This window comes from Mesorhizobium xinjiangense, from assembly GCF_009749525.1.
Classification (GTDB): domain Bacteria; phylum Pseudomonadota; class Alphaproteobacteria; order Rhizobiales; family Rhizobiaceae; genus Mangrovimarina; species Mangrovimarina xinjiangensis.
On record NZ_WOAC01000010.1, the window covers coordinates 1 to 56,383 of the forward strand.

Below are 56,383 nucleotides of genomic sequence, written 5' to 3' on the forward strand. Positions count from 1 at the left end.
CCACGGGCGGCTGCCGCCGTGCCTGACATCGCCACGCCAGCGCCACGTGCGGCGAGACCGGCGGCGCCCGCGCCGGCAAGAGCCGCGCCGCCGACGGCAAGGCCAGTGCCGACCGCGGCTCCCGCGCCGAGCTGCGGCCCACCCGAGACGAGACCGTTGGCGATTCCTGGCCCGAAGATGCCAAGGCCAAGCAGCGAGAGCGCGGCGAGCACCACGGCCATGGCCTCGTCAATGGTCGGTGTGACGCCGCCAAAGCCGGCGGTGAACTGCGAGAACAGCGTAGACCCGATGCCGATGATGACGGCGAGCACCAGAACCTTGATGCCGGAGGAAATGACGTTGCCGAGCACCCGTTCGGCCATAAAGGCGGTCTTGCCGAAGAGGCCGAAGGGAATGAGGACGAAGCCCGCGAGCGTCGTCAGCTTGAACTCTATGAGCGTGATGAAGAGCTGGATAGAAAGGATGAAAAAGGCCAGCAGCACCAACGCCCAGGCGAACAGCAGGCAGGCGATCTGGATGAAGTTTTCGAAGAAGGCGACCCAGCCCATCAGGTCGGAGATGGATTCGAGCAGTGGCCGGGCGGCATCGAGCCCGGTCTGTGCGACGCGGCCGGGCCGCATCAGATCGGCTGCGGTGAAACCGGTGCCCGACGCCATCAGGCCGAGGCCCGCGAAGCTTTCGAAGACGATGCGGGCAAGATTGTTCCAGTTGCCGATGATGTAGGCGAAGACGCCGACGAACAGGGTCTTCTTGACCAGGCGGGCGATGATGTCGTCGTCGGCGCCCCATGACCAGAACAGGGCGGCGAGCGTGACGTCGATGACGATCAGCGTCGTGGCGATGAAGGCCACCTCGCCGCCGAGGAGGCCGAAGCCGCTATCGATATAGCTGGTGAAGACCCCGAGGAAGTTGTCGATGACGCCTGTGCCGCCCATGGATCGCTAGTCCTCGTTGTGCTGCGGTGCGGCAGGCGGCGTGCGACCAAGGAAGCGGTCGCGGGTCTCGGCCCAGACGCGGAGACATTCGGGATCGTTTGCGGCGGCTTCGCCCATTTGCTGACAGCGGCGCTGATCCGCGCGCAGCGGGTCGGCGGAAGGCGCCAGCGCCGGCGTAGAGGCCGGTCGCCCCGGTTCGTCCTTGCGCGTCATCTCGATCACCGCCGCCGTAATGGCGAAAGCGACGAAGACGATCGCTCCGATCCGCGCCAGGTTCTTGCCCTCCATCTCTTCCCCCTTCCGGCCGTCTGACCCGTCAGTTACCGTTGCTGAACATCTGCGCATTGCCAGGCTGGTAACCAGTGCCCGGCGTCAGGAAGCGTTGGCGCTGGATGCGACCCTGCTCGGCCGCCGCCGCGCGCTCGGCGTCGGTCAGTGCCTGCGCGCGGCCATTGGCGGCGACAACCGCCGTGAGGTCGGTAAGCTGCTGCGCCTGCAATGCGAGGAGCTGGTTGCCGGCCTGGGTCGCCTGCAAGGCGCCCGTCGCGCCCTGGCTCTGATCGACCAGCGCGGACATCTGCGCGCGATTGGTCTCGATATTGCCGACGACGCCCGCCTGGACGCGCATGGCGTCCTGCAAGCCGCCGACCGTGTTCTGCCACCGTGCGCGCGCGTCGGTGACGAGTTGTTGTTCCGACATGCTCAGATCGATGTTGCCGTAATTCTGCTGGAACGCCTGGTCGATCTGCTGGACGTCGAAGGCGATGTTCTGGGCTTCGCTAAGCAGGGATTGGGTGCGCCCGACCGCCTGCTGGAGCTGCTGCAAGGACGAATGAGGCAGGCTCGCGAGGTTGCGGGCCTGGTTGATAAGCATCTGCGCTTCGTTCTGCAGCGAGGTGATCTGGTTGTTGATCTGCTCGAGGGCTCGCGCCGCCTGAAGCACGTTCTGTGCATAATTGGTGGGGTCGTAGACGATCCACGCCGCCGCGGCCGGGGGCGCAAGCACCATCGGCAGCGCAGCGACCGGCGCGGCGATGAGCGCGGCGGCAAAGCGGGCCGCAAGCGTGCGGGGTTTACGAGTCTTCATGGTCAGTCTCCTTCTCGGCTTGGGGGGTGAGATTGCTGAGCTCTGGAATGAGGTCGGCCGCCCAGTCGACACCGCGTTCGCGCAGCCAGGCATCGAGGAAGCCGGGGCCGCCGTGTTCCGCGAGGATGCGGGCGATTGCGGTCTGATCGGTCTTGGCGGAAGTGGCGCAGAGCGCGAGTGCCACTTCGCTCAGGCCCAGTTCGAAGAGCCGGTTGCCGCGCCGCGACTGGCAGTAATAGTCACGCTTGGGCGTCGCCCGCGCGAGGATCTCGATCTGGCGGTCGTTGAGGCCGAAGCGCCGGTAGATGGCAGTGATCTGCGGTTCGATCGCCCGCTCGTTGGGCAGGAGCAATCGCGTCTGACAACTCTCGATGATGGCCGGCGCGACGGCTGATCCGTCGATGTCGCTGAGACTTTGCGTAGCGAAGACGACGGACGCGTTCTTCTTTCTGAGCGTTTTCAGCCATTCGCGGAGCTGGCCGGCAAAACCCTCGTCGTCGAGCGCCAGCCAGCCCTCGTCGATGATGATGAGCGTTGGCGAGCCATCGAGCCGGTCCTCGATGCGGTGGAAGAGATAGGCGAGGACCGCCGGCGCCGCGCCGGTGCCGATCAGGCCCTCGGTCTCGAAGGCCTGCACAGAAGCCCCGCCGAGATGCTCGGCCTCCGCGTCGAGCAGACGGCCATAGGCGCCGCCGACGCAATAGGGCTTGAGCGCCTGCTTGAGGTCGTTGGACTGAAGCAGCACGGCAAGGCCGGTGATCGTGCGTTCCTCGACGGGCGCCGAGGCGAGTGAGGTTAAGGCCGTCCAGAGATGCTCCTTCACCTCCGGCGTGATCTCGACGCCCTCACGCATGAGAATCGCCACGACCCAGTCGGCGGCCCATGCGCGCTCGGCCGTTTCCTCGAGACGGGAAAGCGGCTGCAGCGAGACGCTGTGCTCGTCGCCTTCGGTGAGACCGCCGCCGAGATCGTGCCAGTCGCCGCCCATGGCAAGTGCCGCGGCACGGATCGAGCCGCCGAAATCGAAGGCGAAGACCTGGGCGCTCGCATAGCGGCGGAGTTGCAGCGCCATCAGCGCCAGAAGCACGGACTTGCCCGCGCCGGTCGGACCGACGACGAGCGTGTGCCCGACATCGCCGACATGAAGGGAAAACCGGAACGGGGTAGAGCCTTCGGTCTTGCCGAACAGCAGTGGGGGCGCTGCAAAGTGCTCGTCCCGTTCCGGCCCCGCCCACACGGCGCTGAGGGGGATCATGTGGGCGAGATTGAGCGTGGAGATCGGCGGCTGGCGGACATTAGCGTAGACATGTCCGGGCAGCGAGCCGAGCCACGCATCGACGGCATTGATCGTTTCGGGCATCGCGGTGAAGTCGCGGCCTTGGATCACCTTTTCGACCAGGCGCAGTTTCTCGTCGGCGACGCGCGGGTCGGTATCCCACACCGTCACCGTCGCAGTGACATAGGCGACACCGGCATAGTCCGCGCCGAGCTCCTGCAGGGCGAGGTCTGCATCAGCCGCTTTGTTCGACGCATCGGTGTCGACCAGCACCGAAGCCTCGTTGGTCATGACCTCCTTGAGGATCGCGGCGATCGACTTGCGCTTGGCGAACCACTGGCGCCGGATGCGGGTCAGTAGCTTGGTCGCATCGGTCTTGTCCATCAGGATGGCGCGGGTCGACCAGCGATAGGGAAAGGCGAGCCGGTTGAGTTCATCGAGCAGACCAGGCGTGGTCGCCGTCGGGAATCCGGTGATCGTCAGCACGCGCAAATGCTCGTCGCCGAGTCGTGGCTCGAGCCCGCCGGCAAGCGGTTGGTCGGCAAGCAGCGCGTCCAGATAGATCGGCGTCTCGGGCACGCGGACGCGGTGGCGCTTCGTGGAAACGCAGCCATGCAGATAGGTCAGTGTCTCGGTGTCGTCGAGCCAGCGGCATTCGGGCATGAAGGCGTCGATCAGGCGCAACACGCGATCGGTGCGGTCGGCGAAGCCGGTCAGGACCTCGTGCGCATCGACGCCCTTGGTCTCGCGGCCTTCATAGAGCCAGCTCTCCGCGCGCGCGGCGTCCTCGGCCGGCGGCAAATAGGTGAAGGTCAGGAAATAGCTCGACTCGAAGTGCGCTCCGGCCTCCTCGAAACTTGCCTTGCGCTCGGCATCCACCAGCGCGGATGCCGCGTCGGGAAAGCGGCTGTCGGGATAGCTGTTCGAGGGATGGCGCTGCGCCTCCACGAAGATGGCCCAGCCCGAGCCGAGACGGCGAAACGCATTGTTCAGCCGGCCGGCGACGGCGATAAGCTCGGCCGGAACCGCGGAATCCAGGTCCGGTCCCCGGAACCGTGCCGTGCGCTGGAAGCTCCCGTCCTTGTTGAGGACGACGCCTTTGCCCACGAGGGCCACCCAGGGCAGGTAGTCGGCGAGCTGGGCGTTGCGGTTGCGGTATTCGGCGAGGTTCATCATGGGCGGTTCCTCTCGCTCAGGCCGTCAGATGCGCGGGAATGCGCAGGTGGCGGCGGCCGACCTCGACGAAGAGCGGATCGCGCTTGGCGGCCCAGACCGCCGCGAGATGCCCGATGGCCCAGATCGCCATGCCAGCGAGCCAGAGCCGCAAACCAAGGCCGATTGCGCCGGCGAGCGTGCCGTTCATGATGGCGATGGCGCGCGGCGCGCCGCCCAGCAGGATCGGTTCGGTCAGCGCCCGGTGGACCGGCACCGAGAAGCCGAGCAGGTCCCCGCCGCGTTCGTCGGCACCCGCCATCAGACGAGCGCCCCGCCGCCGAAGGAGAAGAAAGACAGGAAGAACGAACTTGCCGCGAACGCGATCGAAAGACCGAAGACGATCTGAATCAACCGACGGAAGCCGCCCGAGGTGTCGCCGAAGGCGAGCGTCAGGCCGGTGATGATAATGATGATGACGGCGAGGATCTTGGCGACCGGCCCCTCGATCGATTCCAGAATGGACTGGAGCGGTGCCTCCCATGGCATGGAGGAACCGGACGCATGAGCGGCGGGCGCCGTCATCAATGTAATGACCGCGACCGAAGCCGCCGCAGCCAGGCGGTGGCGGGCGTTACGCAGGGTCTGGTTCATGTGGGTTTTCCTTTGCGACTGGTGTGAGAAGAGGTGCGTCGGGCGCGACGACGGCAGTGACGCGGTAATCGCCATCCGGCCCGAGGCCTTCCACGTGAGCGAGTTCGGAAAGACGGCGGGCGCCGCCACGTCCCGACAGGACCGCCACGAGATCAATGGTCTCGGCGATCAGCGCGCGCGGAACGGTGACGACGGCTTCCTGGATGAGCTGTTCGAGACGGCGCAGCGCACCGATCGCCGTGCCGGCATGGATGGTGCCGACGCCGCCCGGATGACCCGTTCCCCAGGCTTTGAGGAGATCGAGGGCCTCGCTCCCGCGCACCTCGCCGATGGGAATGCGATCGGGACGCAGGCGCAGCGAGGAGCGGACGAGATCAGATAGCGTCGCGACGCCATCCTTGGTCCGCATGGCGACGAGGTTCGGTGCGGTGCATTGCAGTTCGCGGGTGTCTTCGATCAGCACCACGCGGTCGGAGGTCTTGGAAACCTCGGCGAGCAGCGCATTCGTCAGCGTGGTTTTGCCGGTCGAGGTGCCTCCGGCCACGAGGATATTGCGCCGTTCCGCAACCGCGATCCGCAGCGCCTCGGCTTGACTGGCGAGCATGATTCCCGTTGCCACATAATCGCCGAGCGTGAAGACGGCGACGGCGGGCTTGCGGATCGCGAAGGTTGGCGCCGCCACGACGGGCGGGAGGAGCCCCTCGAACCGCTCCCCTGTTTCCGGCAGTTCAGCCGAGACGCGCGGGCTTCCAGTATGGACCTCCGCGCCGACATGGTGCGCGACGAGGCGTATGATGCGCTCTCCATCGGCCGCGGAGAGGTTCTGATCCGTTGCGGTAAGCCCTTCTGAGAGCCGGTCGACCCAGAGCCGCCCATCGGGGTTGAGCATCACCTCGACGATCGCGGGATCTTCTAGAAATCCGGCGATCGCGGACCCGAGCGCCGTGCGCAACATGCGCGCGCCGCGAAGGATCGCCTCGGATTTCTGATGAAGGTTTGCCACGTCGTCCCCGTTCTCTTGCGGGCGCGCCCAATGCGCGACCCTGGGTCGGGGATAAGTAGAAGAGGCAGAATTCAAGGCATGACAACAACCAAAATGTGGTCGTCGTACCGTGGCGTATAAATACAGGGAAACGGCGGAGGGCTGAAATACTTCTTGGCGAAGTGCTCGTTAAGACAAGTCGGGCCGCACCGGCTCTAGCCGCACGAAATGTCGTCGATCGTCCTCGTTTCCTGATTGTACGAGATATTCATCCGCGTCCAATCCAGGTCGGAGGCTCTCGCACAGGTCGAACAGGTTAGCCGCCATCTCGCATTCGCTGGCTTTTGGGAAGCGCGTCGACGCTCTGTGCGGTCGGTTTTGGGTCTGGCGACCTGCTGACCGCTTAGCGCGGCGCGGCCGCTGGCGTCATCTGTGGGCATGCACGCTGGCGGACACCGGATGGCGCGGCGCAATCTGGTCGAGCGTGATCTCGCCAAAGCGCGTGGTAAACAGGGTCGCGGCCTCTGCCATGGTATCCACCATCACGGCGTTGACGTTCTTTTCCACCAGGCACTCGGCGTGCTCGCTGCGATTACCGATGGCGAAAAGATTGGGGCGGCCGAGCGCTTCATAGACGTCTAGAAGCGTGATCTCGTATAACGGACGCGCCAGTTGCCACCCCCCACCATGTCCCTTCTCAGAACGAACCAGGCCCGCCTCGCGCAGCCCCGCCATTGTCCGCCTGAACACGGCCGGATTGGTTCCCATGCTCCGGGCCAGCACATCTGACGTAAGCAGTTCGTTCGCCTGCTCCATATGAAGCAGGACGTGGAGGACGTCGGAAAGACGGGTATCTCGGTTCATCGTATAGCCTCTTTTGTGCATCGGCGTCGGATATCGCTACGGTGCCGCCGACCGCGCGGAATATTCGTATCTCCTATTGATACATGATGCCGATGCGATTATGTATCTCTAACTGTTACATGTGTTGGCGCTCCTGGTCCAGTCGGAACGGACCGCCGACTGCACTCAAGGAGATACATATGACTTTCGACACGATCATTGTCGGGGGGAGCTTTGCGGGGTTATCGGCCGCCCTTTATCTCGCCCGGGCGCGCCGCTCGGTCCTGGTGCTCGACACAGGCGCGCCGCGCAATCGTTTTGCTGCCGCCTCCCACGGCTTTTTTGCCCAGGACGGGAGCGATCCCAAGGCCATGCTCGAAATCATGCGCGCACAAGTGGCGGCCTATCCGACCGTGCAGTTCCGCGATCTGAAAGCCCTGAACGCTACTCGCAAGGAAGACCGTTTTCGGGTGACGCTGGAGAATGGCGGAGCGGTGACCGGGGCCAAGCTGCTCTTGGCCTTCGGAGTCAGCGACATTCTGCCCGACCTTCCCGGCCTCGCCGAACGCTGGGGGCGAACCGTTATCCATTGCCCCTATTGTCACGGCTACGAGTTCAACGACGAGCGGTTCGGCGTCCTCAATCTCTCGCCAATGTCGGCGCATCAGGCCACCTTGATCCCCGAATGGGGGCCGACGACCTTCTTTCTCAATGGCGGCACGATTGAGCCAGACGTTGCGGCGAAACTCGACGAGCGGGGCGTCACAATCGAGCCCGAGCCCGTGGATTGCCTTGTCGGTGAGGGGACGAGCCTGTCGGCGATCCGTCTCCGCAATGGCGTCGAGCAACCGATCGACGCGCTATTCGTCGGTCCGCGCAATCGCTTCAACAGCGATATTGCCGAAAGGCTCGGATGCGCGGTCGAGGAAGGTCCCCTCGGATCGGTGGTGACGGTCGACGAAATGAAGGCGACCAATGTCGCCGGGGTCTATGCCGCGGGGGATATCACGCGGATGGGGCACACTATCACCTTTGCCTGCGCGGACGGCGTCATGGCCGCGCTGGCAATTCATCGTTCGCTGGTGTTCGGAGGCTAACCGTCATGGATCACAAACACGCACCCTTCACCAACCCGGCCGCCATCGCCTCCTACGCGGCCAATGCCCCTCGCAAGGTGCCCGGGCTGGCCGATCTTCATCGCATGGTAATGTTGCTTCTTGCCGAACAGGCCCTGGGAGACGCGCATATACTCGTTGTCGGTGCGGGAGGCGGCATGGAAACCAAGGCCATGGCCGAGGCGCAGCCGGCTTGGCGCTTCACCGGCGTTGATCCTTCACCCGCAATGCTGGACCTTGCGCGCCAAACGCTCAACCCTTTTGCAGATCGTGTCGATCTGATCCAAGGCAGCATCGATCAGGCGCCCGCAGGTCCGTTCGATGGCGCGACATGCCTTCTCACGCTACATCACCTCGACCGGGAGGTGCGACTGCGGACGTTGGAGGACATTCGCCGCCGTCTTAGGCCGGGCACCAGTCTTGTGGTCGCGGAGCACTCGGCACCCGGTCCCGACCCCGAGCGCTGGATGACGCGTTCGATCGCCTTCGGCGATCGTGAGGAGCTTGATTGGGCGAAGGCGGCAGCCACCGGCAGGATGATGATGGAGCGCCTGTCATTGCTTACGCCGGCCCAGGAAGAAGACCTGCTGCGCGAGGCCGGGTTCACTGACGTAGAGCTGTATTACGCCGCCTTCTCCTTCCGCGGCTGGGTCGGAACAGCCGGCTAGCTTCAATGAAACGCCTGGTCTGTCGAATATATCGGCTACAGCATGGAATCGGCGGTTCACTATGCCGCTTGGCGGCGTGCGGTGATCGGCGGCAATATCGTATGTTGAGGACAATCGGTGGTTTATGGCGAACCGTGCGAGATGAAACTGAGCGCTATTGCACTATGACCGACTGGGTGGAACCTCATGGCAAAAGAGCCAAGCTGCCGGTCGTGCGGCCAGCTTCAAGCTCCACATGTGCTTTCACGGCCTCCGCGAGCCGGCAGGTTCCGCCGATCTGGCAGACAATGCCCGCCCCGAACGCGTCGATGACCGCCTGGCTCGCGCGCGTATAGCGATCCCGGTCGGACGAATAGGCCATGACGCTCGGCTTCGCCAATGCGGCCATTCCCAGTTCCTCGATCCCGATCGGAGGAACCGGTCCCGCGACCCAGCCGATGCTCGCGACAAGACCGAACGGACGCGCGCACCTCAGCGACTTGCCAAGCATGTCGCCGCCGATGCCATCGATCACGAAGTCGACGCACTGTCCGTCCGTCAGATCGGAGATCTCTCGGGGAATATCCGCATTTCGTCCGAGGATGACGTGACCGGCCCCGTTGGCCACGGCCAGAGCCGCTTTCTCTTCCGTGCTTGCCGTTCCGATCACGGTGGCGCCAAGATGCGCGGCCCAGCGCGTGAGCATCACGCCAAGGCCGCCGGCAGCGGCATGGACCAGCAGCACCGATCCGAGACGCACCGGATAGCCGGCATTCAGCAGCATGTGCGCGGTTAGACCGCGCAGCATGGATGTCGCCGCGACGTCGAACGGAATGTCGTCGGGCAGCCGGACGGCCCGCCAGGCAGGCAGCAGCCGTGTCGACGCGTAACCGCCTGGAATGCCCGCATAGACCACGCGGTCCCCCACCCGAAGGCCCTCGACATCTTGACCTATGGCCTCAACGGTCCCGGCCCCCTCGACGCCCGGAACACGCGGCTCGGGCAGTGGATAAAGCCCGCTGCGATGATAGACGTCGATAAAGTTGACGCCGATGGCGTGCTGGCGAAGGCGAATTTCGCCGGGTCCGGGCGCCTGCGGCGCGGCGTCCACGACCTCGAACACCTCGGGGCCACCGGCCCCTTTCATACGAACCTGAACATCCATGATCACTGCCTCCATCTAGGGGGACAATCATGCAGGCTTTACGATCGGCGAAAAATTCCCTTTATTTTCCCAACTAATGGGAAAATACTAACATATGGATTGGGACGACCTGCGCCATTTCTCGGCCTTCGCGACACATGGCAGCCTGAGCCGCGCGGCGCAGGGTCTCGGCGTCGAACATGCGACGGTCGCCCGCCGGATCGCCGCGCTGGAAGCGCATCTTAAGGTCAAGCTGGTGGATCGACGCGGGCGTCGGCTGATGCTGACACCGGATGGCGAGCGGATCGCGACGATGGCGCAAGGCATGGGGCGCGATGCGGCTGCGATCGAACGCGCGGCCGCGGGGGCGCGCGCCGAGCTGAGCGGCGTGATCACCGTCAGCGCCCCGCCGGCGTTCGCGGCCGCCCGACTTGTTGCGCCACTTGCCGCCTTGCGACAACGCCATCCCGGCCTTGAGATACGGCTCATCGGCGAATCCCGCAGTGCGGCGCTGGAAAGGCGCGAGGCGGACATCGCCATTCGGCTCAGCCGCCCCGAAGAGGGTGAGTTCACGATCACAAACCTCGGTGCGATGACCTTTCGCCTCTATGCCAGCCCGGCCTATCTGGCGCAGACGCCCGAGGCGAAGTGGACATTCATCGGCTATGACGGAGCCATGACGTCCGCACCCCAGCAGGTGAAACTGCGGGAAATTGCAGCCGGAAGACCTATCGCCTTTACCGCCAGCACCGCAGAGATACAGTTGGCGGCAACCAAGGCAGGTGCCGGTGTTGCGATTTTACCTGACTTCACGGTTGAGGGAGACAAGTCGCTTGTGTGCGTAAACACAAACGAACCCGCCTTCCGCCGCGACATCTGGTTGGCCGTTCATTCAGACATGAAAGGCGCACCGGGCATACGCGTCACAATCGAAGCGTTAAAAGCGGAGCTTGCCCAATAGCGCACAAACAAGGTCGCCGGCAGTGGCAGGGGACAGGAAAGCTGGTCACGCAATCGGCGATGTTTGGCGGAAGGGGTGGGATTCGGACTGCTTGTTCCCGGGAGATCTTCGCCTCAAGCTTGGTCAGGTTCTGGGATGACGTCCTCGGAAATCTCCTGCCTCAGCTTTGGCCCAGTCGCGAGGCGGCGCCCCAGCGCCGCGACGAAGGCCTCATAGCGTTCGCTCGCCTTGGCGCGCGCAGCCTGCGCTGCGGGCTCAGGCAAAACCGGTGTCGTGTTCAGCCAGAAGCGCACGAAGATCGCCAGCGTCTCGACGGCGATGCCGAGATCACGTTCCATCCGCGTCATGCGGCGGTCGAGCTGGTCGAGGCGCTTGGTGATCGCCGCCTCCTGGCGCTCGGCCGCGTCCGGCGAGAGGAAGGACGCGATGCCGGCCTCGGCGACCAGCGACAGCGAATGACCACGACGCGCGGCGTGCTCTGATAGCGCCTTCATGACGTCGGGCTCGAGATAGACGGAGAGCCGTTGCTTCCTTGGCGATTTCGTCATGATAGGTCTCCTACATCTCGATGCCGTCGCCGGGATCCAGCGAAGCCTGACGGGCGACCTGACGCATCGTGTCCTTGAGGCGGCTGTTGCGAGCGATGTCATCGTCGGCGTCGCTGGTTGGATCGATCTCGAACTCGTTCTCGATCGGCGCCTTCTTCTCGACCGGTTGCACGCGGCTCAGTTCAGGCTGCCGCCGCCGTTCGGATTCGGTGGTGTCCTCGTCATCGGGACTGGCGGCCCCTGCTGCTGCCGACATTTCCGGCACCGACGGAAGCGTCAGCTTGCTCCAATCGTCGGTCGACGCCCGGCCGGGTTTGATGTGTGCCGGCGGTGGCAGGATCCGCTCCTGAAACCGCTGATCCTCATAGTAGCGGGCTTTCTTCGCCCGGATCGGTGGCGTGCCGGCGACCATGACGATCTCGTCGGCGGGTGGAAGCTGCATGACCTCGCCGGGTGTGAGCAGCGGCCGCGCCGTTTCCGAGCGCGATACCATCAGGTGACCGAGCCAGGGCGACAGCCGATGGCCGGCATAGTTCTTCATCGCGCGCATTTCCGTGGCGGTACCGAGCGCATCGGACACCCGCTTCGCGGTGCGCTCGTCGTTCGCCGCGAAGCTCACGCGGACATGGCAGTTGTCGAGGATCGAATTGTTCGGCCCGTAGGCCTTCTCGATCTGGTTCAGCGATTGCGCGATCAGGAAGCTCTTGAGGCCATAGCCTGCCATGAAAGCGAGCGCGCTTTCGAAGAAGTCGAGCCGGCCGAGCGCCGGGAACTCATCGAGCATCAACAGCAGCCGGTGCCGCCCCGCCTTGGCCTGTAGATCCTCGGTCAGGCGCCGGCCAACCTGATTGAGAATGAGACGGATCAGCGGTTTCGTGCGATTGATATCGGAGGGTGGCACGACGAGGTAGAGCGTCGTTGGTTGCTTGCTGCCGACGATGTCGGTGATGCGCCAGTCGCAGCGCCGGGTGACCTCGGCGACCACGGGATCGCGGTAGAGGCCGAGGAACGACATGGCGGTCGACAGAACGCCCGACCGTTCGTTGACACTCTTGTTCAGCAGTTCCCGCGCGGCGCTGGCGATAACGGGGTGCGGCCCGGATTCGCCGAGATGCACCGTCTTCATCATCGCCGCAAGCGTCGACTCGATGGGGTGTTTCGGATCTGAGAGAAAGGCTGCGACACCGGCGAGCGTCTTGTCCTTCTCCGCATAGAGGACGTGCAGGATCGCGCCGACCAGCAGCGCATGGCTGGTCTTCTCCCAATGGTTCCGCTTTTCGAGACTGCCCTCCGGATCGACCAGGGTGTCGGCGATGTTCTGGACGTCGCGAACCTCCCATTCTCCTTTCCGGACCTCCAGGAGCGGATTGTAGGCGGCCGATTTCGGATTGGTCGGGTCGAACAACAGGACGCGGCCATGCCGCGACCGAAAGCCGGACGTGAGCTGCCAGTTCTCACCCTTGATGTCGTGGACGATCGCCGAGCCGGGCCAGGTCAGCAGCGAGGGCACGACCAGGCCGACGCCCTTGCCGGATCGGGTCGGTGCGAAGCACAAGACATGCTCGGGGCCGTCATGGCGCAGATAGTTCTGTTCGAGCTTGCCGAGCACGACGCCATCGGGACCGAGCAGGCCAGCGGACCTCGCCTCGTCGGGCCGTGCCCATCGTGCAGACCCGTAGGTCTCGACATTCTTCGCCTCGCGCGCCCGCCAGACCGACATGCCGATCGCCACGGCGATCGAGATGAAGCCGCCGGATGCGGCGATGCAGGCGCCCTCGATGAAGATCGGCGGGGCATAGGCATCGTAGAAATACCACCACCAGAAAAAGGCTGGCGGATAATAGATCGGCCAACCGGCGATCTCGAACCAGGGCGCGCCAAGCTGGGGCTGGAAGCCGAGGCGCCAGGCCGTCCACTGCGTTGCGGCCCAGGTCGTCAGCAGCACGATCACGTAGACGGTGAGGATCTGGCCCCAGAGGATTTTTGTCGCGGGCATGGCGGCTCTCCTTTTTTCTTCGTCAGAGGCCGAGGCCCCGTTTGCGGCCGAAGCTCCAGTCGACGCCGCCGTCCTTACGGGCGACGCCGGAGATATGCTGGCCGAGTTGTCGTTCGAGGGATGGTGTCCAGGGCACGAGCTGGAAGCCGAGACCGTCGTCGATCATGGCAAAGCGACCGGAGGCCAGTGCGAAGCGCTGCCGATAAGTGCCGGCGACATATTCGCCGGTGCCCGCCTTCGCGAACGGCCGTCCCGTCTCCCTTGCGAGTCTCTCGCCGAGCGCCTCGACCTCGCGCTGCCGTAGCGTGTCGATCAGGTTGCGGGAGAAGATGACGCTGCGGCCATGGCGTTCGGCCAGACGCTGCTCGATCAGATGTTCGGCGCGGCGATCCTTGGCTTCGCGCACTTCGGCGCCGAACCCGCCGCCGCCGAGCGCGGCTGGCTCACGAGCGACGGCCTGCCGGTCGAGCCATGTGGCGCCCGTCGCCGTGACCTGGGTAGAAATGTCGAGATCGGACCGGACCGCGAGCGCAACCCGGCGCCGGCCCCGTGCATCGTCGAAGCGGCGCAGCTCGACGATCGAGCCTGGCGCGCTATCGCCGGCCGCATCGAGATCGGGAAGCTTGATGTGATGGGTGCGGCCATCGACGCCATCGACCACGGCATAGGCCGTGCCCTTCAGCTCGTCATCGAGACCGCGATCGACCAAGCGTCCGACGATGGGATCGTCGATGCTCTCGGCGGCCAGCACATAGCTTGCGGCGCCGCGATCGATGCCGCGTTCGGTGAGGCCGCGATGGATGCGTTTGATGATGTCACCGCGCTCGCCGAGCTCGCGCAGTGTCGTCTCGGCCTTCTCGGCAATCGCCCATTGGCCGGGGCCGATCTCGTCGGCGAGACCCAGCGTCTTCAGCTTGCGCAGGCGTCCGACCTTCATCGCGTGAAATTCGTCAGGCTGTCGATCGGGATGAGGCGCGCGATCGACGATGCCGGTGCGATACGCATCGCGGGCGAGCTGGCGGTCGAGGTTGGTCCAGCGGTCGGCCTCGATCTGGCGTTCGAGCGTGCGGCGGATGTCGTGGTCGGTGCGCGGACCGAGTTCCAGGGTAATGAGGTCGCGCGCCCGGTCGCGCATCCCTTCCTTGATGTAGTCGCGCGAGATGACGAGGTTCTCGCCGTCGTCGCGGACGCCGCGCACGATCAGGTGGACGTGGGGATGCTCCGTGTTCCAATGATCGGCGGCGGCCCAGTCGAGCGGGGTGCCGAGATCCTTTTCCATCTGTCCAACCAGGTCGTGAGTGAAGGATCTCAGGTCCGACATCTCCAGCGCATCGTCGGGCGAGACGATGAATCGGAAATGATGGCGATCATCCTCGCAGCGGTCGGCGAAATCCTTCGGATCGACATCATCCCCGCCGGGGCCGAAGAGCCGCGCCTTCTCCCCGTCGCGGGTGACGCCCTCGCGGCGCAGATAGCCGAGATGGGGCGCGAGCGGGGCGTTGCGGCCGCCATGACGAACGACGCGCGCCTTGACGACGGCGCCGCGCGAGCGGGTGGTGAGCAGACGGTTGGCCTGCACTGCGGCGCGCTGGCCGCGGCCGAAGCGCGAGCGATTGCCAGGACCGATCTTTCCTTTCCTGGAGACGGACCCTCCGGCCTTCTGCGCGGCGGCGAGCGCCTGCGCGATGAAGGGCCTTGCCTGCTGGGCGCGCGTGGAGCGGATGCGGCCCGGGCGGATACGAAAATCGTCCTCGCTGCTCATGGCCAGCGCTCCGCACATCGCGCAAAGACACGGAAATCAATCAGGAAATGCGCGTCGCGCAGGCTGCGCCGCTCAGGCGCACATCGCGAAATCGCGCCATAACCCCTTGAAAAATCACAACCGCCCGAGACCGCACATCGCGGCCCTTTATCCTGCCATCGTGCGGTTGTGATGCCCGCGCTTCCCCGCGCTCCCGCCTTTGACACGCCGGACCCCGCCATGGTGCGATAGGGTGCGAACGGGGTCATTGCGGTTCTGCGTCATCGGTTCGGGTGACGAAAAGGTCGCCTGTCTGCGGGTCGGTCGGTGCCAAATCACGCGCGGCAGGCGACGATAATGGTGCGATGGAAGCGTCGTCATTGTGCCGGGCATCTGCACCTGTGCTGCTGTCGGCTCGCGCAATGAACAGCGGCGCTCGCATCCACGCGAGCGGATCGGCGGGCGCGACCGTGACGGGAAACGTGAGATCGCCGCCACCGATGATCGGCGCGAGTGCGGCGACATAGGCGCGCGTTTCAGCCGGCAGAGGACGGCCCGTCACGCGGTATTCCTCATAGCGGCCGGGGCCGGCATTGTAGGCGGCCAGAAAAGCCGGCGAGCCGTAGTGATCATGCATTTCGCGCAAGTAAGCGGCGCCCGCGAATATGTTGTCGCGCGGATCGTAAGGATCGCTGCCGAGCCCATAGCGCGCGCGCAATTCCATCCATGTCGCGGGCATGATCTGCATCAGACCCATTGCTCCCTTGGGCGAAACGGCATGCACATCGCCGCGGCTTTCGACGCGCATGACCGCACGTATCCAGACCTCTGGAATGCCGAACCGCTGCGCTGCCTCGGCGACGAAGCCGGCATAGGGATCGGCGGGAACAACGCGCATCGGCAGCGTGTCCTGCGCAAAAGCAGACGCCTGTGGGACCGCAGTGATGGCAAGGCCGGAAAGGAGAAGGAAGGCGGAGCGCCGAACGGTGGCCCACCGCCCGGCGACGGCATGAGAGCGGTGGGACCGCATCGCTCAGTCCCGCTCGCCGCGCCTGGGCGGGCGGTTCCAGTGCAGGCCCCAAGCGGATTTGTCGTCGGCCGACTGAAACAGGTTGGCGCGGATGGGCTGCGGAAAGGTCGGATCATCGAGCAACAGGGAGATGTAATCACCGGCCTTCTCGCCGGTACGTTTCCAGCCGGCTCCGATCTCCGCGCCAGCCTCGTTGGTCATACCGTCGAAGACGTGGACGCGATAATGTGGTGCGTTCTCGGCTTCGGACGGCTCGGCCGGAATGATGATGATGTCCTGGTGCAGCAAGAGTGTCTCCAGATTGCCGATAAAGCCGTTATCGTCTCGCGTGAATTGACCGATCAGGGACATGATTGCCTCCATGCATTTGCGGTGGGGTTGGACATGGGCGCGCCGTCACCGCGTCGGCGCGAGCCAGACGAAGCGGCCATCGCCGTCTTCGTCGGTGTAGAGTGGGATCGCTCGACCGATGACGGCGGAGGCCGGAAGCGGACCGAAGTAGCGGCCGTCGAGGCTGTCGCGAACCTGCCAGTTCATGAGGAAGAGTTCGTCATCGGCAACGATACGGCAGCCCTGCCAGACGGGCAGAGGACGACCGAGGCGATCACGATCCAGGGCGTCCCCCATCGGCACGGCGTCGACCGTGATCGCGCGGCCGGTACGGCAGACGCGCTGTCCGGGCAGCGCGGCGATGCGCTTCATCAACGGCACGCCGCGACCGATATAGCCGCGTTCGACCATGAAGCTCTCAAGCGGCTCGGGCGGGCGCAGGGCGACCAGGTCGGTGATGTCCGGGGACCGTTCCGGCTCGATGGCGTAGAGGCCGATCGGCGTGCTGGCCGAGGCGTTCCAGATGATCCTGGGCGCGAAGGACACGATCGACAGGACGCCGACGAGCGACGCGGCGCAGGCCGTGGTGATGGCGTAGCCGAGCCGGATCATGCGCCGGTCCTCCGCGTGAGCAGGAAGGCGCGATGGCGCCGCATCGTATAGGCGCGCGGTGTCTCGCCTGCGGCCAGGCGGTTGTGAACGTGCCGCCAGTGATCGTGTGAGACCTCGACCGGATCGATTCTGCCGGCCTCGATCGCGTCGATGTGTTGGAGCATCCGCTCCACCTTCGACCAGCCGTTGACGCGCAGCAGGATGTCGCCGCCGGGTGTCACGGTGGGAACGGTCTGGCAGGGCTCGCCCCGCCGCACGGTGCGCAGGATGTCGAGCCGCGACAGCACGGTGCCGTGCTCGTTCGTGGCCCAGCGCACCAGTGCGAAAATCGCGTCGGGCGCGAAGAAGAGGATGCGGCGGCGACGGTCAAGGATCTGCTCGCGCGTTTCGCGACCGAAGCGAATCCAGTGCTCGGTCTGCTTCTCGATCCAGACGAGTTCGACCTGGGTGAGATCATCGGGCGCTGAGGCGCGCGCGGATGCGGCGACAAGGCCGGTCATTATCCTTCTCCTGACGAGGGTGGGAATTCGCGTTCGAACAGCGCACGCAGCATGTCGGCGACGGTCTGGCCGCTCTGGAAGGCGGCGATCTTGATGCGGCCGCGCATGTCGGCGGTGACGTCGATCGTCAGCCGAGCGGTGAAATCCTCGGTAGCCGGTGCGCGCTTGGCGGAGTGTTCCGGCGCTCTGATCCAGCGATCGGGATCGCGGGGACGCGAAGCAAAGCTGCGCTTGGAAGACCGCTCGTTCACGATGTGATCCCCTCGATGGCATTGGCGAGGGCGGCGATCTCGGCTGTCGCCGAACCGGCATGCTCCATTTCGCTGACAAGCCGGCCGCCTTGTGCGGCAACGGCGAAGGCAACGCGCTGACCGATCGTTGCCTGCAGCACCGGCGGGTCGTGATCCGCGAGCGCTTGCGCTGTCTCGCGTGCGATGACGGTGCGGGCCGCGCAGCGGTTCAGCACGAAACATGCGATGAGCTGAGGGCGATAGATGTGTGCCTCGTCGAGTAACGCCAGCATCTCGGCCGAGGCCCAGCCGTCGAGCGGCGATGGCTGCACAGGGATCAGCACCAAGTCTGCGGCAAGCAGCGCCGAACGCATCAACCCCGCTACTCTGGGTGGCCCGTCGATGATGATGTGATCGACTTCGCGGGCAAGTTCGGGGGCTTCCCGGTGTAGCGTGTCGCGTGCCAGGCCGACGACGCCGAACAGGCGCGGCAGTCCTTCGCGGGCGCGCTGCTCAGACCAGTCGAGCGCCGAGCCTTGGGGGTCGGCGTCGATCATGGTGACGCGCCGTCCCTGGCTCGCCCAGTACCCGGCGAGATGCAGCGCAAGCGTCGTCTTGCCGCTACCACCCTTCTGATTGAGGAGCGCGACGATCATGGCGCACTCCTTCCTGCCGGCGGACGGTTATCCGCAGGCGGGGAAAAGCGGCGGTCCGTTAGAAAGATTCCGAAGGAATCTAGGTTAGAGAAGTTACGGGGATCGCAAGATGCTGATTCAACGCGATGAATCGACGATTTTGGTCCCCGATAGCACGAGTCTCCGGTCCCCGATGGCACGATAGTCGCGGTCCCTGATAGCACGAGACAATTCACAGCTTATCCCCAGTGCGTGATGTTGCGCGGCGACGACGACGCGGCGTTCCGAAAGGGATCGGATCGACCGGCGCGAAGGTCAGGATGTCGGGACCACTGGCGCACGGCTCGATGGCGAGGCGGTAGCCGGGCAGCGGCTGGCGCCGGACGATGTCGCGCAGGTCGTAGGCGAAATGCTTGAGCGGTGAGAGGCTGCCGGACTTGGCATGGAGATGGCCAAAGTCGAAGCTCCAGCCGAACTCCTGTTTGCCGCCATGCTTGCGCACCAGTCGGTAGAGCCAGCGCTCGAGCCCGCCGGTCAGCCTGAAATAATTGCGGTCGATCGTGAGCACGAGCGCGTCATCGAGGACCGCGCCGTAGAACCAGTCGGGGACGATCAACTCGAGGCCGAGCGGCCGTCCGCGATGGTCTGCGCGTTCCTTCCATTCGTTGATCCAGGAGAAGCGGTGCATGCGCCGCTCGGTTGGCTGGCGGATGGAGGTTGCTATGGTCGTCGACTGGAGCCGGTCGAGCGCTGCCTTCAGGCGGTCGTAATCGCGCAAGCTGACGCCGCGGCCGATGAAGTTGAGGATCTCGTAGGGTGTTGTCGCCATCAGCCTTGATGGTCGGAGACCCAGGTCGCGGGCTTCGACGATCTGCGAGGCGGCCCAGATCAGGATGTCGGCATCCCAGATGGTCGCGATGCCGTGCTCGGCGACGGCCTCTGCCCGAATCACGATGGTTCCTGCCTTGAAGTCGATTGGCGCCAGACGCTTCGATTTGGCGAGCGAGAAGAATGGATAGGCCATGAGGTCCTGCGCATCGCGCGGCGCAAGATCACCGGGCAGCGCCCGGAACAGATCGAGCTGGGCGCGCTCATCGCTTTGACGGCGGGGGGACGACATGGCGGACCGCCTCAGCGCGGGGAGCGGCGGTTACGGACCGGCGGCACTGTTTCGTGGCGCTTCGCGGGCAGGACAGTCCCGCGTGGGTCGGATGTCGAAACGATGGTGCCGCGGTCAGCCCAGGCCTGCAGATCGTCGATGGAGTAGACCACGCGGCCACCGAGCTTTCGGTAGGCCGGACCGGTGCCATAGGTGCGGTGCTTTTCGAGCGTGCGCTCGGAAAGGCCGAGAAACAGCGCTGCCTCGGGTGTGCGCAGGTAACGTGGCGGTATGCCGGCGATCGTATCGGCCATGGTCGAACCTCCGTGTTCTCGATGAGGGCCGCTGAGGTTCAGCGGCGGGTCGAGAGCACGGTGGCGACGAAAGCGCCCCGGCACGATGTCGAAGATGTCGTTGGAAAATCGACACCCCTGAAAGCGGGTGTCAGGATCTGCGCGGCCGGCGCAGCAGCGTGCGATAACCGCCTTCGACGAGCTTCAGCCCGTCGCGCGCCAACCTGATGGTGGTTTCGCGCAGGGCATTTCCGACCCAGGAAGCGGCATCGATGCGGTGTTGCAGAAAGAGGATTTGCGCGATGGTGCGGTAAGTCGCGCCCTCGATGCGGGCGTCGACGACACGCAGCATCTCACGCAGGCGATATCGGCGCTGCAATGTCAGCCGCGGATCGGGTGAGGCTGGCGGATGGCGAAGTGCTGCCCAGAACCGGTTCAGAGCCTCTATGCGATCGGGCGTGTCTTCATCAAGGAGAAGCGTAGCCGCGAACGCCACACCTGGCTCCGGCATATCGAGCAAAACCGCTGAAAAATCAGCGCCACCGATGCGAAGCTGCCGATAAGCGCCACCTCCATCGGCATCACGGCTAATCGTGGCAAGCTGTCGGCTATCAAGGGGATCGTTGCCGGGCTGGTCGGGTGCAGCGCCGAGAAAGATCATGGCGGGGTTCGCGGAAGGGGTCCAGAAGATGGGTGCTTCCAATGCGCTCAGGCTCGGGTCCGTAGCGAAATCGCAACCCCCATTTGTCGGAGAGTGCGGCGGCGCCGGATCGGCTGAGCTGTCCGTTCTTGGTCAGTTGCAAATAATCCTGTCGATAGTCCGGGTTTCGTCTGAGGAATTCCCAGGCAACTGCAGCGGGATCGAGATCAGAAATGTACTTATAAGCGGCTGCGGACCGCCAATCGCCTCCCTCGGGCATCGTTTGGCCTCCCAAGCATTCGCGTTTTGCGTGAAATGCAAGGTCATACGATTCCGGATAGATCGATGTTCGGGAAGAACGAAGACACTGACAGGTGATGCGGGTTATGCATCACCTCACAGAAGGTTAGTGGTAGCTCGAACGAACGAGATGCCGGAAACCGTGCTCGCTCATCCAGCGGGCACGCGCGATGTGGCTGGTGTAAATCCGCGAGGCCCACTCCGGATCGGTTTCAGGGTCGAGGCCAAAGATCACCTCGACGATCTCTTCCCAGCAAGCGCCGTCCGCTTCGGCATCAAGCAGCCGTGCGTAAGTTGCCATATGCCTGCGATCATAGGCCGTGAGCGCAGGCGATTGAGGCGGCTCGTCCAGGAAGTCTTGTCCCGTCACCGATTTCCCCAACGAAGAATCATGTCATTTCGCGATTTGCTTACCGTAACCCACGTTTGAGGCATTTATTGAACAGCGCGTTGAGGGGGAAGAGCGTCGAGGTAGATCCTCAAGCTATTTCCGATCCCTTCTTGCATGCATCAACATCACACCCATTCCTTGATCGGAGTTCAGAAAGACCACGCCATTGTCTTCGAAGGCGCGGCGAACCTGATCGCGCGTTGACTCATAGACCTCGAGTCCACTCTCGGATTCGAGTCGCTTGAGTGCGGTCAGCGATACACGGGCCTTGTCAGCGAGCGTCTCCTGTGTCCAACCTAGTAACGCGCGTGCGGCCCGGCATTGTCGGGCGGTGATCATGCATGATCACCGCCCATACGGACCTGCGCACATCCCAAAACTACGACTTCTCTATTCGGACCAACCGGATAGCGTGGTTTCCCACACTCTCCAGCGGCTCATTTACATACTATAGTTGATAAACTTAAAGTATGTAAATCGCGATCTTGCTGCGCATGGATATGCGCAAACTGGTCGGTCGGAACTTCGCCCGCCTGCGTCGGGAGAAGGGTCTGACACAGGAAGAGGTCGAAGCGCGTTCCGGCTTCAGCCAACAATATCTCAGTAGCCTCGAACGCGGCCGGAGGAATCCGACCGTGATCACGCTGTATGAGCTTGCCCAAGCCCTCGGTGTCAACCACGTCGATCTGATCGAGCCCGACGACGAGGTTTGAGCGGCACGCCCGCGAGGATCATGCTTCTCTTCGTGGTCGGTACGAGACTGCCACAGGATGGGATCAGAGGAGCCCGCGGGACAATCTAAATTGCGACATCACCTCGGCATCTGCCTTGGCGGTCAAGTCGTATTTGCGCGCTCGCCGTTCCCCGTCCCCTCGCGGGGAAGTGCCTCGACCGGATTTGCGCCCGGTCGAACCTTATGTCGATGGGGCCATGTCTTGTGATCGCTTGCCCCAGTCGAACTCCGTTCCGTCGACCCACATACGATGAAGGATCACCGCAATTTTGCGCGCCAGCGCGATGATCGCCTTTTTATGGCCTCGGCGCTGCGAGATCTCTGCCCCAGGCTCTATGCGCCGACCAACGCTTCACCGTATCGCTCCGGTGAAGGCCGCCTTGCGGCTGAGGGTGAACATCGGAAGTCCTAGGGATAATCCTAGGAGTAGCTCTATGACGATGCCAAGCGTTGAGTTGATCACGTCGGTGGAGAGACGCCGGCGCTGGACGTGGGAGGAGAAGGAGCAACTCGTTGCGGCCTCCTTCGAGCCGGGCATGACAGTCTCGGAGGTTGCGCGCGCTGCGGGCATTGCTATCGGTTCCTTCTATCGACATGCTCGCTTACCCAGTTCACGAGAACATCGGCGACCCGGAGGTTGTTCTCGTCCTGCATGAACATGTGGCTGTTGCCCTCCAGGCCAACATCCGGAAGCGAGATGAAGGTCATGTCGCCACCCGCAGCTTCGATCTGTTCCATGTGTATGACGCAGGCCGCATCGGGGTCCTCCCCGAGATAATCACCAACGATCACCAGGATCGGAACCTCAGCCAGGGTCTGCACCTGATCGTCGGTCAGGTTAGAAAAGCAGCCGGTTTCGAGCTGTATGATGCCCTTTATGCCGCCCTTGTTCTTCAGAACCGCCTGCGTCGGAAAACCCGCTGACTGCGAATGGCCGACCAGAACGGCACCACCGAGCTCTTGCGCGAGGGTGGCAACATTCTCGACAGTCGGGTTACTTGTTTCCGGCGAGGTCAGTTCGCCGAGCAGGCTCGGTACTTGCGTCTCGATCGTGTCTGGAATGACCTGCTTGTAGAACTCGTCGACATGATCCATCGGGAACTGCACGCTGGGCCAGGCTTCGCCCAGCTCCGGGCCGAAGCGGAAGACCTTCCAGGCCATGTTCGAGGTGCCCAGGAAAACACGCGGCTGCTTGCTGGGCGGCACGCTCCCGACACGTACCTGGTTGAAGATCGTCGCGTTGAAGCCGGAGCGCGCGCGCCCCGTCTGCTCGGCCATATAGGTCGGGAAGCCCTGACGGGTGAAGTATTCGTACCAGCCCATGCGGCCATCTGGCGTCGTCTCCCACTGTTTCGAGGAGAGCAGGCCGCCGTGCATGAAGACGATCGGCGTGTGCGACGGTTCCGGTGGCGTCTGGAACTGGACATACATCTGATCGACCAGCACCTCGCCGGCTTCGAACGATTGCCCGAACACGTCTTTCATTTCGCTCCATCCGGCGTTTTCCGTCTCGACGGTTCTGCCACCAACGAAGAAGCTTCCCTGACTTTGTAGAACGAGTGGTTCTGGAGACGGCTTGAGATCGGAGAGTGATTGTGCGGAGGCGCTCGTCGCCGCAAATGTAAGTGCGATTAAGCCAGCGTTCCGCATCAAAGACAGCGTATTCATAAGTATCCTTTGCGTGGACTCTGTTTGGTTTGTTGCAGCAAGAGGGCGTGGCTAGGGTGGTGCGCTATTGCACGCTCTTTGCTGGTAGATTATCCGTAACCAACATCGTGCTTGGTTTAAACTAGCGATGATCGCATTACAGTTGTGACAAAACGCACCATGGATCGCTGGGATGAAATCCGCATGTTTCTTGCTGTCGCAGAAGGCGGCACGGTGCGCGCGGCCGCGGAAGCACTTGCCGTCAATCACGCTACGATCATCCGTGGCATCGGGCGTCTGGAAGAGAAGCTCAACACGAGGCTTTTCGACAAGCTGCCGTCCGGATACAGACTGACGGATGCGGGGGCCGACATCGTGGAATTGGCCAAGCAGATGTCGATGGCGTCGTCTCAGATTGAGGCGAAGATTTTCGGGCGTGACCAGAGCGTATCAGGACCTTTGAGGCTCACGCTCCCCGTTTCATTCGCGACCGACCTGTTGATGCCGACACTGGTGGATTTCAGGGCTGCCTATCCCGATATCGCGCTGGAAATCATCGGCTCGGGATCGGTGGCCAATCTGAGCAACCGGGAAGCGGACGTCGCCCTGCGCGTGGTTGTTGGCGACGGAGCTCCGCCAGACAATCTTTACGGAACGAGGCTCTGCGAATTCCGTACGGGATTCTACGTCCAGAGAAATCTGATGACAGCCCAGTCGACCCCTGCAGCTTGGTTATTAGGAACCAATGAGGCCGTTCCAACGGATTGGCATCCAGAAGGCGGGATCAGGATGACGACCACTCCGATCCGATTTACAGAGATGCGATCGCAGTTCGAAGCCGCCCGCGCGGGCATGGGGATTACATTCTTGCCGTGCTTTCTGGGCGATGCTGATCCCATGCTTGTCCGTGTGCCAGGAAGTCCGGTCACATGCACTGGGGACATATGGTTGCTGACACATGGCGACACGCGGCAAACAAAGCGCGTGCGCCTCCTTTGTGATCACATCCGCACCTCGATGCGAGGTTTGGCTGGAAGAATGGCAGGACAAATCGAAAGCGGCGACTCCGAGTTTCCTTGATTGCAGCTAGCATGAACGCTTCGGCGGTCCGTGAAATTCTTCGCCTTGACCTTCAATTTGATGGTCCGCTGAAAAGAAACGCCACCGGGCGAGTCCCGGAAATATGCGGTCTGGCCTCGAAGCTGCAGTTTGGGAGCGCCTGAATACCCCATCTATTTTAGTCGTTCTTGCCGTGGATTGCCAGACTGAACAACCTGAATAGCATGATTTTCGGACTGCTGCGCTGCAACTGATTCGGCTGTATGGCGTTGGCAGAACATCCGAGCGAAAATCGCCGCCTCAAGGCGGAGATCGGGGGCCGAAAGCCCCCATCCGGTTCAAGCGAACGGATCGATCTCTTCGACGACAGTGTCATCGTCGCCGTCATATTCGGTGGCGGGCATGACGCTCAGGGTGCCGTCGCCGGCGCGGAAGATGACGATCGTGACCATCAGGGTGGTGGCGAGGCTGAAAGCGAAGGTGTGAGCATCTGTAAAGGACATTTTTCGGCTCCTGTTTGGAGGCGGGGACTATTCCCCGCTCGACAGGCGCCCTAAGTGTTTTGATCTCGGCCGCGATCACCGCCGAGGCGAAGCCTCGCGCGGCGGCATGCATTGCATAGTCCGACCCTCCATGGGTTGATCGTGGAAGGCCGGGATTGAAACCAGGGTCAGCCTCAAAGAGCGGGGTACGGTGCCTGACGACCGGAGCCGGAAATCCCTGCAATACTCAGTGTCGAAGCCTGCCGACGCCACTGTCATTTCCACAAGTTAAACGGAGCGCTCAGAAGAAAACCGAAGTAGGCTGGGAACGTCGCGATTTGAGTGGGACTGGCAGGTTTCGGGCGTCCACCCCGGGAAAGCTGCCCTTCACCTGGTCGACCAGCTTCGGCGGCAACGCGCCCTCGAATCGGACGCAGAGATCAGCTTCGCTGCTTCCTGAAAGCAGACCTTCCAGGCGATCACGCTGGAGGTCGTGGTTGCGCCAAAGAACGAACCCGCTCGCGGGAGGGCGCGGGCTTCGAGGGCTGCGGTTTATCGGCAGCGCCGGTGATGTTGTGATCGATCAGGGGTGACGGACGGCCATCGACCTCCGAGCATGAAGTGTCAACCTTCAGCTTGAGAGGAGCATCCGATGACCGTCCCTTCGCATCCATCCGGCAACGCGCTTCGCGAGCGCATGATCGAAGACATGTCGCTGCGCGGCTTCACCGAGAAGACGCGGCATGACTATATCCGTTGCGTGAAGGCGTTTGCAGCCTTCATCGGGCGTTCGCCTGACACAGCGACGCCCGAGGACTTGCGCCGTTTCCAACTGCACCAGACAGAGGCCGGCATGCAGCCGCCGGGCATCAACAGCGCGGTTTCGGCCCTGCGCTTCTTCTTCACGGTGACGCTCGACCGGCGCGATCTGGCCCGCCGTCTCACCGTCGTGCGCCAGCCGCGCAAGCTGCCCGTGGTGTTGAGCGTCGAGGAGGTGGCGCGGCTGCTCGAGGCCGCACCCGGGCCGAAGTACAAGGCTGCCTTTGGCACGGCCTATGGCGCTGGGTTGCGGGTCTCCGAGGTGGTGGCGCTCAAGGTGAGCGATATCGACTCGACGCGCATGCTGATCCGCGTCGAGCAGGGCAAGGGGCGCAAGGATCGCGATGCCATGCTGTCGCCACAACTGCTCCGACTGCTGCGCGCCTGGTGGCATGAGGGCAAGCGCCGCGGGGTGATGCTGCCGCGGGGTTGGCTGTTTCCAGGCCGCAATCCGATCACGCCGCTGTCCACGCGGCAGCTGAACCGCGCCGTCCACGCCGCGGCGCACGCCGCCGAGATCGGCAAGCGGGTGACGCCGCACACGCTGAGGCATTCCTTCGCCACCCATCTGCTGGAACAAGGCGTCGACATTCGTGTGATCCAGGTCTTGCTCGGACATGCCAAATTGGAGACGACCGCGCTTTATGCCCGCGTCGCCACCAAGACGATCCGCACCGTAACGAGCCCGCTCGACCGCATCAGGCTGCTGGCAGACGACGAGGCGCGACCGGACGGGTGACGCGGCGGCGGTGCGCCGCCCGTCCCTGGAGGTCGCCGACATCTTCCATCGCCATGGCGCCGCCTGGCGCGCGGCCCATGCCGGCCATGTGAGCCTCGGCCAGTTGAAGGTGATGTCGGCGATCGAGAGTTGCCGCACCGCCGCCCTCGGCGGTCACGTCGAGGCCTGTGAGGACTGCGGCCACAGGCGCATTGCGTTCAACAGCTGCCGCGACAGGCACTGCCCACGGTGCCAGGGCGCGGCGGCAAGGGAATGGCTGGCCGCGCGAAAGGCCGATCTGCTGCCGGTCGGCTACTTCCACGTCGTCTTCACCCTGCCGGCCGAGATCGCCGCCATCGCCTATCACAACAAGGCGGTGATCTATGATCTCCTGTTCCGCGCCGCCTCGCAGGCCATGCTCACCATTGCCGCCGACCCCAAGCACCTGGGCGCCCGCATCGGCATCACCGCCGTGCTGCACACATGGGGCTCGGCGATGACCCATCACCCGCATGTCCATATGATCGTGCCCGGCGGCGGCATCGCGCTCGACGGGGAGCGGTGGGTGTCCTGCCGGCCCGGCTTTTTCCTGCCCGTGCGCGTGCTGTCAAAACTGTTCCGACGGCTCTTTCTCGACAAGCTCACGGAGGCCCATGCCGCCGGCCGGCTGATGTTCTTCGGCGATCATGCCGGTTTGAGCGAGTGCCGCGCCTTCACTCAATTCCTGGCGCCGCTCAGACGCAAGAACTGGTTTGTCTACGCCAAGCCACCCTTCGCAGGACCCGAGGCCGTGCTGGCCTATCTGTCACGATACACCCACCGCGTCGCCATCTCCAACAACCGCCTGATCGCGCTCGACGAGGCCGGCGTGACCTTCCGCGTCAAGGATTACCGCCGCAACGGCCAGGAGCGCTACCGCACCATGACGCTCGAGCCGGACGAGTTCATCCGCCGCTTCCTGCTCCACGTCCTGCCCAAGGGCTTCCACCGCATCCGCCATTACGGGCTGCTGGCCAGTGCCCACGCCAAGGCCAACATCGCCCGCGCGCGCGACCTTCTCGCCGCGCCCCAGCCCACAGCCGAGGGCGATGATAGCGCCCCAACCGATTGGCGGCCGCCATGCCCGTGCTGCGGCGGCCGCATGATCATCATCGAAACCTTCGAACGCGGCGGCAACGCCCGCGCGCCGCCATCCGGCAGCCGGGCAAGCGGAGCTCGAGCTTCATGATCGTGACCCGCTCATCACTGCGCGTTATCTCGGCCGAGGGACCGTGCCGTCCCCGGATGAATGGCTTCGTGCGCCGCCGCTCACAAACCCAAACTTCCCGGCTCACGACGCTGAAACCGCCGGCTCTGCGACGGCCAACCTCCGGCAGACATAGCATCGGCCGGCCGTGCCCGCACCCCAACCGCATCATTCCCTCCCGCAAAGCGAAACCATGCGGCGGCTGCGGACCAGGCAATTCCATCAAATCCCCATAGCGCAGAGACCGCACTCTGCATCCCGCGGGTTCTTTCCTGGGGGGCTTTCGGACGCCGGCCCCAGCGCCGCCCGCAACGTCGATCGCCGGCATCCGAAACCCTACACATAAGGGGTCATCTATTTCAGCACTTCAATGCCGACATTCGATCAGTTTCCTCCAAATTAGCTTCTCCAATAGAGCTGGCGTCTTGGATTGCACTGCCCCTATAGTCTGACCGGCTAACAAAGGGGGTTGGCGCGGCATGATTGAATGGCGCCGTGGTGGCTGGACGGGCAGCTTGAACAAACGGGTACGACAGGAAGTTCGCGAACATATGCGGACTAATTCCGCAGCACAGCGATGCCGTTATCCTTGGTCTCTGCGGTTGTTAAAGAGCTTCTTTGCTGACCGCTCATTTTTGCAGTTCGTCGCAATTTACATCGGCATTGCCGCCATCGTGGCGCTGCTCGAGATTGTCATCCCGCGCTATGTGCCGGAACTCCTCCCGCAATGGACGCGATCCGGTCCTCCGGGCGCCGACATCAAGGTGCTGCTGACCAACGTTGCCAGCTACCTCATCACGGCACAAGTTGGGGTGTTGGGCGTAATTGCCATCGCAATTGGCTTGGTGACCCTCATTGCACAGAGGGAAGACGCAGGAACCGATGTGAAGGTCTACTATCACGAGTCTTTCGCCGTGGAGGTTGTGGCGAGCAGCCTTGCGCTGCTGTTCGTGCTAATTGCGCAGTTGCTCTGGCCACTGCAATTTCTGCTTCATCGCTTCGGCGAGGGCACTGAGCTTCAGATATTCAAGCTCTTTCTGACGGCCGTCCATATGGGTTGGCTGCTGGTGAATCTCTCGGGACTCGCGCATTTCATCACAACGACATTTCGTTTTGTTCAGAAGTCTGCGCGCGAGCAGCTTCGCGAACGCTACACTGCGAATGTCGTTCAGCCCGTGGAGATGACGAGGCAGCTCCGCCTCAAACTCTATGAGATGGCCGGTTCCGACCTGATCGAGACCGATGCGACTGGTGGGCGCGGGACACGACAAGACGATCTTGTCGTTACATTCGGCTTTGATTGGGGCAAGCCGGATGATGTGGAACTCGAGAAGAGCTTCGTTCGACCAGCGGTCGTTCACGATGTGAGAGTCCGCTGGGTGCGATGGGTTGCCACGCGTTGGTGGCGGCGCTGCCTTGCCAATCCATCGGGCGGGCGCAACTCTAGGGTCGGCGGACTTGCAGCTGACAAGCCACTCCTCGTGTTCACACCGCAACTCGATGAGCCACTTAGGGGAAAGGTCGCGTGGTGCTGGCGGCGAGGTGGCGTGCCCCTGACCCGTTTCGAGCGCTGGGTCGTGGAGTGGAGCTTCAGGTTTAGGAAGGCATCAGATGAAGCATGACTTGCCGACACCCGATCAGATAATGGAGGAACTGGCCGACAAGGCTGCAGTTCAAATCGATCGTCTCGCGCCGGTGGCATTTGACGCGGCGCTAGACGAACTGATCCGATACCACCAATTTCTGCTTTCCCTGAACGCTACGAGTACACCTGATGGAGCCGCGTTCAGCTATGCTGAAGTCGCGAGCGGCTTCCTTCCGCGCATTCCGCATCTGCAATGGCTTAGACAGTATCGCAGGCTCTTCGAACGGGCTGCCGATAGGATCGGCGAGGACTCATCTTTCATTGAGAAGCTTGCCTACGTACCGCTCAGGTTGTTGCCAGGCCCTGCTGATCCCGAACCGACCTCGGCAGTTGTCATAGCCATATTGAACCTGGGCCCGACGCTGATGCATCGGTTGGAGGATTGGGTCACAAAACGAACTGTAGCCGAAAATCCAGAAGGACAAGCTGCAAGCCAGCGGTTGTCACTGGCTGGATCGGACCGCAAGGCGTATGAAAGCGTCCTGCCCAACATTGTCGGTGCCTGGGAAAGATTGCTGCAAGGCCGGCCATCATTTTACCAGTGGCGGGACAAGCACGAACTGGACGCCACCGAGCAGTGGTCTGTCTTCGCCAAAAGTTGGCCGTTTCTTTCTCAGCATCTGCATAATACTGCTTATATGCTGGCCGTTGCGGTCTGGAATGAGGACGAGGTTGGTGCCGATCTGTTTCGAGATGCGCTCGTCCGTTGGCCGGAGAATCTGAGCCATGAACTCGCTGATCAGGCTGATTTGATCAATCGGCGATTACTGTATCCTGATGTGTTATCCTTGGAATGGTCCGCAGCGCTCGAACGTGTGAAGCCGATTCTGCCGCACTTTCTGCCGTCTCCGTCACCGGATCAATTGTTTAATTGCATACTGCGAAGCGCACACGACGACTGCATTCTGCTGACAGCTGCGCTGCTGCTGTCTTGGCACATAGATGAGAAGCAGATCTCCGATATCGGTGGACGCACGGCCGCAGCGCTGCTCCGTCGGGAGCTAGCCGACGGTGATGATGCGATCGCGGACTCGCCAGCGGCGGGGCCTTCCTTCCGCTCTGTCTTCTTGGATTTCCTGCGAGTTGACATCGCTGGCGAGCGATTTCGCGATGAGGGTTACGGCCGCGAGTTGGATAGGCTGGTGTCGACGCTGGATGGCATGAGCGAGCGCCGCGTTGTACCTGGCCGCGTGTTCAGCCCCTCCACGTTGCACGATCGAGAAGGTTTGTACTCGTCAATCCTGACTATTCTCGTCGCTCTCGCGCCGTCAGAAGGTGACGACGGGTTGGGGCAGCGAATTGGCGAATTGGCGGAGAACGAGCCGGCACTGCCAGATGCCGACCGTTCGCTGCGCAATCTTCTCCAGCATCTCCGCGCTCTCTCAGATCGGCTGGGTAGCCTGCCAGCCAAGCTGGACCGTGGCATAGCTGCGATACGAGCGGACATCAACGTCGAAGCGGCATCTGCCTCGCTCAAGACAGTAGTAGATCGGATATGCGCAACGATTGAGGGAGCGCGAGAGAGGCGGCTCACAGAGAGGCCAGTGGATGGAAAGAAGATTGAGCAGCTTCGTTCAGCCATTGATCAGGCATTGCTTACCCCGCCTGCTAGTATCCATTCGTTCTTTCGCGGCTACGGCCTCGGTAGTGAGGAAACAACAGACAGCGCCGAGGCCTTCGAGTTTAGGATTACCGGAATCAAAAAGGGCCAGCTCGTTGAACCTCCAATGGATTTTGACATGGTTAGTTCCACTGAAAGCTTGGCCAACATGACGTGCAACAATGCAGCCAGACACATATGGGCATCGCTCACACGGCGCCCGAGAGAAAATCTAGAGTTGGATTTCCAGATTCAGGAACTGGGTTTCTGGCGTGGCGTTGTGCAAGCGGCCGGCCGTGTTGGCCCGGACCCGGTCTTGCTGATCTCAAACCGAGAGGAAGGCCGCGTCTTGCGCCGACGCTTCATCTACGTACGGGGAGACGAAAAGCCGCCGGTCAACGTAGTGCGAAAGCCACGCGATGATACGGGTGATCTCTACATCGCCACGATTGACGGTATCGATGTCCACGGCGCCGATTTCGAGCCGGGCATCGCTTGGCTGTTTTCTGCTCGCTCCCTGCAGGCTGTCACATACCACGCAGTCGGCGACTCAAATCGTCACGTTGAACTGAGCTTTGAATCAGACGACGGAATTACGGGCGCGCTGCTTGTTCGCTATAGGCAGTCGGTCGAATGGGCGGACACACCCGTCGTCGAGATCAAATTGCGAGCTCCGGATGCTGACTCTACCGATGGGCCGGTATCGCCTGCCACATAAGCGCGGGATGGGCTCGCCCTGCTCATCGAGAAAGACTCGATGACGGTGGTGGCAGGTCGATCCTTGAACCTAAGAATATCGAAAAGCTTCATTATGGATCTGCTAGGCGTTTAACCATGGAGAGTCTGCGCCCTAAAGGATAAATTGGCAAGTATTGGCTATCGTTATAAATCAGAAGCCGTTACGGTATCTTCTGTTTCAACTCGCATGGGGAATTATGTGGAGCGCTTGAGATGCGCATACTGTGGCTCAACGGATGAAAAGCGGACGAAGGAACACCTTTGGCCGGCTAGCATCCACAAACGCGTTGTCGCATTGTTGGACGGGGGCGAGCAAAAATTCTGGCTTGCTCGTTTGGATAAGGCACTCCCCAACGAGCCTATCATTCGGGATGTTTGTGCGGTTTGTAACAACGGTGAATTGTCGAAGCTAGATAATTATATCTGCGAGGCCTTCGATCGTTATTTTGGCGTCATCCGTGATCGTGGAGAGGAGGTCACGTTCGAATACGACTACCATTTGCTGAAACGCTGGTTGCTGAAGATGTCGTACAACTCAGCGCGCATCAGCGGTTCCGACGTGCCCGTCTTTCAACCGTTGATACCGTACATTATGGGGCAAAACATATCCGCAGGACGAACCGTGAGGCTCTTCCTGGAGATGACATATCCTAGTGAAATTCCCGCGGACGAGAGGCAGGCCGGGATGCCGGCGATCGTGAGGCCGGAAATCAACCGTGTCGGGTTCTTTGGCTACAACGCGTCGACCGGAACCAACATGCTGAGGGCAGTGCACCTGCGAAGCTTCAGCTTTCTTCTTGCCTTCCTACCGCGCGCCGCAAGCGCGGCGTCAGTGCAAGCTTTCGTTACGGAGTTTCTCTCACGCCGTCCCTCAGCCCGCGAGCTTAGGGCTTCTACTTTGCGAGTAACATTATTTTGTGACGGAATTGATTGTTGGAAATCGATCAAGTCGGGCATGGCGCACCGCATCCATTTCAGCCGTTGAGGGCGGTCCAGAATGCACCGATAACTGGACGTAGTTGGCTGATCCAAGCATGTTTGTCGAAGTAGTACACTGACTTACTCGCCTTCGCCGTCCTTCTCGCTCACACCCGATTTCTCGATTTTTTCCGGAGCGGCAAATTCCCATTGCAGGCCATGGCTGGCATCGGCGAGGCTTTGCATGAAGCGATCTTGGGACATGGATAGGTCGCACCGGTTAAGCACGACCCAGAAAATCGTCTCCACATAGACCTGCAGATTGATCACATCCTGCCACAGCACCTCGCGTCTGCCACTGTGAACAACGGTAGAGCGAAGCGAGTACAGCCCCTTGATCTGGTTATAAACGGCAACTCGTGTCTTGACGTCCTGAGTGTAGATCACTGCCACATGGCGGCTTATGGTCTGCGTAACTGGGTCATTTTTGTCGTTGGATGTGAGCAGGGCTTCAAGAGCTGTAAAGAAAGAAAGCAATCTCTCGGAGCGATCAGAGACTTGTCGACCTCTCGTCATCCAACCGAGGCCATGTGCCACGCGATAGGCTAGCGACTTATCGGTCGGATCGAACAGAACTGCTGCCTTCGACTGAACCTCGGGCGTACCAAGTTCGGCCGCGACTTCGGCATTTGTTTCATACCAGCCAGGGAGCTTCCCGCCGCCCGTGAACAAGGTGTCACCTTCCATCGTCACATGCGGCTGAGTATGAATCGTCGGATACGTCGGGTGCGCCTCCAGATCGCCCATCTTGGGGAAATGCCCCTGCCACTTTCTCGCGCTGAGCCGCATCAGGCTCACCGCCACGTCGATCAGCCACTTGGCTTCTTCCGCGACATTCTCTTTGGTCGCGGGGACGTCGATTACCCAAACGCTGCTGGGCATGCAAAGCGAAGTGGTCCCGCCTTCATGAAAGGACTGTTTGGGATAGGCGCCGACCGTTAGCATGACCCTTGAAGTCTTCGACAACGGGGTATTTGTGACAGCCAGTTCGGTCCGCATTGATCGAACACGGCCCAGGGCGACGACATCCGAGACCTCATGTCGGACAAGGAAGTTCGGCTCGATATGGACATATTCCCGACCGGCTTCTGCCAGCACCGTATCGACTAGGGCTTTGGCCGCGTCGTTGAGCGCATTTGGAATTGGTTGATCTATTGCCGCAGTCAGCTTCACATATTCCTGACCCGCCTTCTGACACAGTGTACGAATCGTTTTCTCGTGCGCGCTCTTGGCTTTGAGCATTTTGGCAGCAAGTCCAGTGAACTCACGACGCGCTTTCAGATAGTCCTCGGTGAAACGGGCGGAATACCCTGCAAACAGAGTTACGCCATATTCGCCCCAGTCGTGCGGATTTGGATCATCATCCATTACCACACCCTTGTTGAACCCCGTGATGACATCACGCGCATGCTCAAGCAGCTGCTTCTTTTGTCCAGAGTCGAAATACTTCTTCTTCTTTGACATACCCCCCCCCGAAATCACGATTCGCTCGACTTCCTCTGGCTTCATAGATAGCAGCTTTCGAGTCCAGGGACCCGAAACCCGACGGTCAACTTTCCGGCCCCCAAGCTGCCGAGCAGGAATTGCGCGCCCATGTCAGCCGTAGCAATCAGCCCCGCGGCATCCTGAAAGCGGACACTCTCCGCGACGAAGTCGGACATCTCGATTGCGTACACCGCGGTCACCGATCTGCATCCGGGGACACCTTCATACGCCGGTTAGTTTTGAGACAAACGGGGGGTACGCGCCCTTTTTGTTCAAGGACACCGCTACCCGCTTGCGGCATTCGACGCCTTGATGAGGAAGTAGCAGCACGAGAATGCTAGCGTCCGGCCAAGTCGGACATGCCGAGCGGCACGTGCGATCCGGGGCTGATGAAGCTGTAGACGCCGGTCAGGCCCTCTTCCTCGTTCTTGTCGATGAAACCCGACGTGCGCAGGTAAGCGACGACCTGACCCCACTTGTCTTCGGCGAAACTGCCCGGATGCGCAGCAAGCCGCCCCACCGCGATGGTCCGCGCGAGGGTTTCAAGCGCAACCCGCGCGGCATTCAGGCAGGCGTTCTTATTTCCGGCCTTGAACCCGTTCGCCGATTCCTCGATCATGCTGAGGATGGCATCTACTCCCTGAAGCTCTGAGCGTTTCAACTCGCTTGTGAGGTCGTCATCGACTGGCTGCACGCCGTCGATCGCAGGTTCGGCCGGAACGAAGAAATTCTGCTCCCGGCCATACTCGTCTTTGCCCTGGACGATATTGTCGAGCTGAAGGCACAGCTCCAGGTCGGCCCAAAGCTCGTCGTACCGGTATCTCGGGCTGATCTGCGACCGGATCGCTCCGCCGGTCCGCACGAGTTCCTGCAGGATCTCGGTGACCTGGGCATCGGATGCCCCAAGAACCGCGTACATCAAGGCCTCTTCCCACAGGGGATTGTGCCAGCTTCCCGATATTTCATCGGCCGGAATGTCGTATTTTTCAAGGACGAGCACGACCCGCTGCCGCCCCAACAGCGGAAGGAACTGGCATAGCGAAAGCCGGGTCCGTTTGCCTATCTTCATCTCTGCCTCACGCCGCTACTTCGCGAGTCTTCTGGCAGCGGTCGAGGGCGCTTCCGGTTCGACGGCGATATTGATATGCCGGTACGTCACGGTGCCTTCAATCAAGTCTCCCGGAGGCACAATCTGCTTCTTGGTTACTACTACCAGGTACCGCTGACTCTCCAACTCCACTCCAGCCAGTACCCCGCCCGAATACAGGGCAGCTTGCTCTTTGGCGGCCACATATTCGGTATCCGGATTCCCGATGCCTCTCTTCCATTCCGTCAGTACCATTCCCAGAGCTACGGGCGCGCTGCCGATCTGCGGAGGTTCTTGATAGACGAGATCCGTCTTACCGCCGTTTGCGTCGACTTTGAATGCCCAAATGCCGTGCCAAAGGAGATGCAGCGCACCGAGTCTTTCGCAGTGCGTCTCATGCTTCTCAAAAGCCTTTCGCCATTTCGCGCGGTAGTCTTGGTCAACGACAATCAACCTCTGAAGATGCATGAATGCGAGTTCCGCTGCCGACCGGACCCGCTCCGTTTGGCTATCGAGGCAAAAGCTCAGTTCGGCCTCGAATGCGACGAGCTTCACGATGATCGTGCGAACCAGCTTGGCGTCGCCTGCGTTGTTTTCGCGTATCTGCTTTCCGCCATCTTCCATGAACCGCTCGATCGCGGCATTGGCCGCCGCCGGGAGCGAGTCGCGGAATGCCTCCCGAAACTGCTCAATGCTCGTGCGAATGTCCTCACAGTGCTTTTGGAGCGTCTTGTCCGCCCCGTAGGGCGAGCCGCTATTGACAGCAAGGAAACCAGCATGCACCGCAGACGCTCTTTCGAGGCCGTGAATTCTTGCTGAAATAGGTCGCCAAGCGGCAAGATATGTAATTGTGCTCATGATCTACTCTATGAATTCGGCCAGTGACTCCGGAACGAATTCTTTCACAAGGCTATAAGTGTCTCCAGTGAGGAATCGGCTGAGCAGTCTGGACCGACAGTTCGCGCCGCCGCCGTAGCCTCACCGCCCAGGACTTCCGAGCATGGCCCGATGCTTTTTGTCCCGTGCTTTGTTGGGATCTTCGATCGCCTCAACCGACTCGATGTGTTCGGCAATATACTCCGGCGGCAGGCCGTGTTCCCTGCCACCTGCAAGGACAAAGTCCTTGTACCAACCATAGGGTTTGAGGCTGTCGTCGATATTGTCGGGGGTGGCGAGATAGACGAGGACTTTACGCCTGCGACCTTTGTCGTTGATGACCGTGACCATCGCGTGCTCGTAGCCGCTTCCGACGCCTTCAGCCTTATCTAGCTCCGCTCGCTCGACAGGATCGAAGCTGAACAGGACTCCGAGCACGCTATCGTCGTTGCCACTGGGATATGCATTGCATTTCCCGGAGTTGTCTACGCTGCGCTTGTGAAAACGGAGCGAATGACCCGGCAAGGTCGCGATGCCGAGCGGCTTGCAGCTCGGCATGCGTTCGCGCAGCCGGGCGGTTGACATGTTGGACCCATATGCAAAATAGACGACTGGCTCCGGTGGCCCGGTCTCTGTGTTCTTCAGCGCCGCTATTGTGGGATCGCCCGGCTTGAGGATTGTGCGCAGCGGTACCGTCATTATGCTGCACTCGTCGGTTTCTTCGCCCTCGCGTGTGATGATGGGCTGCCCATCGTCGAGGTCGACGATTGGAATCGGCCTGCCGGTCCATCCGCAGTCGGCGCACCGCGGTCTTTCCCAAAGGACTCCGGGTGCCGCGGTGTTTTCGCCCTGTTCGGGCTCGAGGTGTGGCGAGCCGCATTTCGGGCACTCCACAGGCACACCGCGCAGCGCACGAAGGATCAATGACGTCGCCATACCGATGGCGTGTTGGGTCAACGAGTGCGCCATGTCGGCATCAATCCAGGTGGCCGACTTTGAATGCGTCAGCCAATTGGAGAAGGTCCATGCTGACTCAAGCGCACCCTTGAGCGCCCCGCGACGCTCCTTGTTGGTGTCGCCCGGTAGAAGATCGTTGCAGATGATCTCCGCCCACGCGCGAAAGTTTGCGCGCTGCGGCGGTGCGTCGGTCCACGTTGCCGCGCCCTGCGCGACGCCGATCAGTTCGAGTAGCGTTTCCCGGCAGCGGACGCCGACGGCCTGATAGCCCGCGAGGTTGTGCGCCTGTGTTACGGCGGTGCCGGCTTCATCGATCTTCTCGAAGACGGGACCGAACGGGATGATGCGTAGATCGTCTTTCTGCTGCTCTTCCGTACGCGGGATGCGGAGGATCAGGCCAATATGGAAGGTCAGAGCAAGGTCCATATTGGGGAACTGCTCCTGAGAATAGAGGTTTGTGCCACCCGTGATGACCCACCAGCGATCCTTGTTGGTGTGGATATCCCACACGTCGTGGCGGGTGTTCAGGACGGCCTCCGAGTAGACCTTCTGCATGAAGGTCACTTCGAGGTCGGGCGCCTGCCATTTAAAGTATTCCCGGACTTCCTCGATCTCCTCTTCGGTAGCTCTCAACATGATCGGTTCCTGGGGTGGGGGCGTCGCGCCACCTCACTATAGGGGCCCGCGAAAGCCTCGATAGTAGATTGATGTCACCGAGGTTTCAAAATCCTGTGCGGCTACGCGCTGGATGTCCGCTTCGAGCTCACTTGCGTTTTCAATCCCAGCAGGTTGCGCGCAATTTCGTAGGCCGCAAACCCCGCAGAACCGCAGGTGAAGTGGCGGTTCGATCGAACCCGGGCGAGATTTGCCCGGCCGGCAATGCTGGGACAGCCGGAAACACCTTTCTTGGTGGGCACAGAGCATGCCGACGGTAATAAACAGATGGGAATTTTCTTAAAGCGATAGTAATCTTGGGCCGTATGAGCGACGAAGAAAAAGAATGGATACTCCCTGCCTCAATCCCATTTCCGGAATTGAAGGGCCGGGATTTGGAGGAAGGCCTGTATTGGCTCTTAGACGCAATGGGCGCCAAGGACCTCGAGTGGCGCACGGGCGGGAGCGGCGGCGGCGCATCGGATGGCGGCCGCGACCTTGAAGCACATTTCTACACTCCGACGGCAGACCAGGAAATGGAGCCGCAGGTCTGGTGGGTGGAATGCAAAGGGCGGAGTGGAACTGTTGAACCGGACGAGGTAAAAAGCGCGGTTATCAATGCGCAGGCCAGAGGCGACCTCGACTATGTGGTCATCGCGACCAATACCCAGTTCTCCAATCCCACGCGCGACTGGGTAAAGGAATGGCAGAAGAAGAATCCCAGGCCGAAGGTCAAGCTGTGGGACAGCAGCCATCTGGAACGGCTGTTATCGCGCCATCCCGATGTTGTCTTGCGGCTATTTTCCGAAGCACTCAGCCTTGATGGACAGTTTCAGGCGCTCGAATCGCGGTTCTGGAACAAGCTCGAGTTTGTGTCCTCTCCCACCTTGAAGAAGCTTTGGAAGGCTCGCGCGGAGACCGAGCTCACGCCGCTTGGCGGATTCGCGCTTGTCGCAAACGAGTTCGCCAATGGCAGCATCACACGTCGGCCCTGGGGTGCTATTCTTGATGCGGCCTCTCTTGTCCAAGTGCTGCATATAGGTCTGGTGAATGTACCCTACCTGATGATGCGCGCCTCTAAGGCCGGCGTGGAGCAGACGCCAATCATTCGGGCCTTTGCCTATTTGATATTATGCGCAATCGACCAACTACCTGCTGAGAGCGTCGCAGAGCTGGTGATCGACTCCATCACGCGCGGCGAACAGGACAAGTTTCCGGAGGATGTTCAAGCCTATCTGCTGATGCCGATCGCCGATCAACTCCTATCGGAGATGCAGGATGTCTGCAGCGCGGACTGCACGCGAGTGAGCGCATTCAGCCGCATGACACTGACGGAAGATAAGGATGAGATAGACGAATACTGGCAGCGCCTTGAAGCTGCCGGCAGGGAAGAGGTTGAAGAGCCCGAAAAACACCTGCGTCTCGAAAGGCACGATGCGCCGTGCCAGGTGGGTTTCGCCGTCGATAAAGAGCACGGCTGTCCGCTATTCGATGTAGAGCCGAGCGTACAGCATTTTGGCGAACTGCTAGCCATCCTCAAGCGGGTCGCAGCGTACCGCAAAGCTCAGGCCGCGGAGAAAAGGGAGGCTGACGCTGCGAGACGTCAGGCACGAGCCGGATAATATGGGGTCGTCTACACTACCGGATAATTTTGAGGTCGCGCCCGGTTACAGAGTAGCTGACTGGACCTGTCTCACCCTGGACGAACAAAATTCCTCGCCGGAGGACTGGGCTGCAGCCATTTCAATTCTCGACGCGCGCATCCGGTCCCGCTTTATCGAACCGGCGCAGCTGTTAATCGATTCAGATAATGGCAAGGGGCGCGGCACAAACGGTTTTGCAGTACTCGCCATCGATTTTCTGTTGATCGAGACTATCCAGGGATTTCGACGCGGGCTGACCAATCATAACGGCCAAAGCAAAGCGCTCTTCCAGGCATTTCTGACGAGCTGGCCGGCCTTCACCGCATGCGTGCCCGCCGACAAAGATGCAGGGAAACTAGCAGCTAGTGTATTTGAGCAAGGCCGCTGCGCCCTCCATCATACTGGATCGACTGACCGTATTGTCGTGAGAAGGCGGGGCGAGCTTTTTGTCTTCCACGATGATGGACGGATCGAAATAAATCGCAGCCTTCTGCACCAGGAACTGACCAAGGCATTCGACGACTATCTCGCCGCGCTGAACGATCCGGCAAACACGGGCCTACGGAAGAAGTATAGACAGAAGATGGATCACATCTGCTCGTGACGGAACGTAGCGATAGCCTCACCAGAGAACTTCAGGAGTTGCGGGACAAAAGTCCGGCAGAAGCGCTCCGCCGGGTGGACGAGCTGGACGAGACGCCGAACGGCAGGGCCACCGCTGCAATCATCCTAATCGATTGCGGAGATGCTCTTGGCGATCTCGCGTCGGTCAGTCGCGGCGTTGATATCCTTGAAGCCCTATCGGCGGAGATCGCTTTCAGTCCCGATATCGCATACAATTTGGCCAACGGCCTACAGCTTCGCGCGCGGCATTCTGTCGAGTCCGAAATGTCCTTTCGCGGGCAAGTCGCCGATGATCGTTTTCGAGCCCGCGTCCATTTTGGGGCGGTGATGAATGACACTTCGGCGTCACTGGCGACTCAATCTCGAATGCTCACAAATATCGGGATTTTGTTCCTGGAAACGCATCGGTGGGTTGAGGCTCTTGATTGCTTTCAACACGCACAGCGTATCCTGCCGACAAACGCGGTAGCGGCATACCAGGAGATGCGGCGCTTGATGTCGCTGGCGAATCTTTTCTTCCAAAAGGAAGAAACTTACAGGTCCTATTGCCATGTCGATGCCTTGTGCCAGCGCGTTCGATACCTGGCGTCGGTCATTTCAAAGAACTACGACGTCTTCGAGCAATTTGCCGGGGCGTCCGCACTGCCTGAGGTACAAAAGGCGGTGGAGCAGGCACTGACATTCGATGAAGTGCCTGCGAAACCCGTAGATATCCCGTACTTCTCGTTTGTTCGCCGCAACAATATCGCACTGTCCCTGCATTGCAGCACGGAGGAATTTTCGTCCGGACGTTTCGATCTTTTGACTATTCCCCATGTCCACACAAGCTTGCTAGATGAGTCAGGCGTCCCTGAAATTTTTGCCATGATGAACGTCATGAAGGCAGATTTTGCCTTTGCCAGACAGGTTTTCTTCGAAGTTCGCGAGGACGACGCCGGTACGCCGTACTTCGAAACCACATCTCACGCGGACACTCTGGACTATGCCGTTTACGGGGTCAGGTACTCGGCGCTGACAACGGCACAGCGCATTGCATTCGATATCCTCGATAAAATTTCTGTCGCCATAGCCTGCTATTTGAAGCTTCCGCAGGCGCAGAAGACATCCTTCATCAATATCTGGGGCAAGCAGGAAAAGGGAAAGGGGTTCCTCTTGTCGGGGCCAGTTGAGGCCGAACTGATTGGCGGCAATCAACCGCTGATCGCACTCTTCAACATCTTCCAGGATGTCTCAAGGCATGAAAACCTGGGCGACGGCTTCATGGGCGCCCAGAAACAATTCAGGAACTCGTCTACCCATCGATTTACTGTGCTTCATGACATGGGACGCGACCATTCATCGAAGTTGTCGGCCATCGACCACAATAATCTTGAGCAGTTTGAACAGCTGACGCTGGCCTCGTTGAGGCTTGCAAGAGCAGCACTCTTTTATTTCGTCGATTTTATTATTTTCTCTGAGCGCCACAAAGACAACGCACAGGGTGCCTTGGTCTTATCTTCTGAGGTGCCGGACCACGATTACATCAGAGGCCGCAAGGAATAAGCTGACCAGACGAGACGCAACGTCATCGAGTGTTGCTCCACTTGAATGGTAGCTTTCCGCCATTGTTGCCTGAAACCTGCCTGTCCGGATTCGGCCCCGAAGCGGTCGATCTCGTCCGCGCAGCTAGGCTGCCAATGTCCGCGAGAACAATCGGAGGCTATAGCGTATTTCCGGTAGGTGTGGGGATTGGCGGTAGCGGTCCTTAGACTCGATACCTTGGGGCGCCCGACAGCTAGGTCACATGCTCATAAAGGGGATTCCCTTTTGATGGGAGGCATCTCGGCAACTGACCATTCCAACCCGTCGCAGATGCGAAACAAGCGTCTGCGACGGAAGGTTATTTCAGTTGCCGCTGTCTTTAGCGCCACTGCCGCGCCCCCGGGGCACTGTTTCGCCGGCCCGTCATCAAGCGGCGGCGTAGTGGGAGAAGACGTCCGTGCTGCCATTCCGACGGATCAGGAACACGTCGTATGCCTCGCGCTCGTTCTCCGGCCCCATGCCGGGCGATCCGTAGGGCATGCCGGGCACCGCGAGGCCAACCACGTCGGGGCGCTCATCCAGCAGACGGCGAATGTCGGCCACAGGGACGTGACCCTCGATCATGTAGCCCTCGACCCGCGCAGTATGGCAGGAAGCCATCTCCTGCGGGATGCCGCTGTCCAGCTTGTAGCGCATAAGAACCGCCCCGGCGCTCGGCTCAGTCGTGACGGCAAAGCCGTCGTTCTCGAGGATCTCGATCCAGGCCGAGCAGCAGCCACAATTCGGATCCTTCATCACATGAATCGCCGGTCCGGCGCCTTGCGCCAGCGCCCCCAAGGGCGATGCAGCCAGCAGTGCAGCTCCACCGATCAGTAGCGTGCGGCGGGAGAAACTGTCTTGGATCATCTGATTTTCCTTTCGAGATTGTATGCGTGGACTGGCAGGTCAGAGATCGACCCGTCTGAGCCGCAAGGCGTTGGTGATCACCGAGACGGAGGACAGGCTCATCGCCGCCGCCGCGATCATCGGCGAAAGCAGAAGGCCGGTAACGGGGTAGAGCAGCCCGGCCGCGATAGGCACGCCAAGCGCGTTGTAGGCGAAGGCGAAGAACAGGTTCTGCTTGATGTTGCGCAAGGTGGCACGGGCGAGCTTGCGCGCCCGCACGATGCCCATCAGGTCACCGCCCAGCAGGGTCATGCCTGCGCTTTCCATCGCAACATCGGCCCCGGTGCCCATGGCGATGCCGACATCGGCAGCGGCCAGCGCGGGCGCATCGTTCACCCCGTCGCCCGCCATGGCGATCTTGTGGCCGTCGCGGCGCAACTGGTCGATCAGGTCCTTCTTGGCCTCGGGCAGGATGCTCGCCCGCACTTCGTCTATCCCGAGCTTGCCCGCCACCGCCTGCGCCGTGCGTTCGTTGTCGCCCGTCGCCATGATCACCCGTAGTCCCTGCGCGTGCAGTTCGCGAATTGCCTGAGCCGTCGAGTCCTTGATCGGGTCGGCCACAGCCACGATTCCGACAAGCGCGTCATCGACGGCTATGAACATGGCCGTCTTGCCTTCGGCGCGCAGAGCATCGGCCTTGGCTTCAGCCTCACCGGTTTCAAGCCCCATTTCCTGCATCATCGCCGCATTGCCGAGCGCCACCGCGCGTTCGCCGACCTTGCCACGCACGCCCTTGCCGGTGACGGCATCGAAATCCGCAGCCTCCTGACGCGGAGCGCCCTGCGCCTCGGCTCCCTCGACGATGGCCTCGGCGAGCGGGTGTTCCGAGCCGCGCTCCAGCGCCGCGGCCAGCGACAGCAGGTCCGTCTCGGTCAGATCTCCGAGCGCGACCGTATCCGTCAGTTTCGGCTTGCCCATCGTCAGGGTGCCGGTCTTGTCGACGATCAGCGTATCGACGCTGGCCATGCGTTCCAGCGCCTCGGCGTCCTTAATCAGCACACCCGCCTGCGCCCCGCGCCCTGCCGCCGTGGTGATGGATATCGGCGTCGCGAGACCGAGCGCACAGGGACAGGCGATGATCAACACCGACACAGCCGAGGCGATGGCGAAGACAAGCGCGGGTTCCGGGCCGAAGACCAACCAGACGACGAAAGCGACGATTGCGATGACCACAACGGTTGGTACGAACACCGCCGACACCCGGTCGGCCAGACCCTGGATCGGCGCGCGGGACCGCCGCGCGTTCGACACCATCGCTACGATCTGCGCCAGCACGGTATCAGACCCGACCTTGCCCGCCTCGATCACGAGGGAGCCGTTCTTGTTGATCGTGGCCCCGGTTACCGCATCGCCCGGACCTTTTTCGACCGGCATCGACTCGCCGGTCAGCATGCTTTCATCGAGCGAGGATCGCCCTTCGATAACCGTCCCGTCGACAGGGACCGCATCGCCCGGGCGCACGCGCAGACGGTCGCCCTCCATGATGTTCTCGAGCGGCGCGTCGTATTCGGTGCCGTCCGGCAGGATCCGTCGCGCGGTCTTGGGCGCGAGGTCCAGAAGCGCGCGGATCGCGTCGCCGGTGCGTTCGCGGGCGCGCAGCTCGAGGACCTGGCCCACGAAGACCAGCGCCACGATCACCACCGCCGCCTCGAAATAGGTGCCGACGCCATGACCCATCCGGTACTGTTCCGGAAACACGCCCGGCAGAAAGGTGGCGACGATCGAGTAAAGGTAGGCCGCCGCAACGCCGATGCTGATCAGGGTCCACATGTTTGGGCTGCGGTTCACAATCGAGTCCCAGCCGCGCCGGAAGAATGGCAGCGCCGCCCAGAGGATGATCGGCGTGGCGAGCACGAATTCCAGATAGCTGGCCGTCTGGTGCCCGATCCAGTCGCGCACCGGCAGCGCCACCAGTTCGCCCATCGTCAGGATGATGAGCGGCACCGCCGCGGCAGCCGAGATCCACATTCGGCGGGTGAAGTCGGTCAATTCCTCGCTGGGCTCGTCCGAGGGCAGCATCGGCTCGAGAGCCATGCCGCAGATCGGGCAGGACCCCGGCGTATCGCGAACGATCTCGGGATGCATCGGACAGGTGTACTGGACGTTGGCCGGAACAGCCTTCTTCTGCCCGGCGGCCCGGCCCGAAGCGTAGAACCACGGATCCGCCTTGAACTTCGTCTGGCACTTCTCCGAGCAGAAATGGAAGGTTTCGTCCTGGAACTCGGCGTGACGTCCGTCCGGCTTGACCGCGACCGTCATCCCGCAGACCGGATCCTTCGCCCTCTCGGTCCCCGCCGGGATGTCTGGCGTTGCGTGATGATGATCGTGCTCCATGGTCTGCCAGCCTTTCGATCACTTGTTTCAGCTTGCGGCTTCCACTCGTTGGAAGCTCAAGCCCAATTTTATTGATGGTCGTGAGCGCCTTCCCGGACCGGATTGCGCGCCAGGAACACCCGGACGAACAGAAACACCAGCGCCATGCCGATCGCGCCAAGGACGACGATGAGGGGGTCGGATTGCCACTTCATCGCGGCGAAGGCGGCCAGCACCACGGCATCGAGGGCGATGGCCGTCAGCAACACCCAACCCCGAGCGCCGATTTCCTCGCGCAGATGCCGGAACACGCCGAAGTGGATGATCATGTCCATCACCAGATAGAAGAAGGCCCCGAGCGAGGCGATGCGGCTGAGGTCGAAGAAGACCGTCAGGAAGCCCGCGATCACGACTGTGTAGACGAGCGTGTGGTCCTTGATAGTGCCCGGCATCCCGAAATGGCTGTGCGGGATCATCTTCATGTCCGTCAGCATCGCCAGCATCCGCGAGACCGCGAACACGCTGGCGATCAAACCCGAGGCAGTGGCCACCAGCGCCAGCGCCACCGTCAGGTAGAAGCCGATCTGCCCGAGGGCGGGCTGGGCCGCTTCAGCCAGCGCATAGTCCTTCGCCGCCACGATGCGGTCGAGCGGCAGGCTGGAGCCGACGGCGAAGGCGACCAGCAGATAGACGACGACGCAGATGGCGATGGACAGGACGATGGCCCGGCCCACATTGCGGTGCGGGTCGGTGACCTCGGCGCCGCTGTTGGTGATGGTCGTGAACCCCTTGAAGGCGAGGATGGACAGCGCGAGCGACGCGACGAACCCGCTTGCGCTAGAATCTCCGACCGACGCCTCGAACGAGATGCCGCTGGCCCACAGACCGGCCGCCCCGAACAGCGCGATGCCGCCCACCTTGAGAACAGCCATGACGATGGACAACAGCCCGACCGACCGGCTGCCCGAGACGTTCACGAGCCAGGCGAGGACGATCAGCCCGACGCCGAGGATTGGCACCAGCACGCTGTCCGGATCGCCGCCAAATGCCCGCAGCGTGTAGGTGCCGAACGTGCGCGCGACGAGGCTTTCGTTGATGACCATCGACAGTGCCATCAGAAGAGCGGCGCCCGCCGCGACCGTCGTCGGCCCGTATGCTTTCTTCAGGATCATCCCGATGCCGCCCGCAGAGGGATAGGCGTTCGACATCTTGATGTAGGTATAGGCGCTGAACGCAGTCACGATGGCGCCCACGACGAACGAGAGCGGGAAGAGCGGCCCGGCAAGCTCGGCGATCTGTCCGGTCAAGGCGAAGATGCCCGCGCCGATCATCACACCCGTTCCCATGGCCAGCGCGCCAGGAAGGGTAATGCTGTTCCTCTCGTAATCGCTTTTCGTCATGAATTTTCCTTTTCCGGCCTTCTCCGCATCGCCACCCAGAGCAGCGGCAAGCCCGTCACAAGGCCGAGGCCGAGAACTGCCCAAGTCGCCCGGCCGAGGTCTCCGCTCACCGCTTCCCCGCCGAAATGGGCGAGCAGGAAGCTTGCCGGGACAATGCCGACCAGTGTCGCGACGGCGAACCGCCAGGCGTGCAGACGGCTGAGTCCGGCCGCATAGCTGATCATGTCGAAGGATACGAAGGGCATCAGGCGGCTGGCAAAGACCGTCGCCGTCAACGCGGTCTGCGACCCGAGCAGCCCGGCATCGACACGGTCACCGAATACGCGCCGCAAGACGTCGTGCCCCAGAACCCGCGCGAGGCCGAACGCGATGAGCGCGCCGAGTTCCGCGCCGATCACGACCTGCACCGTCCCCCACAGATGTCCGTAGGCCGCCCCGGCGGCCAACGCGATGGGCGCGCTCGGGATCGGGCTGGCTACGACCGCGATGGTCATGAGCGTGACGATCAGGACCGGCCCCCAGAGACCCGCGCGCGCGACAAGCAGTTCGAGCGCCTCACGGTTCGGCACGCCGCGCGCATCGGCGAACACCGACGGCGCGAACAGCCACGCACCGAGCAACCCGATCCCGAGGATCGCCAGCCCCGCGAGAATGGCGGTGCGCAGGCTCATCTCAGATCGCCGCGACGGCCTTCGCCAGAAGTTCGCGTACATCGCCCGCGAGTGCCGTCAAATCGGCGTTCTCGATCGCCTGCATCGACGCCACCGGGTCGATGGCGCTGACCTCGACGCCGCCCTCGACCTCGCGCAGGATCACGTTGCAGGGCAGCATCGCGCCCACCCGAGGTTCGATCCCGATCGCCTGATGCGCCATCTTCGGATTGCAGGCGCCAAGGATGCGATAGGCCGGCATCTCGACATCGAGCTTCTTCTTCATCGTCGCTTTGACGTCGATCTCGGTCAGGACACCGAAGCCATGGTCCGCCAGAGCTGCTCGCGCGCGCTCATCGACATCGTCGATACCGGTGTCCGGGATCATGCGATTGATTGTGTAAGCCATTGAGAGGTCCTTTCACTTATTTTCGAAGGTATTTGATCAGCGCCGCTATGGCCAAAACCACCAGCGCGAGGATCAGCAGGCCGAAGAGCCAGCCGAACCCCATTCCGGAGCCCATGTCGTTCCAGTTCATCATCTCATCCTCCTGATTTTCACCCGTAGGGTGCGCCTTTTGACCGGCCCTCACGACAACATGGGGCAGGACAGCATAGGATCGGTACCGGGACGTCGGGGCGCCCTGTCCGGACGCCCCACCCGGGTCAGGCTGATGCCGTGACCGCGAACTCGGTCATCATGCCGATCGCAAGGTGCGGCATGTGATGGCAATGCAGCATCCAGCGCGCAGCCTCGCCGGCGTCGAGGGCGACATCGACCATCGACATCGGCGGCACGTGAACCGTGTCGCGCAGAGCCCCGGCGACGCGCCGCCCGTTCAGCCCGACGACCTGGAACACATGCCCGTGCAGATGCATCGGGTGGGCCATCATCGACATGTTGTGGAACGACAGCACGACCCGCTTGCCGCTGCGCGCGATGATCGGCTGGTGCTGGCCCCAGATCGCCCCATTGATCGTCCAGACATAGGGCTGCATCGAGCCGCCCAGCATCAGAACATGGCTGCGGTCCACAGGTCGATCCGGCAGGGCATCCAGCGCAATGAGGCGCGCCTCCTGCGCAAAATCGGTGTCGAAAGCGGGGGCTTCGGACTCCGCCATGGCATCCAGGCGCCGGACCTCGGCACCCCGCGAGGCAAGGATCAGGCCGGTGCGCTCCCGCGCGCCTTCGCGCAGGGCGAGGACCGGCCAGGAGCCGCTTTCGTTCGGCAGGTCGATCTCGATGTCCAGCCGCTGGCCCATCGCCAGCCCGAACCGCGTGCCCGGGACAGGCTGGACGGCGTGCCCGTCCACCGCGACAAGTCGCGCCTCTGCTCCACCGGTTTCGATCCAGAACACCGTTGCCGCGGCGGCATTGATGACCCGAAGCCGGATGCGCCCGCCACGCTCGACCTGCACCACCTCCGGGTCCGACAGGGTCCGGTCGTTGGCGAGATAGGCGTCCCAGTCATAATCGTTCAGGTCCATGGCCATGCCGCCCATCATCCCGCCCATACCGGACATGTTGCCCATCGGCATGCCGCCCATGGCGCCATGATTCATGCCCTGCATCGCCCCCACGCCTCCCATGGGCGCGCCTTGCTCGGGCTGCGCAGAGGGACCGGCGCCATCGCCGACATGACCCCCGCTGATCTCCGCCAACACTTCCTCGGGGGCCCTGAAGGAGAAGTCATGCAGGAACATCACGACCTCCTGCCGGTCGGCGAGGATATCCTCTTGCGAGCGCACGATCAGCGGCGCGGCCAGCAGCTGCATTTCCTGGGTAGGTACGTGGCTGTGCATCCAGTGTGTGCCCGGCCGCGCCTCGAAATCGTAGGATCGGGTCTCGCCCGCCGCGAGTAGCGGCATCGGCATGTCCGGCACACCATCCTGCGCATTTGGTGGAATCTGGCCGTGCCAGTGGATTATCGTGCCCACGTCGAGATCGTTGGTCAGATCGACACGGAACTTCTGGCCGGGCTCGAGGACAAGTCCCTGACCGCCGGGACCGGCAAGACCGAAGACCGTGGCCGCGCGCCCGTTAATGTCGAGCGTCCGGGTTGCAGCGATGAGGCTGATTGGGGCCACGGTCTGCGCGAAGGCAAGACGGGGCATGTGTGCAGCGCCAATGGCGGCAGCACTTGCGGCGAGAAAGCCGCGTCGCGAAAGGGTGTTCATGGTCGTCTCCTCGGGAGATCCGTCCCGTTCATCAATGCCGATGGGACGCCGCGGGCGTCGGCCCGGGCGCGATCAGAGGAGACGGAACTTGGGAGGTCGTTCGTTCAGTCCTGGCGCATGGCCGACGTGGCTTGCCTCGGGCGGGAAGTCATGTCGGGAAGGCACGTACTCTTGTCCGGTTTTCGCGCTCGGAAACGGCAGGAAGGCCGTGAAACCGGCGCAGACGAACCCGCACATGCCGGTGTCGGCGGTGCCGCAATGAAGCTGGTCAGCACAGGAGCGTTCGCTGTCATCGGTGACGTGCATCATCTCGCTGACATGAACTACATGATCCTGCCCGGCACTCATGCGCACGGTATGCGCCGGAGTCATCGTTGTGACCACAGCGATCGCGAGCAAGGCAAACATGGTGACGAAGCGATCGATCATCTCTTAGTAGATAGGCTCTGGTCACGACAATGTCCATTGGATCGAGCCACTGGTGACTGCCGGCCGTGGTCAGCGGAGTGTACATTTATGCTGCGAAAAGCCGAGAGAATAGTCGGAGCCTGTAGCGTATATCCGGTAGGTGTGGGGATTGGCGGTATCGGTCCCTAGACTCGATACCCTAACGTTGTATCTCCTACGCTGGAGCACGCCAGAGCGACATCATCCTCCTCGGCCGAGCTGACCTAAACGCTACTTCCGCAGCCGGACCCGCAGATAACTGCTTCGCGCCCTCATGTCGGCCATAGGGGCAAACTTTGCCTCCACCCGGAAGCAGACTTCGGGGTTGACCATGCTGCAGGTTGTGGTCGCCGAAATAAGCGACACTGGTCCAATCGGCACTGTCGACCCCACCGCGACTTTTTCCAATATTGCGCAGCCGTTCATTGAGGCCTTCTTGTGCGCCTTTCAGTCGTCAACCGGCTTCCGCTGTTCCTGCGCGCTTCAATTCAAAGCCGGTTCGCAACCATGATCACCGGGTCGATTTGCTCGGCCTCAAGTGCCTGGAGATAGTTGGCGAACTTCTCAGGCGAATTCCGCCCGGTCAGCAAATGCAGTCCGAGCGGTGGCGGGCCTCCTGCCTTTGCCGCCTTGGCAAAGGCCTCACGGAAGAACGAGATGGCGAAAGCACGCTGGCTTTCCTCCCTGTGAATTTTGAACCCCGCCGCCGCAAGGAGATCCCGTGTCTCGGCTGGTGTTTTGAGAAAGCTCGTCGTCTCCATTTCCGCCCAGGGCACGGGATAGACCATGCCTGGTGCCGGCCCTTTCATAACGTCGAACACGCACAGCGGCGCGCCGGGTCGCAACACGCGGGCAAGCTCGTCGTAGAAGCCCGCCCGATCGGAAATGTTCATGGCAACATGGAACGTAACGGCGGCATCGAACGCGCCGGCGGCAAAGGGCATTGCGAGCACGCTGCCTGCATGAAATGTACAGGCTCCGTCGAGATTCATCCGCGCGGTCAATGTCTCAGCCACCTCAATATATTCGGGCGTGAGGTCAATGCCAGTAACGCGGCAGCCGTGCTCCCTTGCCAGCACCCGCACCGTCCCACCGATGCCGCAGCCGGCGTCGAGCACGTGCATGCCGGCCACGATGGGCATCATGCCGAGCGCCTTAAGTGTTGTGATCCGGCCGGCCGTATGAAACTCGTCCACCGGAGCAAGTTGCTCCGGCGCGGGGCGGGCCGAGTCTCCTCCCGCCGCTTCAAGTCCTGCCAGGATGGCTTCTAGCAGCCCTCGTCTGCCGTAGTGGGCCGTGACAGCGTCTTCCAGATTGTGTTTCATCACTATCTCCCTGAAACGTGCTTGCGAAGGTCGATATGCGCACCGTGAACTCGGCATGCTTGGTTGGAAACTCCACAAATTGTAGTTTGGCGGGCGACGAAGATGTGCCACGTCAGCTCCGGGAGGGACAGCGATGAAGCGTTACGCGCAATTTTGCCCCGTGGCCAAAGCAGCTGAATTGTTTTGTGAACGATGGACCCCGCTCATCATTCGCGACTTGGCCTGGGGCTCGACCCGTTTTTCTGAATTGCAGCGCGGTGTGCCGCTGATGTCACCGACGCTTCTGTCGCGGCGGCTGAAGCAGCTTGAGGCAGAAGGGGTGGTGGAACGGCGGCCGCAGGCGAACCGCAGGGGCTGGACCTATCATCTGACGGAGGCCGGGCGCGAGTTCATTCCACTCATCGATACGCTCGGCGTTTGGGGCCAACGCTGGACTCGGCGCGATCTGGCTGACAACGAGATGAATCTTGGCCTGCTTCTGTGGTCGATCGAAAGACGCGCTAAAGCCAACGCCTTCGGCAAGTATCCCGCCGTGGTCCGCCTTGCTTTCACCGATCTGCCCGCCGGACAGAACATATGGTGGTTTGTCAATCAGGATGGGCATTGCGAGCTCTGCCTCGATGATCCGGGATTTGAAGTCGATCTTTACCTGAGTTGCACGCTGCCGGATATGATCCGCATCGTTAGAGGTGATCTGCCGCTCAAAGAGGCCCTCGCAAGTGAGCGGCTGGAGGCGATCGGTACATCTGCGGCAAGACGGCGTCTGACCGCCTGGCTGAACCTCAGCCCATTAACTGGCGTGAAATCCGTCCACACGCGCTAGCGCCTGGCATTGCGCCCCAATTTTCGGTTGTTCGAAATCTCTTCAATGCCGACCTCCCGTCCCACCCTCTGCCACTGGTGACGATAAGGGAAGGACCGTATTGGGCGTGCTCGTGACCTCAGTCCCAGTAGTTCGAAGGTCGGTAATCGCCGTCGCGAACTCGGAACTCGCCCGTCCGCAGTCGGCCCCGATCAGAAGTCAGAAGGAAGTCGAGGTCGATTTGCATCCCGCGACTGATGTAGTGCAACATCGGAGCGGTGGTTTGGGATTCCGCTTCCACCAGAAACCACAGCGCTAGCAGGCTTGCAAAGGCAGCACCGGATCCCCAGCAAAACGCTCAACGCTGTGGGAGGCCCTACTAGGCTGAGAATTTCACGCTCACACCGCGCTGCCGAAAATAGGCCTGCATCATCTTGCGTCCCGAGCGGTTGTTTTGTGCTAGCTTAGTCGGATCGAAAACTGCTTCTTTGACGCCCTCCCGGGCCATTGCTAGCCTAAGGGCCGCTATGTGTTTGTCGACGTCCGCGTTGTCTGATTGGAGAGATGCATAAATGTTGTCGATCGCTTCGGTTACAGTCGGCTCGCTCACGGTTTGACTCCCTCGCCTTCAGACTGACCGGCTACCACAAATTGGCGGATGGACCCACCGCAGGACCGCAAGTGATCATCAGCATATGCGCACCGCATGGCCTCGTCGTTGTTCTGCTTCTTCCCGCATAGCCGCAAATCGATTTCCGCTTTCAGCGTGCCACCATTCTCGTGTAATGTCCCGGATTGGGGTGGTGTGCGGACTGGCGACTTGCGGGGAGCGGTCGTCGAAAGCGGACCTTCTGCTGAACGTCGCCATGTCCCGCTCCGGCCCAAAGCTGGCTCTGAGAGGTCCATTTTCCTCCTTGTCGCCGAGGATGGATCGAAACGACAGCAGTCGTTCGAATCCGATCGGACTCGATCAGGCAGGGATGATGTCCTGAAATCTGGTTGTTGCGCTTTTCGGCTGCAGCGCCTCTTCGAGAGGCTTGATCGCAAGTTTCAACGGCATCTGCCCCGCCATGCCGCTGAATATACAGGTTCCGGTGGGTAGCGTGGGGATGGACTCCTCGGTGATCTTGTCGATGTACGACACGGCACTCGCTATCGATTGCAGATCCTTTTGATTGATCAGCCGATGGATAAAGTAATTGTGGGCCTGAGAGGTGATGGTATGAGAGATATCGTTAGGCCGTTGGCTGGAGATCGTTACGAACACGCCGAACTTGCGCCCTTCCTTGATAATCTCCTCGAAGGTCTCAAGTCGGTAATCCTTCCAGCTCTCAGCTTCACGGAATGACTCGCGCGACAGGATGTTGTGCGCCTCGTCGATAATGATGTTAAGCGTGCGGTCGCCGCCAACCTTTTTGTGCTGTTCGTATATCTGCTTTGCAACGAGAAGAGGTATCGTCTTCTTCATCTCGAGATTGACATTACCCAGCGCAATAACCACGACGTTCTGATCGAACAGGTTGGCTTGGGTCGTATCGAACACCTTCGCAATGTCCGCCTGCTTGCTCCGAAGTTTATTGATAGCGGGCGCGATATGCTCATTCTGGGCCCTGTTCGAAAGCACGTCGCTTACTAGCTGGACATGGCAGAAGGCGATGAACAGATCGATTGCGTCCGTTGGAAACTGCAAATTATCGACGTGCTGGTAGACGGCAGTGGCGTTGATCGCGTCAGGATCAGACGCGAGATAATTCCCGTTGTGCATGTACGTCATGCTCTTGCCGTGCCACTCCAGATCTGCAAGCAGTTCGAACGGTTCCCCGTCGGCGCCAGTGGAGGGAAGGACATTCCGGAAGAAGTCGAACAATGCGTCAACGCGCACCTTTTCGGCCATCTGCAATGTCTGTTTTATTTGTGATCGCAAGATAGCTTGAAAGTAGGCGAGAGGGTTGCCCTTCTCGAGGGTGCGCTGCTGCAAGCCAAGCGCTCGTTTCAGGAAAGGCCGCTGCGTCTTCTCGGTTGCATCGGAGAGAATGCTGATAATTTCGATGTCCGACAGGCCTTCCGGCCCGATTGGTATTTTGTCGCCTGTGTCATTTCGCGTGGTAAGCTTGAGGACACGCTTGTGCGGAGTCAGACAATTGTCCCGTATATATTCGTTGTTGAAATCAAAAAGGATAATCTTGCTGCTAGCCGCGAACGCAGCCGCGTTGCGTGCGCGCATCTTTGCGATGAACTCCTGGTAGATCGTCGCAAGTGTGTTCGTTTTGCCGCTGCCGGTGTTCCCAAAGATCGCGATGTGACTGTTCATAAGCCCGTCAACAGGAAGGGCGATGTCATATCCCTCGTACTCAGACCGCGCGATATCCAGAGCAAGTCCGCTATTGCCGGTTAGGTTATGAACCTGATGGACTTTTGATTTTGTAAGCAGGAACGCTTCATTGCCGACCAGCGGCAATTCCTTCGTACCCCCAAAGAACGTACCGGAGCGGTCGAGAAACCCGACCAGCGAGACGGAAAGCACACGCTGCCCGCTTTTGTAGGCTATCTGCCGCACATTTCTGTCGTCTCCTTGCGCGTTCTCGCCCTCGACCTTTCCGATAAGGCTCAGAAATCCCTTCCGGATATCGACATAGCTGCCAACGGCAATGTTGCGGAGGATATCACCGTCGAAAAATAGCTCGGATAGGTTCTTGTCTGTATCAACAGTTATGAAGATTTTTCGTCCCGTGACAGCCGTCACTTCGCCGACACGAAGGACCGCTTCTTCGGTCAGCCGGTCAGGCTCCATGGGAAGCACTCCGCTCCGGTAGCACCGACGCAAGCAGTTTGTTGAGCAGCGCGAAGTCTATGACCTTTCCTGCCGGAGGCGCGATCACGACAGCGTTTCGCTGTTTGGCAAACTTGCCCTGATAATCGGTCGCCGCTGCTTGATCGAAAGCGAAAATGATCAGCTGTGCGGTAGGATTCCGTAAAGCCCGACGGGTGATGTCGAAGATATGCTCGTCGGCAAACGAGAACCCGAAACAGAACAGGATCGCATTGCCGCGATCCAGCGCATTCGCATAAAGTCTTAGAAGATCGTAATAGACCCTATCCATCAGGGTCGTATGAAACTTCCGCATGTTGGGGAGAATAAGGAAGTGTCGCTCAAGGTACTTGGTGACCTCGCCTGCATCTGCTTTGGCCGCTTTCGACAGGGCCGGTATGCCCGAAGCCTCGAAAACGACCTCGGAGTTATCGCTACGCCATGAAAGGGACCCGTGAAGCTTGATAAGGTTGATCGTTGGGATTTCTATCTCGTGTTCATACACACCGCCCGAACGGTAGGTGCGGTCGAAATATCGCTCCGGCGTAAAGGGAAACCGGTTCGTCAATCCCGTCGTACGGTCGAAGCCATCGTTCAGTATTACGCTCGGCGACAATGACGCCGCACACTCGACGAACATGTCGTAATTGGTTGTGAAGATGTTCGCCTGACGCGGAAGCAGCAAGTTTTTTCTTGAGAACAACAGCCGGTCCAGTGTGCGGACGAACTCGGTGTACCCTTCCAAGGTCTTGGAAACGTCCGCCGGCACGCCGGCCTTGCCGATCGATGCATGCACCGCGTTAATGTTTTCGATGAACTCTACGCACTTTGCATTTGCCGAGATTTCCTCTTTCTTTGTCAGAAAGGCATCGATCTCCTTCTCGATGTTTCCGGCAGTGGGCATCGCCGGAAACGAAGCGCCTGAACCCAGAAGAAAGTTTATGTTTCCCGACTGGATGTACGGAAGAAGAAACTCGCTGGCGGATTCGTGATCATCACCTGGTTCGAACACATCAGCCATGCAACCCCCCGAACTCGTTGGCCCGAACGGTAGCACGGTTGCTGCTCAATCTGGAGTGGAATGTTTGAGACCGGGCGTGAAACGGGTGCCATACGGTCTCCCGGTCAGTCGTAGGCTTCCTGCAGCGCTTCGAGCCAAGCACGCCTATCCGGCTTGCATCGGACGTCGCGCAGAAATTCACATATCCCAAATCGCGTGTGCCGAATGTCCGTTTTGGATGAAACGCACGCGTCTCCGCTTCGACCGCAGTGGGGTCGATTCGCGTCATAGACGATTCAACGAAATCATCCCGGATGACTTCCAATCTTAGCAATCTGTTCCCGTTTTTCCCGCGCGCTCCGGTTCACTATGCGATGGGTGGAACGGGCGTGATCTGCGCGCTTGAACCGGATGCGGATTTGGGTCGGCTAAGCTGGAATGGTGAATCTGGTGACGGACGCGGTCGGCCGCGAACATGAAGAAGGCCCGGCGGCTTATGCCGCCGGGCTTTCGGCACTCTGCTCAGAACGGGATGTCATCGTCGTCGATGAACTTGCCGTCTTCGTTTTCAGTCTGCTTGGCTCGGCTCAGGAAGTCCACCGTCTCGGCGATGATCTCGCAACCGTAGCGGTCTACACCCGCAGCATCGGTCCATTTCGTGTAGTGGATGCGGCCGCGAACCAGGACCTTCATGCCCTTCTCGCAATACTGCTGGACCGTCTTGCCGAGGCCGTTGAAGCAGGTGATGCGGTGCCATTCGGTGTCTTGGACCCGGTAGCCGTTCTCGTCGCGAAGGACTCGGCCTTCCGAGTAGCGGGGGCGCGAGGTGGCCAGAGTGAAGTGGGTGATGCTGGTGCCACT

57 protein-coding genes and 1 pseudogene (1 of these 58 cut by a window edge) are annotated in these 56,383 nt (G+C 61.4%); 15 read left to right on the plus strand and 43 right to left on the minus strand.

The annotated features are described in order from the left end of the window. The 8 genes from trbL to GM909_RS11910 all read right to left on the minus strand — a co-directional run. Positions 1-935: P-type conjugative transfer protein TrbL (trbL, locus tag GM909_RS11875; RefSeq protein ID WP_157016605.1), on the minus strand; the 935-nt coding region annotated here is incomplete at its 3' end. Between the two features lie 6 nt (positions 936-941). After that, positions 942-1,223, minus strand: a complete 282-nt coding sequence (trbK-alt, locus tag GM909_RS11880; RefSeq protein ID WP_157016606.1) for a putative entry exclusion protein TrbK-alt — start codon at positions 1,221-1,223, stop codon at positions 942-944. A 28-nt stretch (positions 1,224-1,251) separates the two neighbouring features. Further along, positions 1,252-2,022, minus strand: coding sequence for a P-type conjugative transfer protein TrbJ (trbJ, locus tag GM909_RS11885; protein ID WP_157016607.1), 771 nt, complete (start codon positions 2,020-2,022; stop codon positions 1,252-1,254). Then, positions 2,009-4,474, minus strand: coding sequence for a conjugal transfer protein TrbE (gene trbE, locus GM909_RS11890; protein ID WP_157016608.1), 2,466 nt, complete (start codon positions 4,472-4,474; stop codon positions 2,009-2,011). The genes trbJ and trbE overlap by 14 nt, the downstream gene beginning before the upstream one ends. A gap of 16 nt (positions 4,475-4,490) precedes the next feature. Beyond that, positions 4,491-4,772, minus strand: coding sequence for a VirB3 family type IV secretion system protein (locus GM909_RS11895; protein WP_157016609.1), 282 nt, complete (start codon positions 4,770-4,772; stop codon positions 4,491-4,493). Further along, positions 4,772-5,104 (minus strand): TrbC/VirB2 family protein, encoded by a 333-nt coding sequence (locus tag GM909_RS11900; protein ID WP_157016610.1) that lies wholly within the window; start codon positions 5,102-5,104, stop codon positions 4,772-4,774. Before GM909_RS11900 ends, GM909_RS11895 begins: the two co-directional genes overlap by 1 nt. Continuing rightward, the gene (trbB, locus tag GM909_RS11905) at positions 5,085-6,107 is read right to left on the minus strand and encodes a P-type conjugative transfer ATPase TrbB (protein WP_157016611.1); all 1,023 of its coding nucleotides are present in this window, start codon (positions 6,105-6,107) and stop codon (positions 5,085-5,087) included. Before trbB ends, GM909_RS11900 begins: the two co-directional genes overlap by 20 nt. A gap of 405 nt (positions 6,108-6,512) precedes the next feature. After that, on the minus strand, positions 6,513-6,950 hold the full coding sequence (locus GM909_RS11910; protein ID WP_157016612.1) for an Rrf2 family transcriptional regulator: 438 nt from the start codon (positions 6,948-6,950) through the stop codon (positions 6,513-6,515). A gap of 179 nt (positions 6,951-7,129) precedes the next feature. Between GM909_RS11910 and GM909_RS11915 the strand changes: the two genes are divergently transcribed. Together GM909_RS11915 and GM909_RS11920 are read left to right on the plus strand one after the other, a co-directional pair. Then, positions 7,130-8,026, plus strand: a complete 897-nt coding sequence (locus GM909_RS11915) for an NAD(P)/FAD-dependent oxidoreductase (protein ID WP_157016613.1) — start codon at positions 7,130-7,132, stop codon at positions 8,024-8,026. A 5-nt stretch (positions 8,027-8,031) separates the two neighbouring features. Beyond that, positions 8,032-8,712, plus strand: coding sequence for a class I SAM-dependent methyltransferase (locus tag GM909_RS11920; RefSeq protein WP_157016614.1), 681 nt, complete (start codon positions 8,032-8,034; stop codon positions 8,710-8,712). 184 nt (positions 8,713-8,896) lie between these two features. On the opposite strand, the gene GM909_RS11925 is transcribed toward GM909_RS11920, so the two are convergent. After that, a complete protein-coding gene (locus GM909_RS11925) occupies positions 8,897-9,856 on the minus strand; it encodes a quinone oxidoreductase family protein (RefSeq protein WP_157016615.1) in 960 nt (319 codons plus the stop codon). A 94-nt stretch (positions 9,857-9,950) separates the two neighbouring features. On the opposite strand from GM909_RS11925, the gene GM909_RS11930 reads away from it, so the two are divergent. Beyond that, positions 9,951-10,796 (plus strand): LysR family transcriptional regulator, encoded by an 846-nt coding sequence (locus tag GM909_RS11930; protein WP_157016616.1) that lies wholly within the window; start codon positions 9,951-9,953, stop codon positions 10,794-10,796. A 113-nt stretch (positions 10,797-10,909) separates the two neighbouring features. Here GM909_RS11930 and GM909_RS11935 read toward each other — a convergent pair whose 3' ends face one another. From GM909_RS11935 to GM909_RS12000, 15 genes are all read right to left on the minus strand, one after another. Next, positions 10,910-11,344 carry a CopG family transcriptional regulator gene (locus tag GM909_RS11935; protein ID WP_157016617.1) on the minus strand — a complete coding sequence of 145 codons (435 nt, stop codon included), beginning with the start codon at positions 11,342-11,344 and terminating at the stop codon, positions 10,910-10,912. Between the two features lie 10 nt (positions 11,345-11,354). Then, on the minus strand, positions 11,355-13,340 hold the full coding sequence (locus GM909_RS11940) for a conjugal transfer protein TraG (protein WP_157016618.1): 1,986 nt from the start codon (positions 13,338-13,340) through the stop codon (positions 11,355-11,357). A gap of 22 nt (positions 13,341-13,362) precedes the next feature. Beyond that, positions 13,363-15,102 (minus strand): relaxase/mobilization nuclease domain-containing protein, encoded by a 1,740-nt coding sequence (locus GM909_RS11945; protein ID WP_157016619.1) that lies wholly within the window; start codon positions 15,100-15,102, stop codon positions 13,363-13,365. A 244-nt stretch (positions 15,103-15,346) separates the two neighbouring features. Next, entirely contained in the window at positions 15,347-16,111 is a 765-nt protein-coding gene (locus GM909_RS11950) for a lytic transglycosylase domain-containing protein (RefSeq protein WP_157016620.1), read from the minus strand. A gap of 3 nt (positions 16,112-16,114) precedes the next feature. Then, positions 16,115-16,462 (minus strand): DUF736 domain-containing protein, encoded by a 348-nt coding sequence (locus GM909_RS11955; RefSeq protein ID WP_157016621.1) that lies wholly within the window; start codon positions 16,460-16,462, stop codon positions 16,115-16,117. A 45-nt stretch (positions 16,463-16,507) separates the two neighbouring features. Then, positions 16,508-17,053, minus strand: coding sequence for a S26 family signal peptidase (locus GM909_RS11960; protein WP_157016622.1), 546 nt, complete (start codon positions 17,051-17,053; stop codon positions 16,508-16,510). After that, positions 17,050-17,553 (minus strand): DUF2840 domain-containing protein, encoded by a 504-nt coding sequence (locus GM909_RS11965; RefSeq protein WP_157016623.1) that lies wholly within the window; start codon positions 17,551-17,553, stop codon positions 17,050-17,052. The genes GM909_RS11960 and GM909_RS11965 overlap by 4 nt, the downstream gene beginning before the upstream one ends. After that, entirely contained in the window at positions 17,553-17,804 is a 252-nt protein-coding gene (locus tag GM909_RS11970) for a hypothetical protein (RefSeq protein ID WP_157016624.1), read from the minus strand. Before GM909_RS11970 ends, GM909_RS11965 begins: the two co-directional genes overlap by 1 nt. Next, positions 17,801-18,439 (minus strand): ParA family partition ATPase, encoded by a 639-nt coding sequence (gene parA / locus GM909_RS11975; RefSeq protein WP_157016625.1) that lies wholly within the window; start codon positions 18,437-18,439, stop codon positions 17,801-17,803. The genes GM909_RS11970 and parA overlap by 4 nt, the downstream gene beginning before the upstream one ends. Positions 18,440-18,650: 211 nt before the next feature. Beyond that, entirely contained in the window at positions 18,651-19,538 is an 888-nt protein-coding gene (locus GM909_RS11980) for a replication initiator protein A (protein ID WP_157016626.1), read from the minus strand. Positions 19,539-19,549: 11 nt separating this feature from the next. Continuing rightward, positions 19,550-19,831 carry a helix-turn-helix transcriptional regulator gene (locus GM909_RS11985; RefSeq protein ID WP_157016627.1) on the minus strand — a complete coding sequence of 94 codons (282 nt, stop codon included), beginning with the start codon at positions 19,829-19,831 and terminating at the stop codon, positions 19,550-19,552. Positions 19,832-19,961: 130 nt separating this feature from the next. Then, positions 19,962-20,471, minus strand: coding sequence for a DUF2285 domain-containing protein (locus GM909_RS11990; protein ID WP_235911857.1), 510 nt, complete (start codon positions 20,469-20,471; stop codon positions 19,962-19,964). Further along, positions 20,422-20,730: a transcriptional regulator domain-containing protein gene (locus GM909_RS26010; protein WP_235911858.1), complete on the minus strand. Its 309-nt coding sequence runs from the start codon at positions 20,728-20,730 to the stop codon at positions 20,422-20,424. The genes GM909_RS11990 and GM909_RS26010 overlap by 50 nt, the downstream gene beginning before the upstream one ends. A gap of 126 nt (positions 20,731-20,856) precedes the next feature. Then, positions 20,857-21,120: a DNA -binding domain-containing protein gene (locus GM909_RS11995; RefSeq protein WP_157016628.1), complete on the minus strand. Its 264-nt coding sequence runs from the start codon at positions 21,118-21,120 to the stop codon at positions 20,857-20,859. Between the two features lie 114 nt (positions 21,121-21,234). After that, positions 21,235-21,480 carry a helix-turn-helix domain-containing protein gene (locus GM909_RS12000; protein WP_157016629.1) on the minus strand — a complete coding sequence of 82 codons (246 nt, stop codon included), beginning with the start codon at positions 21,478-21,480 and terminating at the stop codon, positions 21,235-21,237. A gap of 155 nt (positions 21,481-21,635) precedes the next feature. Here GM909_RS12000 and GM909_RS12005 point away from each other — a divergent pair, with 155 nt between their 5' ends. Continuing rightward, positions 21,636-21,854: a helix-turn-helix domain-containing protein gene (locus GM909_RS12005; RefSeq protein ID WP_157016741.1), complete on the plus strand. Its 219-nt coding sequence runs from the start codon at positions 21,636-21,638 to the stop codon at positions 21,852-21,854. A gap of 201 nt (positions 21,855-22,055) precedes the next feature. Here GM909_RS12005 and GM909_RS26015 read toward each other — a convergent pair. After that, a pseudogene (locus tag GM909_RS26015) lies at positions 22,056-22,248 on the minus strand (hypothetical protein); the annotation flags it as partial. Positions 22,249-22,314: 66 nt separating this feature from the next. On the opposite strand from GM909_RS26015, the gene GM909_RS26485 reads away from it, so the two are divergent. Further along, positions 22,315-22,530: a transposase gene (locus tag GM909_RS26485; RefSeq protein ID WP_407941289.1), complete on the plus strand. Its 216-nt coding sequence runs from the start codon at positions 22,315-22,317 to the stop codon at positions 22,528-22,530. Here GM909_RS26485 and GM909_RS12015 read toward each other — a convergent pair. Then, complete coding sequence (locus tag GM909_RS12015; protein WP_157016631.1) at positions 22,448-23,542, minus strand: alpha/beta hydrolase family protein; 1,095 nt, start codon at positions 23,540-23,542, stop codon at positions 22,448-22,450. The two genes, GM909_RS26485 and GM909_RS12015, sit on opposite strands and share 83 nt — an antisense overlap. 159 nt (positions 23,543-23,701) lie before the next feature. On the opposite strand from GM909_RS12015, the gene GM909_RS12020 reads away from it, so the two are divergent. Continuing rightward, a complete protein-coding gene (locus GM909_RS12020) occupies positions 23,702-24,601 on the plus strand; it encodes a LysR family transcriptional regulator (protein WP_157016632.1) in 900 nt (299 codons plus the stop codon). A gap of 317 nt (positions 24,602-24,918) precedes the next feature. On the opposite strand, the gene GM909_RS25765 is transcribed toward GM909_RS12020, so the two are convergent. After that, on the minus strand, positions 24,919-25,083 hold the full coding sequence (locus GM909_RS25765; RefSeq protein WP_198174221.1) for a hypothetical protein: 165 nt from the start codon (positions 25,081-25,083) through the stop codon (positions 24,919-24,921). A 631-nt stretch (positions 25,084-25,714) separates the two neighbouring features. On the opposite strand from GM909_RS25765, the gene GM909_RS12025 reads away from it, so the two are divergent. The 5 genes from GM909_RS12025 (at position 25,715) to GM909_RS12045 (ending at position 32,813) form a co-directional block, all read left to right on the plus strand. After that, positions 25,715-26,620 carry a tyrosine-type recombinase/integrase gene (locus GM909_RS12025; protein WP_157016633.1) on the plus strand — a complete coding sequence of 302 codons (906 nt, stop codon included), beginning with the start codon at positions 25,715-25,717 and terminating at the stop codon, positions 26,618-26,620. Positions 26,621-26,630: 10 nt separating this feature from the next. Further along, the gene (locus GM909_RS12030; protein ID WP_157016634.1) at positions 26,631-27,827 is read left to right on the plus strand and encodes an IS91 family transposase; all 1,197 of its coding nucleotides are present in this window, start codon (positions 26,631-26,633) and stop codon (positions 27,825-27,827) included. Between the two features lie 533 nt (positions 27,828-28,360). After that, complete coding sequence (locus GM909_RS12035; protein WP_198174222.1) at positions 28,361-29,467, plus strand: hypothetical protein; 1,107 nt, start codon at positions 28,361-28,363, stop codon at positions 29,465-29,467. Continuing rightward, positions 29,457-31,808: a hypothetical protein gene (locus GM909_RS12040; protein WP_157016636.1), complete on the plus strand. Its 2,352-nt coding sequence runs from the start codon at positions 29,457-29,459 to the stop codon at positions 31,806-31,808. The genes GM909_RS12035 and GM909_RS12040 overlap by 11 nt, the downstream gene beginning before the upstream one ends. Positions 31,809-31,952: 144 nt before the next feature. Beyond that, positions 31,953-32,813, plus strand: a complete 861-nt coding sequence (locus GM909_RS12045) for a hypothetical protein (RefSeq protein WP_157016637.1) — start codon at positions 31,953-31,955, stop codon at positions 32,811-32,813. Positions 32,814-32,887: 74 nt separating this feature from the next. Here GM909_RS12045 and GM909_RS12050 read toward each other — a convergent pair whose 3' ends face one another. The 4 genes from GM909_RS12050 to GM909_RS12065 form a co-directional block, all read right to left on the minus strand. Further along, positions 32,888-34,270, minus strand: a complete 1,383-nt coding sequence (locus GM909_RS12050) for a HEPN domain-containing protein (RefSeq protein WP_157016638.1) — start codon at positions 34,268-34,270, stop codon at positions 32,888-32,890. A 358-nt stretch (positions 34,271-34,628) separates the two neighbouring features. Beyond that, on the minus strand, positions 34,629-35,360 hold the full coding sequence (locus GM909_RS12055; RefSeq protein WP_198174223.1) for a hypothetical protein: 732 nt from the start codon (positions 35,358-35,360) through the stop codon (positions 34,629-34,631). 15 nt (positions 35,361-35,375) lie between these two features. Next, positions 35,376-36,236 carry a hypothetical protein gene (locus tag GM909_RS12060; RefSeq protein WP_157016640.1) on the minus strand — a complete coding sequence of 287 codons (861 nt, stop codon included), beginning with the start codon at positions 36,234-36,236 and terminating at the stop codon, positions 35,376-35,378. 120 nt (positions 36,237-36,356) lie between these two features. Further along, on the minus strand, positions 36,357-37,847 hold the full coding sequence (locus GM909_RS12065; protein WP_157016641.1) for a gamma-glutamylcyclotransferase family protein: 1,491 nt from the start codon (positions 37,845-37,847) through the stop codon (positions 36,357-36,359). A 344-nt stretch (positions 37,848-38,191) separates the two neighbouring features. Between GM909_RS12065 and GM909_RS12070 the strand changes: the two genes are divergently transcribed. Genes GM909_RS12070 through GM909_RS12080 form a run of 3 tightly spaced genes read left to right on the plus strand, consistent with a single transcriptional unit; the run spans position 38,192 to position 41,674 of the window. After that, positions 38,192-39,487, plus strand: coding sequence for a restriction endonuclease (locus GM909_RS12070; RefSeq protein ID WP_157016642.1), 1,296 nt, complete (start codon positions 38,192-38,194; stop codon positions 39,485-39,487). Position 39,488: 1 nt separating this feature from the next. Further along, positions 39,489-40,112 carry a hypothetical protein gene (locus tag GM909_RS12075; RefSeq protein ID WP_157016643.1) on the plus strand — a complete coding sequence of 208 codons (624 nt, stop codon included), beginning with the start codon at positions 39,489-39,491 and terminating at the stop codon, positions 40,110-40,112. Next, positions 40,109-41,674: an LA2681 family HEPN domain-containing protein gene (locus tag GM909_RS12080; RefSeq protein ID WP_157016644.1), complete on the plus strand. Its 1,566-nt coding sequence runs from the start codon at positions 40,109-40,111 to the stop codon at positions 41,672-41,674. The genes GM909_RS12075 and GM909_RS12080 overlap by 4 nt, the downstream gene beginning before the upstream one ends. 405 nt (positions 41,675-42,079) lie before the next feature. Here GM909_RS12080 and GM909_RS12085 read toward each other — a convergent pair whose 3' ends face one another. The 8 genes from GM909_RS12085 to GM909_RS12120 all read right to left on the minus strand — a co-directional run bounded on the left by GM909_RS12085 (position 42,080) and on the right by GM909_RS12120 (position 50,911). Then, a complete protein-coding gene (locus tag GM909_RS12085; protein ID WP_157016645.1) occupies positions 42,080-42,559 on the minus strand; it encodes a DUF411 domain-containing protein in 480 nt (159 codons plus the stop codon). A 39-nt stretch (positions 42,560-42,598) separates the two neighbouring features. Further along, complete coding sequence (locus GM909_RS12090; protein WP_157016646.1) at positions 42,599-44,932, minus strand: heavy metal translocating P-type ATPase; 2,334 nt, start codon at positions 44,930-44,932, stop codon at positions 42,599-42,601. 68 nt (positions 44,933-45,000) lie between these two features. Next, the gene (locus tag GM909_RS12095; protein WP_157016647.1) at positions 45,001-46,311 is read right to left on the minus strand and encodes an APC family permease; all 1,311 of its coding nucleotides are present in this window, start codon (positions 46,309-46,311) and stop codon (positions 45,001-45,003) included. Further along, on the minus strand, positions 46,308-46,982 hold the full coding sequence (locus GM909_RS12100; protein WP_157016648.1) for a TVP38/TMEM64 family protein: 675 nt from the start codon (positions 46,980-46,982) through the stop codon (positions 46,308-46,310). The genes GM909_RS12095 and GM909_RS12100 overlap by 4 nt, the downstream gene beginning before the upstream one ends. 1 nt (position 46,983) lies before the next feature. After that, the gene (locus tag GM909_RS12105) at positions 46,984-47,370 is read right to left on the minus strand and encodes a DUF302 domain-containing protein (protein ID WP_157016649.1); all 387 of its coding nucleotides are present in this window, start codon (positions 47,368-47,370) and stop codon (positions 46,984-46,986) included. Between the two features lie 257 nt (positions 47,371-47,627). Next, positions 47,628-49,139 carry a multicopper oxidase family protein gene (locus GM909_RS12110; RefSeq protein WP_157016650.1) on the minus strand — a complete coding sequence of 504 codons (1,512 nt, stop codon included), beginning with the start codon at positions 49,137-49,139 and terminating at the stop codon, positions 47,628-47,630. 72 nt (positions 49,140-49,211) lie between these two features. Further along, positions 49,212-49,568, minus strand: a complete 357-nt coding sequence (locus tag GM909_RS12115; RefSeq protein WP_157016651.1) for a hypothetical protein — start codon at positions 49,566-49,568, stop codon at positions 49,212-49,214. 506 nt (positions 49,569-50,074) lie between these two features. After that, the gene (locus tag GM909_RS12120) at positions 50,075-50,911 is read right to left on the minus strand and encodes a class I SAM-dependent methyltransferase (RefSeq protein WP_198174224.1); all 837 of its coding nucleotides are present in this window, start codon (positions 50,909-50,911) and stop codon (positions 50,075-50,077) included. A gap of 133 nt (positions 50,912-51,044) precedes the next feature. Here GM909_RS12120 and GM909_RS12125 point away from each other — a divergent pair, with 133 nt between their 5' ends. Then, positions 51,045-51,734, plus strand: coding sequence for a winged helix-turn-helix transcriptional regulator (locus tag GM909_RS12125; RefSeq protein ID WP_157016653.1), 690 nt, complete (start codon positions 51,045-51,047; stop codon positions 51,732-51,734). A gap of 358 nt (positions 51,735-52,092) precedes the next feature. Here the strand turns inward: GM909_RS12125 and GM909_RS12130 are convergent, their stop codons facing one another. From GM909_RS12130 to GM909_RS12145, 4 genes are all read right to left on the minus strand, one after another. Beyond that, positions 52,093-52,323 carry a hypothetical protein gene (locus GM909_RS12130; RefSeq protein ID WP_157016654.1) on the minus strand — a complete coding sequence of 77 codons (231 nt, stop codon included), beginning with the start codon at positions 52,321-52,323 and terminating at the stop codon, positions 52,093-52,095. Positions 52,324-52,683: 360 nt separating this feature from the next. After that, on the minus strand, positions 52,684-54,504 hold the full coding sequence (locus GM909_RS12135; protein ID WP_157016655.1) for an ATP-binding protein: 1,821 nt from the start codon (positions 54,502-54,504) through the stop codon (positions 52,684-52,686). Then, positions 54,494-55,543, minus strand: a complete 1,050-nt coding sequence (locus GM909_RS12140; RefSeq protein ID WP_157016656.1) for an SIR2 family protein — start codon at positions 55,541-55,543, stop codon at positions 54,494-54,496. Before GM909_RS12140 ends, GM909_RS12135 begins: the two co-directional genes overlap by 11 nt. 501 nt (positions 55,544-56,044) lie before the next feature. Continuing rightward, on the minus strand, positions 56,045-56,383 hold the 3' portion of the coding sequence (locus GM909_RS12145) for a single-stranded DNA-binding protein (RefSeq protein WP_157016657.1). It continues 63 nt past the right edge of the window; the window shows 339 of its 402 coding nt (coding positions 64-402); its start codon lies beyond the right edge, outside the window; the stop codon is at positions 56,045-56,047.

Excerpts from the sequence above, each read along its gene's own strand:
- trbK-alt (WP_157016606.1), bottom strand. The coding sequence starts at position 1,223 with ATGGAGGGCAAGAACCTGGCGCGGATCGGAGCGATCGTCTTCGTCGCT.
- trbJ (WP_157016607.1), bottom strand. The coding sequence starts at position 2,022 with ATGAAGACTCGTAAACCCCGCACGCTTGCGGCCCGCTTTGCCGCCGCG.
- trbE (WP_157016608.1), bottom strand. The coding sequence starts at position 4,474 with ATGATGAACCTCGCCGAATACCGCAACCGCAACGCCCAGCTCGCCGAC.
- GM909_RS11895 (WP_157016609.1), bottom strand. The coding sequence starts at position 4,772 with ATGGCGGGTGCCGACGAACGCGGCGGGGACCTGCTCGGCTTCTCGGTG.
- GM909_RS11900 (WP_157016610.1), bottom strand. The coding sequence starts at position 5,104 with ATGAACCAGACCCTGCGTAACGCCCGCCACCGCCTGGCTGCGGCGGCT.
- GM909_RS11910 (WP_157016612.1), bottom strand. The coding sequence starts at position 6,950 with ATGAACCGAGATACCCGTCTTTCCGACGTCCTCCACGTCCTGCTTCAT.
- GM909_RS11915 (WP_157016613.1), top strand. The coding sequence starts at position 7,130 with ATGACTTTCGACACGATCATTGTCGGGGGGAGCTTTGCGGGGTTATCG.
- GM909_RS11920 (WP_157016614.1), top strand. The coding sequence starts at position 8,032 with ATGGATCACAAACACGCACCCTTCACCAACCCGGCCGCCATCGCCTCC.
- GM909_RS11925 (WP_157016615.1), bottom strand. The coding sequence starts at position 9,856 with ATGGATGTTCAGGTTCGTATGAAAGGGGCCGGTGGCCCCGAGGTGTTC.
- GM909_RS11930 (WP_157016616.1), top strand. The coding sequence starts at position 9,951 with ATGGATTGGGACGACCTGCGCCATTTCTCGGCCTTCGCGACACATGGC.
- GM909_RS11935 (WP_157016617.1), bottom strand. The coding sequence starts at position 11,344 with ATGACGAAATCGCCAAGGAAGCAACGGCTCTCCGTCTATCTCGAGCCC.
- GM909_RS11940 (WP_157016618.1), bottom strand. The coding sequence starts at position 13,340 with ATGCCCGCGACAAAAATCCTCTGGGGCCAGATCCTCACCGTCTACGTG.
- GM909_RS11945 (WP_157016619.1), bottom strand. The coding sequence starts at position 15,102 with ATGAGCAGCGAGGACGATTTTCGTATCCGCCCGGGCCGCATCCGCTCC.
- GM909_RS11950 (WP_157016620.1), bottom strand. The coding sequence starts at position 16,111 with ATGCGGTCCCACCGCTCTCATGCCGTCGCCGGGCGGTGGGCCACCGTT.
- GM909_RS11955 (WP_157016621.1), bottom strand. The coding sequence starts at position 16,462 with ATGTCCCTGATCGGTCAATTCACGCGAGACGATAACGGCTTTATCGGC.
- GM909_RS11960 (WP_157016622.1), bottom strand. The coding sequence starts at position 17,053 with ATGATCCGGCTCGGCTACGCCATCACCACGGCCTGCGCCGCGTCGCTC.
- GM909_RS11965 (WP_157016623.1), bottom strand. The coding sequence starts at position 17,553 with ATGACCGGCCTTGTCGCCGCATCCGCGCGCGCCTCAGCGCCCGATGAT.
- parA (WP_157016625.1), bottom strand. The coding sequence starts at position 18,439 with ATGATCGTCGCGCTCCTCAATCAGAAGGGTGGTAGCGGCAAGACGACG.
- GM909_RS11980 (WP_157016626.1), bottom strand. The coding sequence starts at position 19,538 with ATGTCGTCCCCCCGCCGTCAAAGCGATGAGCGCGCCCAGCTCGATCTG.
- GM909_RS11985 (WP_157016627.1), bottom strand. The coding sequence starts at position 19,831 with ATGGCCGATACGATCGCCGGCATACCGCCACGTTACCTGCGCACACCC.
- GM909_RS11990 (WP_235911857.1), bottom strand. The coding sequence starts at position 20,471 with ATGATCTTTCTCGGCGCTGCACCCGACCAGCCCGGCAACGATCCCCTT.
- GM909_RS26010 (WP_235911858.1), bottom strand. The coding sequence starts at position 20,730 with ATGCCCGAGGGAGGCGATTGGCGGTCCGCAGCCGCTTATAAGTACATT.
- GM909_RS12000 (WP_157016629.1), bottom strand. The coding sequence starts at position 21,480 with ATGATCACCGCCCGACAATGCCGGGCCGCACGCGCGTTACTAGGTTGG.
- GM909_RS12005 (WP_157016741.1), top strand. The coding sequence starts at position 21,636 with ATGGATATGCGCAAACTGGTCGGTCGGAACTTCGCCCGCCTGCGTCGG.
- GM909_RS26485 (WP_407941289.1), top strand. The coding sequence starts at position 22,315 with ATGCCAAGCGTTGAGTTGATCACGTCGGTGGAGAGACGCCGGCGCTGG.
- GM909_RS12015 (WP_157016631.1), bottom strand. The coding sequence starts at position 23,542 with ATGAATACGCTGTCTTTGATGCGGAACGCTGGCTTAATCGCACTTACA.
- GM909_RS12020 (WP_157016632.1), top strand. The coding sequence starts at position 23,702 with ATGGATCGCTGGGATGAAATCCGCATGTTTCTTGCTGTCGCAGAAGGC.
- GM909_RS25765 (WP_198174221.1), bottom strand. The coding sequence starts at position 25,083 with ATGTCCTTTACAGATGCTCACACCTTCGCTTTCAGCCTCGCCACCACC.
- GM909_RS12025 (WP_157016633.1), top strand. The coding sequence starts at position 25,715 with ATGACCGTCCCTTCGCATCCATCCGGCAACGCGCTTCGCGAGCGCATG.
- GM909_RS12040 (WP_157016636.1), top strand. The coding sequence starts at position 29,457 with ATGAAGCATGACTTGCCGACACCCGATCAGATAATGGAGGAACTGGCC.
- GM909_RS12050 (WP_157016638.1), bottom strand. The coding sequence starts at position 34,270 with ATGTCAAAGAAGAAGAAGTATTTCGACTCTGGACAAAAGAAGCAGCTG.
- GM909_RS12055 (WP_198174223.1), bottom strand. The coding sequence starts at position 35,360 with ATGAAGATAGGCAAACGGACCCGGCTTTCGCTATGCCAGTTCCTTCCG.
- GM909_RS12060 (WP_157016640.1), bottom strand. The coding sequence starts at position 36,236 with ATGAGCACAATTACATATCTTGCCGCTTGGCGACCTATTTCAGCAAGA.
- GM909_RS12065 (WP_157016641.1), bottom strand. The coding sequence starts at position 37,847 with ATGTTGAGAGCTACCGAAGAGGAGATCGAGGAAGTCCGGGAATACTTT.
- GM909_RS12070 (WP_157016642.1), top strand. The coding sequence starts at position 38,192 with ATGAGCGACGAAGAAAAAGAATGGATACTCCCTGCCTCAATCCCATTT.
- GM909_RS12075 (WP_157016643.1), top strand. The coding sequence starts at position 39,489 with ATGGGGTCGTCTACACTACCGGATAATTTTGAGGTCGCGCCCGGTTAC.
- GM909_RS12085 (WP_157016645.1), bottom strand. The coding sequence starts at position 42,559 with ATGATCCAAGACAGTTTCTCCCGCCGCACGCTACTGATCGGTGGAGCT.
- GM909_RS12090 (WP_157016646.1), bottom strand. The coding sequence starts at position 44,932 with ATGGAGCACGATCATCATCACGCAACGCCAGACATCCCGGCGGGGACC.
- GM909_RS12095 (WP_157016647.1), bottom strand. The coding sequence starts at position 46,311 with ATGACGAAAAGCGATTACGAGAGGAACAGCATTACCCTTCCTGGCGCG.
- GM909_RS12100 (WP_157016648.1), bottom strand. The coding sequence starts at position 46,982 with ATGAGCCTGCGCACCGCCATTCTCGCGGGGCTGGCGATCCTCGGGATC.
- GM909_RS12105 (WP_157016649.1), bottom strand. The coding sequence starts at position 47,370 with ATGGCTTACACAATCAATCGCATGATCCCGGACACCGGTATCGACGAT.
- GM909_RS12110 (WP_157016650.1), bottom strand. The coding sequence starts at position 49,139 with ATGAACACCCTTTCGCGACGCGGCTTTCTCGCCGCAAGTGCTGCCGCC.
- GM909_RS12115 (WP_157016651.1), bottom strand. The coding sequence starts at position 49,568 with ATGATCGATCGCTTCGTCACCATGTTTGCCTTGCTCGCGATCGCTGTG.
- GM909_RS12120 (WP_198174224.1), bottom strand. The coding sequence starts at position 50,911 with ATGAAACACAATCTGGAAGACGCTGTCACGGCCCACTACGGCAGACGA.
- GM909_RS12125 (WP_157016653.1), top strand. The coding sequence starts at position 51,045 with ATGAAGCGTTACGCGCAATTTTGCCCCGTGGCCAAAGCAGCTGAATTG.
- GM909_RS12135 (WP_157016655.1), bottom strand. The coding sequence starts at position 54,504 with ATGGAGCCTGACCGGCTGACCGAAGAAGCGGTCCTTCGTGTCGGCGAA.
- GM909_RS12140 (WP_157016656.1), bottom strand. The coding sequence starts at position 55,543 with ATGGCTGATGTGTTCGAACCAGGTGATGATCACGAATCCGCCAGCGAG.